This is a genomic window from Actinomycetota bacterium (assembly GCA_019347675.1).
Taxonomy (GTDB): Bacteria; Actinomycetota; Nitriliruptoria; order Nitriliruptorales; family JAHWKO01; genus JAHWKW01.
Genome location: JAHWKW010000016.1, coordinates 1 through 57,671, shown reverse-complemented (window position 1 = coordinate 57,671; position 57,671 = coordinate 1). Strand labels below are relative to the sequence as shown.

Here is a 57,671-nt window from a genome sequence, read left to right as displayed (position 1 = left end):
CATCCATGTGCGGTCAGTTCCCTCTGCAGCGTCGACCGATCGAGTCCAGCCAACGCGTTCCACTCGAACCACTAGCACAGCATATCGACGGTGGCGACGACATCAGCTCGCGGCAGGCTCGACAGGCGCATGTCCGGCAGGCCGGCAAAGGTAACCGGTACCCCTCTCACCGCGGCCATCCGCCTGGTTCCCCGCGCGCTTCCGCCGAACAAGCTCTGGCCGGCCCGGGTACTGGGTGCACGGTCGCCCAGGCGCCGATCCAGGCCCGCGACGACGTCCCCGATGTGGGCGCGTTCCCGGGATCTCTAATAGCCGGGACCACGGCGTCGACCCGGTCGGTGGCCGTTCCGGGGGCCTGCCGTGTGCCCAGGACATCCACCCGTTGATGATCTCACCGACAAGGCGACCCTCGGGCGTAGCATCCGCTGCCATGAGGCGTCCGGAGATGATCCCGCGAGCGATCCTGGACGACGTCATGATGGATCTGGCGGGCATGGGACTCGTCGTCGTGACCATGTGGTGGGGGCACAGGGTCACGCATGCGGCCGGGGGGGATCCATCGGCGCTGATCCAGTTCGGGGGCGCTGTTGTGGCCACGTACTTCATAGTCCGGACGGTCCGCCAGGCGAGTGTGTGCGCGCCACCGGTGGCCATCCTCGTCGCCGTCGCCCTGCTGTCGATGTGGCCGGTGGCGGCCGCCGGGACCCCGCGCACTGGTGAAGCGTTCGGGGCCCTGAGCTACGCGAACGCGTCGGCGGCCCTGTACCTGCTCGCCGCGGTGTCCGGGCTCGTGTTGACCCGCACGGCGCAGTCCCGCACCGGCCGAGACCTGGCCACCGTCGCCGTCGTGGCGGTGGTGGTAGCGGTCCTCGCCAGCGGCTCCGTCGCGGCGATCGTGCTGCTGGCGCTGCCGGCGATCGCGTTCCGCGTCCGTGACCCTCGGTCCGCGCGCATCCTGCTGGCCCTGGGCGGCGCGGTGCTGCTGACGGCGGTGGCCTCCACGTGGTGGATCGCCGATCGTTTCGAGCCCGCGGATGACGGCTCCCGGGAGCGCGTGGTGGTCCGGGCGCTCAGCCCCGAACGTCTCTCGTACTGGTCCGAGGCGCTGGATCTCGCGGCGGAGCATCCGGTTACGGGCGTGGGGGCCGGGCGTTTCCGCGACCTGGCACCGAGCGCACGGGGCAATGTCGATGCGGTGGCCGTCCACAACGAGTACCTGCAGGCCGCAGCGGAGCTCGGTGTCGTAGGACTCCTTCTACTGCTCGCGCTGATGGGTTGGGGCTTCGTCCGGTTGGCGGTGAGCGCCCACGATCCGGCCGCGGCGTTGGCGGGGGCCGGTCTGGCGGCGCTCGGCGTGCAGGCGAGCATCGACTACGTCCTTCATGCCCCGGCCGTCGTGCTGGTGTTGGCGGCGCTTCTGGCCACCGGGGCGGGCCGGCTGGGTGGACCACCGACGCGCGAGGTCATCGCCGAGACGCGGCTTTCCGCAGCATGACCTCGCGGTACACGGCCAGGGAGGTCCTGGCCACGCGATGCTGATCGAATCGGCGCCGCGCACGTCGACGAGCGTTGCGCCCCAGGCGTTCACGCAGCGAGTGGTCGTCGAGCAACCGCGCCACCGCCCGGGCGAGCGACGCTGCGTCTCCGGGGGGGACCAGCAGGAGGTGGCGGCCGTCCTCCCCGATCTCCCGGCAGCCTCGGATGTCGCTCAGGACGAGCGCACAGCCACTGGCGGCGGCCTCCATGGCCGACCGTGAGAGGCCCTCCCGGTAGGAGGGCAACACGAACACGTCGAGCGCCGCGTAGATCGCCTCCACATCGCGGCGTAGACCCAGGAAGCACACGCCGGGGAGTTCCTCGTCCAGGTGGTCGGGCTTCGCCTCGTCCGGGGGCCCCACCCAGACGAACACCGCGCGTTCAGCGAGCGAGCGTGCCATCGCCGCGAACTCGTTGATGCCCTTCTCGGCGACCCGTCGGCCGACGCCGCCGACAACGAGGCCGCCGTCGGGGACTCCCATCTCGGCGCGGATCGCCCGCCGGGCGTCGGGATCGGGTTGGAACCGCTCAAGGTCAACTCCGTTACCGACCGTCAGGCTGCGGCGCGGCGGGACCGCCCAGCACAGCCGTCGGCGGTCCTCGGCGTTCTGGTACAGCTCGGCGTCGGAGAACTGGGCGGCGAACGCCTCCGCCGCGACGACGATCGCGCGCTTCGGCAGCGGATCGTCGGGGGCAGCCCACAGTCCGTGTACGGTGTTGACGATCACCGGCACGCCGCACACCCGGCCAAGCACCCGCCCCAGGACCCCGGCCTTGGGGGTGTGGGTATGTAGGACGTCGAGGTGGAGCGTCCGCAGGGCGAGGACCAGCTGCCGGGCAGCGGCCAGATCGCGTCGCGGATCCCACGCCCGTGTGAACGCCGGGAGCGGGACGTGCTGCACGCCGAGCGCCTCGACCTCTGGCACGAACGGTCCCGGGCTGGAGATCCCGAACACCGTGTGTCCGGCCGCGAGGTCTACCTGGAGCTCGGTGCCAAGCAGCAGAGCGAGGCTCATGTCGACCGTGGTGAGGTGCCCGATCCGGAGCGCGCCGGACGGCCTGCCCCCGGACGTCCCCATCAGTGGGCGGGCATCCGTCGCAGGACCGGCACTGCGCACGCCACTCCTCCGTCACCGGGGTGCCAACCGTACCCGTGGGGGCTGCCTTACCATCCTCGAGGGAGCGTTCGGCGAGGGGTTGCGTCGTGACCCATGACATCGGGGACCAGGCCCGGGCAGGGCTACCGAACCTGTTGGTCATCGGCGCGCCGAAGTCCGGCACCACGACGCTGTACCGGGTGCTGTCCGACCATCCCGACATCTACATGACCCGGGTGAAGGAACCCACGTTCTTCTGCTCGGCGCGTCACTACGCCAAGGGGCTCGACTGGTACGTCTCCGAGTTCTTCGGAGCGGCAACGGATGCCGCTTTCCGTGGCGAGGCCACTCCGTGGTACCTGTACAGTGCCGCCGCGGCCCGTCGGGTGGCGGCGGATCTCACGCGCCCCTCACTGCGTCTCGTCGCCGTGCTGCGTGATCCGGTGTCTCGCGCGTACTCGATGTACTGGGACCAGGTTGCGACCGGACAGGAGACGCGCAGCTTCCAGGAGGCTGTCGCGGCCGACACCGTGGACCCTGGCACGGTCTCGCTGTGGTCGGAGATCCCTACGGACGAACTGCGGCGCGCCTACCTCACTGCGGGTCGGTACACGGACTTCCTGCGCCACTGGATGGATGCGTTCGGTCGGCAGCGGCTACTGATCCTCGTCCAGGAGGAACTCATCAACCATCCCCGGCGTGAGCTTGCCCAGCTGTGGCGGTTCCTGGACGTGGCCCCGCGTGACCTGACCGAGCTGCCGCGCGACAACACCGCCTCGCAACCGGTCTCGCGCACCCTCGAGCGCGGACTGCGTCTGATGGAGCGCATCCCCCCTGGTGTGCGCCGGGCGGTCGGGCGGACGGTCGGCGAGGAGCGCACGCGGCGGCTGGCGGCAGGTCTCGTCCGCGCCAACCGCCGCCCGTCCGAATACCCACCTCTCGACCCCATCCTGGCGGGAGCTCTCCAGGAACGTCTCGAACCCCACACCGCGCAGCTAGAACGTCTCCTCGGACGTCCGCTGGACGTCTGGCGTCGTGGTCAGTGCCGTCCCGAACACGCTCGTTAGGCAACGACCAGTTCGTCGGTGGTCTCGGACGGCGCGCAAGGGCAACGCCTGGCACGCCGCGCCCGGCCGTGATCACGCGGCTAGGGCTCGGCCACGGGGCTGGGCGAGGAGCGCCTCACGTCCGTCCCGCCCGGCCACTGTCTCCTTCGGCCAGCAGGTCATCCCAACGCTGTCGGAGGATGCGCAGGGCGGGCTCTCGCCGCTCGATGTAGGCGAGCGCCCGGTCCCGAGCACCTACCCCGAAGCGGCGCGCCTCCTCTGGGTCGGAGAGCACACGGCGGAACGCGTCCGCCAGCGCCTCGGGGTCGTCCGGTGGCACCAGCAACCCCGTCACGCCCGGCTCGACCAGCTCGGGGATGCCTCCCAGATCGCTGCCAATGAGTGCGCACCCGGCCGTACCCGCCTCGACCAGGACCATGCCGAGGCCTTCTTCGACGCGGGAGGGCAGGACGGCCGCCACCGCACCCGAGAACAACGTCGGCATGGTTCCGGCCGGTAGCCAGCCGTGGAACACGACCCTGTCGGACAGCCCCAGCCGGTCGGTCAGACTCCGCAGCCGGTCGCGTTCGGGTCCGGCACCGGCGATGTCCAGCTGCACGTGCCTGAACTCAGGGGCGACCTCGGCGAAGGCACGCAGGGCGACGTCGAAGCCCTTCTCGGGGACCAGCCGACCGGCGCAGACCAGCCGTCGACGGTGACGCCCGACGGAGGCGGTCGCGGGCTCCGTTCCGAACCACCGGGTGGGGTGGGTGAGCTCAACCACGCGGTCGTCGTCGACGCCAGCCTCGCGGACCAGTTCATTGGTGAACCGGCCCATGGGCACGACAACATCGGCACGGCGGAGCACGAACCGGTCGACCCAGCGCAGCACGGCGGCCCGCAAGCGCGCGCCGTCGACCGCCCCTGCCTTGCTGGCCAGGTGGTCGATCACACGGACGACCACCGGGCCGCAACTGCGGCCAACGACACGCGCGGCGGCGACACCGACGGCTGTCGACGGGCTGTAGGCCACGACCACACCGGTGTGCGGACGTCGCACCGCCAGCACGAAGTGGACGAGCCACGCCAGAGGGATCAGCAGGTGGTGCGGCCGGAACCAGCGTGGCAGGCGCAGACCACGGCGTCGTTCGGCGCCCCCGGGCGGGTGGTCGGACCACCACAGCCCCCAACGTTCGAGCTTCCAACCGTCCTCGACCACCCACGGGAAGTCGCGGCGCAGACGGTACCGGACGCGTGCGGCGCCGCCGTCCGCGTCGAGGAGAGGGTCGAGGAGCTCCAGATAGACGACCGTCCGCGTCACGGGCGTGCAGTCCAGCGCTCGGGGCCGAAGCAACAGCGAGCGCCCCCCGCACGAGGAGTTTCGGATCCGGGCCGCTGCGCCACCGGCCGTCTCCCGTTGGGAGCCATCACCCGTGCAGCCGTTACGACCGTCGCCACAGCGGCGATGACGCTTACCGACCTGCCGGACGCCGACGCATGCCGGGACGGACGTGCTTGGCGACCGTCACCATCGATGCGTAGGCACGCTCAGGCCACAACTGGCCGCTGAGCTTCGCGGAGAAGAACGTCAGCGGGTCGCTCTGCCGGACGGGGACGCGCCGCAGGCACATCGGGTCAACGCCGGGCAGGTTGCGTCCGAGTTCGCCGGTCACTGCCGACCTGAACCGCTGCCTCAGGGCCGGCTCGACGGCCGGGACCCGGAAACCCCACGGGTAAGCGAAGTGGTGGGGGCGCATGCCCAACCGCTCCTCCAAGACGTCGCTGCAGCGATCGATCTCCGCCACGCCGAGCTCTCGCGGACGGACATGACCGTGCGTGTGATTGGCGATCGTGCACAACCCGGATTCGGCGATCCGGGCGAGCTGTCCCCAGCTCAGACCAGGGCCGGGTGCGCTGGCCGTCGAACCGTTCCAGTGCATCATCCCCCCGACGAAACGGCTCGCCACGTAGAGAGTGAAGGGCAGCCCGCGCTCAGCGAGGCGCGGGAAGGCGTTGTGGTGGACGTCGGCGAAGCCGTCGTCGAAGGTGAGCACGACACGCGGGGCGTCGTCGCCCTCCTCGAGGGCGTCGAGGGCGCGGTCGAGCGTGACCACGTCGTGGTGGAGTGCCAGCAGTTCCATCTGCTGCTTGAACGCCTCGACGGACACATCCCGTTCGTCGGCGCTGCCTCCGCCGACGCGGTGGTAGATGAGGATGGTCACGCCGGACGCGGATCCGTCCCCGGCCAGCGCCGACAGGCCGGTCTTGATGGCACGGCGTGCCCGCATCTGCCCATCCCGGTCTGCGAGGCGGCGAGCCTACCGGTTCATGGATACGACCGGGGAAGCGGCCTGGCCGGCAGGTTTCCGATCCAGCATCGTCGACAGGCGGGGGAGGTCGCTGCCGCCTGTAGACTCGCTAGGTCGGCACGTCGGGCCGAGTTGCGGAGCAGTCCACGCAGATGTGTGGCATAGCGGGTGTGCTCGACACGCGAGCCACCACCTCCGCCAGCGCTCTCATCGCCGAGGCCGAGGCGATGGCGGCCGCGCTCGGCCACCGAGGGCCGGACGGTGCCGGTAGCTGGGTGGACGCGTCGAGCGGTGTTGCCCTCGGTCACCGGCGCCTGGCGGTGCTTGACCGCACGTCCACCGGGGCGCAACCCATGTGCTCCACCTGCGGTCGGTACGTCGTCAGCTTCAACGGTGAGCTGTACAACTTCCGTGAGCTCCGCAGCGAGCTGCGGGCACTTGGCTGGTCGTTCCACGGCCACGGCGACACGGAGGTGTTGCTCACCTCCGTCTCGCAGTGGGGGTTCCCGGCCGTCCTCGAGCGGTTCAACGGGATGTTCGCCTTGGCGCTTTGGGATCGGCAGCACCGTCGCCTGCATCTGGCGCGCGACCGCTTCGGCGAGAAGCCCCTCTACTACGGCTGGTTCGGCGCCACCTTCTTGTTCGCGTCGCAGCCGACCGCGCTGCGGGCTCACCCCACCTTTGATGGGCGGCTCGATCTGGACGCGCTGGCAAGCTACCTGCGATTGTCCTACGTCCCGTCGCCGCTCAGCGTGTACCGCGACGTCGCGAAGCTACCGCCCGCCTGCCACCTGACTCTGGACTCAGGGGCGCTACGTCCCGATCCGGTTGCTTACTGGTCGCTCGAGGAGACCGTCGAACGGGCGGTGTCGGATCCCTTCACCGGCGACGCTCAGGCTGCGATCGAGCGGTTCGACGACCTGCTGCGCGATGCGGTCCGTCTGCGGTTGGCAGCGGACGTGCCGCTCGGTGCGTTCCTGTCCGGCGGACTGGACTCATCGGCGGTGGTAGCGGCCATGGCGGTCGAATCGCCCTCCCCGGTGCGGACGTTCACGATCTCCTTCCCGGAGGGTTCGCACGACGAGGCCACGCATGCAGCCCAGGTTGCGTCGCACTTGGCCACGGACCACACGGAGATCCCGCTTCCCCCGCGATCGGCGCTCGACGTCGTCCACCGCCTGCCCGACCTCTACGACGAGCCCTTCGCCGACCCGTCGGCGTTGCCAACGGCGGCCATGACCAGCCACGCCGGACGCCACGTGACCGTCTGTCTCTCCGGCGACGGCGGCGACGAGGTCCTCGGAGGCTATAACCGCTACACGTTGGGTCCGTCTCTGTGGGCACGTTCTCGGCGCCTACCCCGCCCTGTTCGGCAGGTGGCCGCCCATGCGCTGCTCTCCCCAGCCCACGCCACGGTGTCCAGGCTGCTGGACGGCCCGACCGGACACCGCGCCCGTGCGCCGCGCAACCTGGCCGACAAGATCCAGAAGTTCGCTCGCGTCCTGGACGCGGACGACGAACTCCAGCTGCGCCAGGCGCTGGTTTCACAGTGGGAGAATCCGACCGCGCTACTCCCACAGGCATGCGAGGTCACCACGGTCGTGACGCACGGCGACGGATGGGCCTACCTGCCGACCGTGGTCGAACGGATGATGCTTGCAGACTCGCTGGTGACCCTTCCCGACTGCATGCTCACCAAGGTGGACCGTGCGAGCATGGGGGTCGGTCTTGAGGTGCGCGTGCCGCTCCTGGATCCACGTCTGGTCGAGTTCGCCTGGCGGCTCCCGCTGGAGCACCGAATCCGTGGACGGCAGGGCAAGTGGATCTTGCGCCAGGTACTGGACCGCTACGTCCCACGGGAGATGGTCGACCGGCCCAAGGTCGGTTTCGACCCGCCCATCGCCGCGTGGCTGCGCGGACCGTTGCGGGCGTGGGGCGAGGAGCTGCTGAGCGGACGGCTGGTGGAGGACGGAATCATCGAGCCGGAGCCTGTCCGCGCGCGCTGGCGTGAGCACCTGAGCGGCGGCCGTAACTGGGATTACCCCCTGTGGACGGTGCTCGTTTTCCTAGCCTGGCAGGATCGCCATCGTGCCACGGTCTGACCCTCACCTGCGAGGTTCCGGATCTCTCCAGACCGGCCGGCCACCGCCATCGGTGCGCATCGCCGTCAGGCACTTGCGGAACCGCCGGTGATCCGTGAGCGTCGGTGAGAACCACTGGCGACCCGGATGAGGGGCGTCGGGCTTTGTGCGCAACCGTCCGGCCAGGGCGTCGGCGACGGCGACGGCCATCGGTTCGAGCCCAGCCAGGTACTGCTTGGTCGTCAACGTGCGCATCGTGTCACACCACGGGTCGACGTCCACGATTCGTTGCGCCACGATCGGACCGGTGTCGACCCCCGGGTCGATGACGTGAACCGTGGTCCCGACCAGATCGGGACGGCCTGCGGCGATCGCCCAGAAGCCCCCGTGGACCCCCCGGTAGTCCGGCGTGATGCCGCAGTGGATGTTCAGGAAGATGGGGCCCAGGCTCAGGACCCGCGGCGCGATGATCCCCGTGCCCGAGACCACGACCACCCATGGGCGAATCTCCTCGATCAGATCCGCGAACGCTGGCCCGTTGACGGATCGCACGTCAGTGGTCGGCAGGCGCCCGTCGGGTCGGCGGATGTCGTAGCCCCTCAACAAGTCACGGTTGTGCGCCTGCGAGCGCGTCCGGACGACCGCACGGTCCCAGACGTGCATGAGCAACTGGCCTGCGACGGTCGCGGGGCCCAACCTCTGCAGTCGGTAGCGCAGAAGCCGGGTCGGCCGGGAGGCCTCGAAGACGACGTGTTCGACGTCGTACCGCTCCGCGAGGTGGTTGATCAGGAGGTACGACAGCTCCCCCCGTCGAGCAGCGATGACGATCGGCCGACTCTGGCCGGGCTTGGCGTCATACACGGGCCTGACTATCCCTCCGTCCGGATCGGCCGTAGCACCGAGGCGCGAGGAGGGTACAGCCTTGCTCTGCGGAACCGCGCTCAGGCGCCGGTCGGCCCGAGGGTGTTACGTTCAAGTGGGGCATCGAGCACGTCGAACACGTCAGTGGCGCTGCATGCCACCGATGCGGGGGGCGACCATGTCCAGAATCGTCGTCGTCGGCGTGCTACTGGCGTCGCTCCTGTATCCCGGCTCAGCGCCCGAGCACGTCGGGGCGTGGGCGGCTGCCTCGACAGCGTCGCCGCAGGCAGGGTCCGATCCGGCAGGATGCGCCGCACGTCGCTTGAGCCGTGTCAGCGACGCCTCCCGGACCACCACGGCCACCACGGTCGCCAGGTACGCCTGGTCTTCCGCGGACGAGTTGGTCCTGGCATCAGCCGATGACTACCCCGATGCCCTGACCGCGACCGTGCTGGCCGCCGAGCGCGACGCCCCGATCCTGATCACCCCCAGGGACCGGCTGGTGCCTGAGGTCGCGCATGAAATCCAACGGCTGGACCCCTCTAAGGTGTGGATCGTCGGCGGCCACGCGGCGCTGTCCGAGGCGGTGCAACAGCAGGTCGAAGCGACGGCTGGCCGCCCCCGGACTGTCCGGATCGCCGGCTCCGATCGGTACGCCACAGCGGCAGCGACCGCCCGCGAGACGGGTACCCGCGGCGTCGTGGCGCTAGTCAGCGGTGAGCGGTTCCCCGATGCCGTAGCCGCCGGAGCTCTCGCTGCGGCGCCCTGGCGCGTGCCGACGTTGCTGACGCCGGCCGACCGGCTCCATGACGCGACCAGGGACGCCCTGCGCGACCTCGGAGCCAAGACGGTGTACGTGATCGGCGGTCACGCGACTGTCCGCAGCTCGGTGGATGACGAACTGCGCGATGCCGGCTACACGGTTGAGCGGCTGGCGGGCGCCGACCGGTACTCCACGTCGGCGTCCGTGGCCCACCGTGCTGTCGAGGCCTTCGAGGGGCGGCAGCGAGGCGTGGTGTTCGCGACCGGCTCGACCTTCCCCGATGCGCTCACCGCAGCCGGATTAGCTGCCCGCACCGACGCGGTACTGGCGCTCGTCCCGCCTGCCGATGCCCGATTGCCGCAGGAGATGGCCTCACTGGTCGATGGCAGCCGGGACCGACTGGACTGCAACGTCGTCGTCGGTGGAACCGCGGCGGTCTCCCCCTCGACCGCGGACCGGATCGCGTGGCACCTAGGCGTCCACCCGCCGGACACCCCCAACCTCGCCGACAGCCCGTGCGACACGGTCATCGAGGCCCGCACCGACGGCGTCGATCAGACGCCGACCATCCAGGCTCAGATCGACGCGGCACCGGACGGCACCGCGGAGGACCCGACCGTCGTATGCCTGCCCGTCGGACGGGCCGATGCGCGCTACCGGGTGGACGGCACCCTGGAGGTCACCGGACGTAGCTGGCTGGAGATCCGCGGACCGTCCCCTGAGGACCAAGCCACCATCTACTCCGACCTGGACGGCATCACCGCCGGGCACGTTGGGCACACTGGCCAGTCCGCACGGCGCCACTGGCGGCTCACCGACTCGTCGAACATCACGCTGCGCAATCTGCGTGTCGAAGGGCCCTTCCACCCCGGCAACCCCCACTACGACGGGATCACGCGCCGTCACAACAACTTCGGGGACCCGGGCTACGCCTACTTCGACCGGCGGTTCGAAGCCGAACACGCCTTCGATCTCCGCGGCTCGCACCACATCTCCATCTTCGACACGTCCTCCAAGGACGTGGGCGGCGACCACCTGCACGCCATGGGCGTCTACGGCAACAGTGACGACGGATCGACGGACATCCGCCTGGTCCGCGCGCACGCGGACCATCCGCACCGGCACGGCGCCGCCCCTATTCACGTGCGTGGCCTATTGATCGACGCTCTCACGGTTCTAAAGGGTGGTTACGACTACATCGACTTCGAGCCGGGTGGCGACGTGCAACAGGTCCACGGCGTCGAGATCCGCAACGGGGACGCCGACGTGCACCTGCTCGCCTTCGGGGCGGAAGGCGCCGGTCTGGTGAGCAACGTGTACATCCACCACAACCGCATCCGCTCGGCGACACCGAGTTGGGCCGTCGTTCACGTCGACGGGGGCGACCCGGCCAGGTACGGCCGGCGGAGCAGCTGGAGCGTGGTCGACAACCTCGCCGACGGTTTCCCGGTCGGCACGTGCTCGACACGTGGCACCTCGTCGGCGTTCACGTTCGTCGACGTTGACGACGTCGAGGTGCGTCGCAACCGGGTGCGCGTCAAGGCGCACTGGTCGTGCAACGCGCTCGCGCACTTCTTCGACGTCGGCGGGCATGCGTGGCTGACCGAGAACGTCGCCGTGGACGCCTGCACGGCCTACCGGTGGTTCGCGGACGGCGTCGACCGGACCGGGACATCGTCCGACTATTTCGCTGACAACCTGCACAGGCGCTCCGGCAACGAGACCACCGGGACGGGCTGCCGGGACTAGGAGCGGGTCGCGTCCTGGCGCTGGATCCCGGCGACCAACCAGCGCCGCAGACCGTAGACGTCGAGCGCCGCGATCAGCACCAGGTACAGCGCCGCGCCGATGACGACCCTGACCGCCAACCCGAGCGCACCTTCGACAGGCAGGATGACCACGGCCAGGGCCATCAGGCCCGACGCCGCCACGATCCGAGCGGCCGCGCCGACCGGGAAGGCCAGGGCGTACAGGCGACGGCCCACCAGCAGGCTGGTCACGAACGCCACCACGTAGCTCACGAAGGTCGCGTAGGCGGCGCCGAGCATTCCTAAGGTCGGGATCCACCACAGGTTGAGCGCCACGTTGGTTGTCGCGGCGACCAGAGAGACGCCTGCCTGCTGGACCGTGGCGCGTCGCAGGTGGAAGGGGAGGTCGGCGTAGAAGGCCTTCATCCACAGGAAGAACCCCCCGAAGGCCACCCAGGGTATGACCTGCGCCGCCGCGGCCTGGAACCGCTCACCTAGGAACACCGCCGCGATGTCCGGTGCCAGAACGGCGAGGCCGGTCGCGGCAGGCAGAGCCAGGGCCAGCAGCGACACGACGTTGCGCTCGATGACCGGCTCGGCCAGTTCGGATCCGCCGCGTTCGAACGCCCGGACGACCAGCGGGTAGCCGGCGAGGTTCACGACGCTCATCACCACCCCGAGCGCGTTGTTCGCGATGTCGTACCCGGCCGCGTAGAGGCCGACCTGACCGCTGTTGATCAGTGCGCCGATCAGCAGACGGTCCGAACCGTTCACGACGTAGTTGAGCGCGAAGGTCGCTACGAAGGGGAGGCCGTACGTCAGCAACTGCCGGAGCACGTTGCGCGGTGGCCGGACGAAGCCGGTCGCCCACCGGCTCCAGCCAGGTACTGAGCCGGCCGCGTAACCCAGGAGGTGCCCGAGGAGCACCCCAGTCGCTCCGTAGCCGGCTGCCGCGAGCGTGATGCCGACCGTGACCCCCGCGATCGACCGGACGACCGACCGCCACAGGTAGCGCCTGGGCTCCAACTCGCTCCGTGCGAACTCCAGGTTGAGTTCATACCAGCCTTGGGCCCACAGGATGCAGGCGCCGAGGATGACCAGGCCCCGCAGGTCGCCGGGCACGGTGCCACTCAGCAGCACGAAGATCAGGCCGACGGCCGAGCAGCCGAGCACGCCGGCGAACCCCGCCAGCACGGCACTGGTCAGCGATTCCGTGTCGTCGAGGAAGGCTTGTCGGAACCTCGCCACGCTCAACACCAGCCACTGGAAGAGCGTCACGTATCCGATCGCCGCGCCCGCCACCACCAGGGCGTACCGACCGAACGCCGAAGGATCGAGGAGACGGGTGTAGGCCGCCAGCGCGGCGAAGTTCAGCGCCCCGGACACCACTCGTGCCACCAGGTAGAGCGACGCGTGACGCGCCATCTGGGGCGAACGGTCGAGCAGACGCCGGATCGAGTTCACCGAGGGCGGGTTGCGCCGCGCGAGCGCGCGCCCGGCGCAGCCCGCGTCAATGATGGGACGGTGCGCCGCTCGTCCATACGCCGACCGGGGTGGCAGCGCATCTAGATGCTAGGGATGGTATGGACGTCGCTGCACGGGAAGAACTGGCCCGCCGACCGGCTCCCCGCATGCGTGCAGCGGCAGAGGGCCGAGAAGGTAGCCGACCCCTTCACTGTGCCATGGAAATGACACGTCGGTTCTATCCGCAAGTGCAATAATGGTTCCCTCGTCCGGGCTTCGACAAGCTGAGCAGGAACTGGTAGGGGAACACGCAACCCGTCGGCGTTCCGGGACCTCCAGCGGCCGCAGCCGAAGCCAAGTCCCGTCGCAACCGTCAGATGCGCCGATTGTAGCCCTGGACGCACCGTGGGTGGCTGCGACGGCCGATGGGCCCTTCGAGGACCGGATGCCATACCGACGGGGGGCCGTACCCACTGGGAGGGGAACCCGTGGGTAGGAAGGGCGGTCGCCGAATCCTGTGGTTGATAAAGGGTTTGGAGGTCGGTGGCGCGGAGACGCTGCTGGTGTCGATGGCCTCGCACGGGGATCTGGATGAGTCCTTCCGCTACGAGGCGGCCCACACGATGAGCCGGCTCCATACCCTGCGGTCTGATCTCGAGGAAGCCGGTGTCCCGGTCCACGATCTCGGCGCCCGGCACAGCCTCGACCTGCGGTGGATGCCCCGGCTGGTCGACCTCGTCCGTACCCGCGACTACGACGTCGTGCACGCGCACTCGCCGCTCGTCGCCGGAGGCGCCCGTCTGGCTCTCCGGACCGCCTTGCGAGGTGCACGACCCGCTCTGGTCACGACCGAGCACAGCGTCTGGGACAACTACCGGGCTGCGACCCGGTTCCTGAACGCTCTCACCTTCCGACTGGAGGACGCCCACGTGGCAGTGTCGGAAGGTGTGCGAGGCTCCTTCCCGGAACGGTTCGCCTCCCAGCTGGAGGTGGTCGTCCAGGGCATCCCCCTGTACGAGATGAAGCACCTGCGCGCTCAAAGGGATGCGCGGCGGGCGCAACTCGGTCTGTCCGACGAGGAGGTGGTGGTCGCGACGGTCGCGAACCTGAAGCCCGAGAAGGACTACCCGACTCTGCTGGAGGCAGCCGCACAGGTGCTCCAGCGCAACCCGCAGGTGCGGTTCCTGGCGATCGGTTATGGCCCCGAGGAGCAACGGCTGCGGGCGCGGCACGCGCGACTCGGTCTCGGCGACCGCTTCCGCTTCCTCGGCTACCGCGACGATGCGGTCTCGGTGACCGCCGCATGCGACGTCTTCGCACTGTCCTCGTACCAGGAGGGCTTCCCCCTGGCGGTGATGGAGGCGTTGGCCGTGGGAGTGCCCACGGTCGCGACGGACGTGGGCGGTATCCCTTCCGCCGTCACTGAGGGGGAGGTGGGGTTCGTCGTTCCTCCGCACCGGCCGGATCTCCTGGCCGATCGGATCGAGCGCCTGGTGCGCGATCCTGAACTCCGTGCGCGGATGTCGGGCACAGCGAGAGAGGCGGCCGGACGGTTCGACATCCGTCGGACCGTGGCGGAGACGGAGCGCATCTACGAGCGCGTTCTCGCCAGACGACGCGGACGGCGATCCTGCCGCACCTGACGGGTCCTAGGGCTGCGGGTTCAGCTCAGCACCGTGAAGCCATCGACCAGACGCGCCGTGGCGCCGTCGGGGGCGGTGACCACCACGTCCCAGAGCCGGTCGCGACGTGGTCCCCCGGATTTGATGACGACGGTGGCGGTGATCGTGCCGCCGTTGACGACCGCGACGTCGGTGGCCTGTGGTGTCGGTCCCGAGCCGTTCTCGAAGTGCACGGTCGCGCCCGGCTCGAAACCGGTCCCCGAGATCGTCACCTCACCCGTCCAGCCGGCCGGGACGGTGTCCGGCGAGATGGACGTGACGGTGAGGGTGGGGGGATCGGGGATGGCTTCGACCAGATCCCAGGTGGCCGCGAACTCGGGGCTCGGACCGGCGGAGGTCGAGATGATGCCGATGGCCAGGGCCGACGTCCCGTCGAACCATCCGGCGGGCACCGCTTCTGGTCCTCCGAGCTCCGTCCGGGGCCCGGTCGCACCGTCGATCGTGACGGCGTAGCTGGGCTGCACGGTTCCGGCGTCGGGATCGATCCGCAGGTACAGGTCCACGGCGTCGGGACCGGGCAAGGTCACCTCGGCCGCGGGCCGGGTCGTGACCGTGCCAGCGACCTCCTTGAGGAACTCCACACCACCCGAGCCGCCGTTGGCCGATGTCACGATCTTGACGTAGTCGTCCTGGCCCCCGCTCCCGGCGACCAGGCCCATCGACTGGAAGTCCTCGGGGACCATGCCCGCGAAGGGAGCGAGGATCCGCGTGCGCACCGTGAAGGGGCCCGATCCGAGGGGGTCGACCCCGAACTGGAAGGCGTAGTGCTGAGTGTTCGCACTTCCGAGCGCGTCGCCCTCGGAGACCTCATCGACGGTGAGTACCCCGGCGGCGCCTCCGGCCGTCATCTTCGTTTCGTCGTAGAGCGACGTGTAGTCGGAGGTGCCGTTGGTCATCAGCCCGGTGAACCCGAGGTTGAGGATCCCGCCCGGGTCGGGGGCGTCGTTCTCCCATGTGTAGCTGACCGGCAGGTTGGTTGTTATGCCGTTGTCCGGATCCAGGGCGAACGGGTCGCTCGTGTCGGGTTGGCCGTCGTCGTCGTCGTCCGGGTCGTTGAGGTCGGAGGTGAGGTCGCCGTCCCAGTCCGGGGGCACGTCCGCCGCGGAGCACGGATCGGTCCCGTTGTCGATCTCGTCGGCGTTGTCGTAGCCGTCGCCGTCCTCGTCGACCGTCGGGTCATCGGCCCCCGTGCAGGTCGACCCACCGCCGTCGAAGTCGTCGGGCTCGAACGCGACGATGGCATCGGCACCGAAGTCGGTGGCCCAGATCGTGCCCGGGAACGGTCCGCTGTCACCGAGCGCGATGACGTCGAGCGGTTTCGAGCCCACGCTGCTGAACAGGGTGTCGTTGGACTCGACCACCGTGCCGGTGTTGTCCAGGACGATCCGGTAGATGGCGTTGGCGTTCCATCCCGCTGCGAGCAGGTCGCCGGCCATCGCGCCGCCGAAGTTGCTCGCCGTGTACTCGCTGATCCCGTTCGTCGACGAGTCGAACGTCGTCAGGGCAGTGCTGTCCGTGCCGCCTGGTGCGCGGTAGTCGCATTCGATCGCGTTGTCGGCGGCGACGGGCGACTGTGGGTTGGAGGCGTTGAAGGTGTTGGCGGTGTTGCCACGCGTCGGGTTGGGGTGCCCGCCGTAGTAGCCCGAGCCGGTGATCAGGTGGAGGCTGTCCGGGTCGGTCGTGCCCGGCTCGTTCACGTCGTTGGTGCAGGTGCCCCCGGGGCCTTCGTTGACGGGGATATCGCCCCACCCCCCGTTGGCTCCGTTGTCGACCGTGTACATCAGACCTTGCGTGGTGATCACCAGGTCGTACGGGTTGCGGAAACCCGGGGCGAAGACCTGTACGGGGCCGGAGGCGACGAGCTTCGCTTGGTTCTTGCCGTCGTTGCCGCCGAAGGGATCGTTGATGTCGGGATCGCCGAGTCGGTCCTCGTCGTCCAGCGTGGGCAGGTCGTACGTGGTGTTCCCGACCGCGTCGAGGTCGACGGACAGGATGGCGGCCGACAGGGCGAACTCTGGGAGGTAGGCGAAGTTGTTGGACGGCGCGCCCTGGTTGGTGTTCCCGCCCTGCGCCACGAACAGGGTGTTGGTGGCCGGGTCGAGGACCATCCCGTTGGTGGCGTGGTTCTCTTCGGACCGGGGCAACCCGCGCACCAGGTCGAGCCGGTTCCAGGCCGTCCCGTCCCACGTCAGGCGGGAGATCATACTGGAGTTCGTGTCGAGGTTGAGGTCGTTGTCGGTGGACCCGCCACCGCCGATCCTCGGATCGCTGGAAGCCACGTGGATCACCGGGTTCGCGGCGCTCCCCGTGACGAGCATCCCGGTGATGAGCCGTTTGGTGATGCTGGTGTTGGGCGTGCCGTCGTCGTCGTGGTTGGGGATGTCGTTGACAAGCCCGATCGTCTCGGTGGCGGTCGCCGCGTAGTCGTTGGGGCCGTTGCGGACGACCGTGTGCGCCGCGATCGTGCCGTTGAAGTGCGCCACGTACAGCCGCCCGTCCGGTCCGAACTGCAGCGACGTGGGTCTGGGGGAGGTCGCGCCCGCGAGGAGGCTCTTGCCGAAGCCGACGGTCGCGGTGGCGCACGGGGTGGCGCCGGATGGGAGGAACATCTCGTGGACGTCGCTCGGGCCGCTGCCGCCCTGGACGGTCCCGCCTGCGGCGACGTAGATCGCGCCGTTGCACTCCGCGGCCTGGATCCCGTGGCGGGGGGTGGGCATCGGAGGCAGCGTCCGCCACGAGTCCGTGCCGGTGTCGTAGGCCTCCACCGTGTCGTGGGTCCGGCCTCCGCCCTCCCCGCCGATGACGAGGATCTCGGTGCCGAGGACGGCGGCGCCGAACCCGCCACGGGCGGTGGGCAGAGGCGCGAGGTCGGTCGACCAGTTTCTGGTAGCGATCGCGTACGCGTCGTTGGCGGCCGTGGTGGCGTCGATGGCGGTGTCGCGACCACCGATCGCGTAGAAAGTCCCGTTCATCACCGCGGCGTGGAAGTGGTCGCGCGCCCGGGGCATGTCGGGCAGGGCCGTCCAGGTGCCGGCGGCCGGGTCGTAGACGTCGAACCACGGGACGGCGACGCCGTCGTGCAGACCGCCCGCGTAGTAGATCTTCCCGTCGTGGACGGCGACGCCGCCGGCGCCACGTCCGCGTCCCTCGGGCATCGGAGTGGCCTGGCTGAACGAGTCGGTCGCCGGGTCGTAGACGTGGACGGTGTTCACGTGGGGTCCGGGCCAGCCGGCGAGACCGCCCACGTAGTAGACGAGACCTGCGACCGTGACGCCTTGGATGTGGTCGATGTCGGCGGGGAGCGGCGCGAGGTCCGACCACGAATCGGTGGCGGGGTCGTAGGCCTGGTGGGCGGTGCCACCCCCGGCCAGGTAGAACCGGCCGCCCACCTGCACGTAGGAGACCTCCTGGCGCGCCAGCCCGCTGGGGGCGCGCGCCTCCCACGTCCCGGCACCGGTGCCCTCACCCGTCAAGGGCACGGCGAGCGGCGTGTTCAGGCCCGAGTGGTGCACCTCCAGGGTGGCCGAGCGGTCGCCCACGTCGGTGGGCGTGAAGGTCACGGTCAGGGTGGTGGAGGCCCCGGGGGCGAGCGTGACCTGGCCGCTGTCGTCGAAGTCGTCGACGAAGTCCGCGGCGTGGGTGCCGGTGATGTCCGTGGCGTCCACGACGATCTCGGGGTCGCCGGACGTCCCGAGGTTGGTCAGCGTCACGTCCGCGGATGCCGACGCACCGACCGGGACCTGTCCGACCTCCACGCTGGCCGGGGACGCCCCCAGCTCGTTCGGGCGCTCGGCCGGCAGGATCTCGATGCCCTTGATGGCGGGGTTCTCGACCACGTGGCCCAGATCGACGTCCAGGTTGCTGTCCGCCGACACGACGAACGACTTCACCACCGCGGCGTAGCCGCCTACATCGGCGAACACGTCGTAGTCGTCCAGCACCACGGTGCCCTCGACGGTCACGTCGAACACCCGCGCGCCCACGGCCTGCGCGCCCGAGTAGATCTCGGCGAAGTACAGGCGGACCTCGTAGCTGCCGGCCACCACCGGGAAGTCCCACTGCATCTCGGGAGCCTCGACCGGATCCCACCGTTCGGCCTGGAACAGCGCCTGCGGCGTTCCCGGCGGCACCGACGGGTGCGACAGGTCGATCGCCGTCGTCGTCGAGAAGGTCCGGTTGCCCGTCTCCGCGGCGTTCACGTACGGGGAGGGGGAGGCGGCCGTGTCGGCCTCCCACGCCGGCTCGGTCGACAGCACGGGACCACCCGCGTTCACCCGGTAGCTGACCGTATCCGCCCTCGCGGAGCCCGACCCGGTGGCGGTCGCCAGCGACGCGACGACCGCGAGCGTCAGCGCATGGGCCCCTAACCGGTCCGCTCGCCGACCCATCCCCGGCCCATCCGCTCACGGCGGTCTCCATGGTACTGCGACGCATCGTCGCGAAGAGGTTGCAGATCGCCGCACGACGTCATCGACCCGTCACACGGACACGGGCCAACTGGACCAGCCCCCGTACCCCGTCGACGGCCCGGATCTTCTTGCCGTCTTCGCGGCTGCGCGCCGCGTAGGCGATGGGCACCTCGTAGACCCGCGCCCCGTTGCGCAGCAGGCCTGCGGTCAGCTCGGCCTCGATCTCGAAGCCGGACGCGGTGAGGCGCAGCTGCTCATAGCGTCCGCGGGTGAAGAACTTGTAGCAGGTGTAGACGTCGGTCACGTACCGGTTGAACAGGATCGACGCGCACGTGCTGATGATCCGGTTACCGACCACGTACCAGTACGAGTACGACGCGTGCGCCGCGAACTGCCGCGTCCCGAACACCACGTCGGCTCGGCGGTCGAGGATCGGACGAACGAGGGCCGGAATCTGCTGGGGGTCGTACTCGAGGTCTGCGTCCTGGACACCGAGGATGTCGCCGCGGGCGAGCGAGAAGCCCTTGCGCAGGGCGGCCCCCTTACCGCGGTTCGTGGTCGCGGACACCACCGTGAGGTGCTCGGCCGTGGGCAGCCAACCCCGGTCGATGCGCTGGACGGCTCCGTCCGTCGAACCGTCGTCGACGATGATGAGCTCCCACGGCATGGGGAACTCCACATCGCCGAGGGCTTTCAGCACCGACGCGAGCGTGGCCCCCTCGTTGTACACCGGCATCACGAGACTGAGCATCGCTGTCACTCCTTCGTTCGATGGATCCTGTACATGGCGCGGGGCGCGGCGAAAGCCAGACGCGACCCCGGTCGACGGACGGCCACGAACCTGGGGGCCACGACGTGGCACGCCGCGTACCCGCCGAGGAGCGCGACGAAAGGCACAGCCGGGACGCGGAAGCGGCTGTAGGCCTCGCCGCCCGCGCTGATCACGATGACGTAGCCGGCGAGGAGGACCAGGAAGGCGATCGCAGCCCGCGGCCCGACCCTGGCACTTCCGGCGGTTCCCAGGAGAGCGAGCAGGTAGAGCATGACGAGCAGGGCCACCGTCGCGTACGTGAACAGCCGTACGGCCGGGTGGTCGTAGCCGACGTCGAAGCGTTGAGCCACCGGAGCGCGGCTCGGGCCCAGCAGGAGCCGCCCTGCACCCTTCGTGCTCATGGTCAGCGTCCCGACCGGATGCGCCAGCAGCTCACGCACCGCGATGGAGCGCTCAAGCCGGTGACGGCTGGCCGGGGAGGGCGAGGCGCCCAGGCGTTCCGCCACGGTCGACAAGTACCCGTCACGAACCTCGGCCAGCGATCGGCCGTCCTCCTCCGCCACCGCGGACGCCGCCCGGTAGTACAGCAGATTGGTGCTCTCGATGGTGCTGATCACGGCAACTTCGGCGACCGCGGTGTTCCGGACCATCCAGCCACCAACGGGGGTCGCGAACGCGACGGCGACCACGGCCGCGGTGAGCACGCCCTGCCGCCGGTGGGGCGTGCGCGCGAGGAGATACAGGCTCGGAAACAGGACCAAGGGCAGGTACACGGTCACCGGTCTCACGAGCGTCGCCAGGCCCAGCATCCCGCCGCCGACCGCCGATCGTAGCATGTTCGCGTCTCGCTGCCCCTTCCAGACGAACAGGGCACCGACGACCAGGAGCAGCGTGAACGGCACCTCGGTCAGCAGGAGGCTGGAGTGCACGACCGACGCCGGCTCCAACGCGACGATGGCGGCGGCTACGAGCCCGACACGCAGGTCGAACATCGACCTTCCCAGCAGGTAGGTCGCCCAAACCACGCCGACACCCAGCAGCACGTGCGCGAACGCCAGGAACCCGATCGACCCGCCGAAGGCCGACAGCGACGCCAGCAGGACGGGGTAGCCGGGAGGTCGGACGAGCCCGAGCGTGAAGAGATCGCCGGTGGCGTCACCCCAGTAGGCCGTACCCAGACGGTTGGCCAGCGCCAGGTAGCCCTCGGAGTCCACGGCCACGAACTCGGAGGGGTCACCCAGGCCCAGCGCCCAGAAGCCGAGGCGGACCGCACCGGCGACGACCAGCACCGCTGTGAGCGCCGTTCGCGGCGACGACCCGCGCGACCCGGTCGGCATCAACGTTGCCTGCAGTGCCCGGTACTCCGTCTCACCCCCGGAGATTCCCTCTCGGCGTGAGGTCCGGATAGGGACGTTCGACCCGCACCGGGTCGTTTCGAGACACCCACGGTACGGACAGATGTCCCTGGTGGTACGTCTCCTTCGTGTGAAGGCTGCGGGAGATGGACGAGACCCGTTCTGCCACCTTCCGGCCGCCACCTACCGGGCCCTCCCGGCGCGTCACCCGCCGGAGGTTCCTGGCAGGCGCCGCCACCACCACGCTCGTCTGGGCGGCACCGGCGGTCGTCAAGCTGCACGTCGCCCTGCCGCAGGCCGTCGTCAGCCCTCCGCCGGGGTCCCGTGACGACCGGTCGGACCGGACGGACCTGGCGGGGGCGCGCCAGCGTCCCGCTGGCCGAGAACCCGCGCCACGGCCGGATTCTGGGCCGCGCGTCGAAGCACATGACGGACGCACCGTCGATGCCGCTGCTGCCCCACCCGCGGGGACCGTCACCGACGCGTGGAAGCTGGCGGGAACCGCAGCGGTCGGCCTCACCGCGGGCTCCTGGACCGTCTGGGGGCCCGATCGCGCATCGGCGCGGCCGGAGGCTTCGGGTGCGAATCCTCCCGATGGCGGGTAGCAAGGGAGAGATCCCTCCGCTCCGCGGCTCATCTGGCCTCCTCGACCCGCCAGGTAGCGCGTCCCGCAGTGGCCCTGGTTCGCGTGCTGAGCGATGTAGGTGGCCGTGACCGAACGCCTGTACGAGGGCGTCCTCGCGCGAGGCCGTCGTTCCCGGTCGGTGGCGAGCGGGTCGGTAGTTTCGTTGCCACGCGCGTCGTTGGAAGTCGAGGTGTGTTCCAGTGCAGGTTCCGCCGTGACCACCGTCTTCCTCGTCGACGACCACGCCCTTCTTCGGGCCGGCATCCGGACGACGTTGGAGGATGCGAGCGATTTCACCGTCGTCGGGGAGGCCGGCGACGTTCCCAGCGCGCTTCGCGGCATCGAGCATCACACGCCCGACATCGCGCTGGTCGACGTACGGCTGCCTGGCGGTAACGGCGTTGAGCTCATCCGCGAGGTGCGGTCGCGCGTCGTCGGAACCCGGTGTGTGATACTCACGTCGTTCGCCGATCACCATGCCCTCTACCAGTCGGCGATGGCTGGGGCGCAGGGGTTCCTGCTCAAGGACGTGCCGAAGGCCCAGCTGGTGGAGTCGCTGCGCCGGGTGGCGGCCGGCGAGTCGCTGATCTCGTCCGAGACCGTCCAAGTCCTGGAGGCACAGACGCCGTACCTGCCCCCGGAGGACGAGCTGTTGGGGGATCTGACTCCCCGCGAGCGAGAGATCCTGGGCCTCATCGCCGAGGGCCGCACGAACCGGGAGATCGCCGAACAGCTGTTCCTGGCCGAGAAGACCGTCCGCAACTACGTGTCGAACATCCTGTCCAAGCTCGGGATGCGCAACCGGACGCAGGTGGCTGCCTACATCGTCCAGCGCAGCAGCAAACGACCCTGGTAGAGAGAACTTTCGGTAAGCGCATGTGCGCAGAGCGCGATCTATGTAGTCACTCGCGCGCTCTGAGTGCACGGTTACCCGGAAAAATGCCCGACTATATCCGAACTGCCCTTTTCTCTCCGCGGCCGTTCGGCCGGTGACTGTTAGTATCTGCGCACTAGCTGGGAGGGAGCGCGAAGACGCGACCCACCGGCACAAAAGGCCACGGCTCGCCATTCACGACTGGCGTGCCGGGCCGGTCGGGAGTAGGGGCGGATGCGACGGATCATGATGCGGACAGAGAGGTCCTGGCACCACGCGTCTCCTCGGGTTGTGTCCGCGGACGACGGCGGAGGCACGGGGCGTGACGCGAGGCAGCATGTGGGCAACCGTCCCCCTGGCCGCGACCGGGCCGCGACTTTGCTCCGACTCTTGTTGCACGACGTGCGCGCCCCCATCGAGGGAGCTCTGTCCTTGGCGACCGAACTGCGCGAGCAGCTCGGCGAGGCGGACAGGGGCCTGGTGATCGATCGCCTCGTGGGCGACCTGACGTACGTCCGCGGCGTCCTCGGCGACGTGGTGGAGATGGACCGGCTGGCGTCGTCGCCGGTGTACCTCAATCACGATCGTCCGGTCGACGCGGACGAGCTCGTGCACCAGGTCCTGGAACGGATCGAGACGAGCGGACGGCACTTCCAGGTGCAATTGCGCGCCCCGCTTGTGACCGGCGATGCCGCCACCCTCGGCCGGGTCCTAGAGAAGGTCGTCGAGAACGCGGTCACCCACACGCCGATCGACACGACCGTGTGGATCCGCTCCTCCCAGTACGCGGACATGGTCCGGTTCGTCGTCGAGGACGACGGTCCCGGCGTCCCGGATGCCATGAAGCAGCGGATCTTCGAGCCGTGGGATCGGGGGACCGCCCCCAGCGAACGACCGGGTCTGGGACTCGGGCTCGCCCTCGCGCGCCGGTTGAGCGACCTGTGTGGCGGCCAGCTCTGGGTCGAGGACCGGCCGGCGGGAGGTGCGCGCTTCGTCCTGCAGTTGCCCGCGCACCGCGCCAGCCACCTTCCCGGGTCGCTTGACGGGGTCAGTGCGGACCCGACCGAGGGTCGTCTGCCGCGACCGGCGTGATTGGCGGCGATCTTTGCCCTCGACGCCCCGCCCACGGCGATGGCATGACGGCTTCCGCCGGCTCGAGCACCAGACCGTGACGTGGCACCGCCCCCGTCCGTGCTCATCATGAGCACGGCCAGTGGTGGGGACAAGCCCCAGTGGTCGGGATGGCCGGATTCGAACCGGCGACCTCCACGTCCCGAACGTGGCGCGCTAACCAAGCTGCGCTACATCCCGAAGGCTGTCCAGCCGTGCCCGGGCGAGGATACCGCGGTCAGGCGGCGGCGCATCGTCCTCGCGCTCAACGGTGCAGCTCGAGGACGCTGACCTCCGGACGGCACCCGAAGCGGAACGGGGCGTAGCGCGACTGGCCGACCCCCGCGGTGACGTGCAACCACGCGTTTCGACCCTCGGGACCCGGCCAACGTGACGTGCCCCGGGCCTGGTGGGTCGGCAGGTCGCAGTTGGTTACCACCGCCCCGATGCCCGGGACGCGGACCTGGCCACCGTGGGTGTGACCGGCCAGGATCACCGCGTACCCGGCGCTGGTGAGCAGATCCAGCGCGCTGGTGTACGGGGCGTGGACGATCCCGAGCCTGGCGACCGCCTCGGGGTCGCGGGCCGCGATCGTGGTCCGGGGCGGCAGACGTGACGACGGCAGGTGGGGGTCGAGCAGCCCGGCGACCTCGACCGGACCGGCGGCGGTCGGGATTGTCGCGCGCTCGTCGACCAGCGTCGTCCACCCGGTGGTGTGCAAGCCGTCGCGGAGCGCGTCGGTGTTCAACCGCGGACCGAACTCGCGGCGGTCGGGGTGGGTCAGGTACGACAGGGGGTTCTTGGGCACCGGGGCGTACAGGTCGTTGGCGCCGAGCACTGCAACACCCGGCAGGCCGCCTTCCGTCAGCGGCGCCAGCGCCGCCACGGTCGCGTGTTCGGCGCCGGGCGCGCCGACCAGGTCGCCGGCGGCCACGACCAGGTCGATGTCGGACGCGTCGAGCTCGGCGAGGAACATCTGCAGCGGGAGGTCGGGGGGCGACAGGTGCAGGTCGGCGACCAGCAGCAGCCGCAGCGGCCGCTCGGCGTTCGACGTGAGCGCCCCGTCGAGCTCGTCGCGTCGGACCCGGTACCAACGCCGCTCGACCAGCGTGGCGTACGCGGCGCAGGCCGCACCGATCGACGCGACCGTCGCAGCGGCCGTGCTCAACCCTCCCCGCACTCAGTCGTCCTCGCGGTCGGCGGTGTCGGGCGGCCCGGGATGGCCGTCACCGCCACCCTGGCCGCCGCCGTTCCTGGCAGCCTGGCCCGGTGGTGTACGCGGACCCGGGACTCCGTCGTCCGCTCGCGGCACCCGGTGGCGACCCACGCCGATCACCACCTGGCTCCCTGGCTCGAGCTCGGTGCCGGCTGGCGGGCTCTGCTCGACGACGACACCGTCCTGGGCGGCGTCGGCGACGTCCTGCTCGAGCACCCGCACCGTGAACCCGGCGTTCTCGAGCCTCGCGGTGGCCTCGAACCGCCCCATCCCCACGACATCGGGGACCGTGGGCAGCGGTGGTTGCCCGGTCCCGTCCGAGACCTCCACCTGCACGATGCTGCCGACCCAGGCGTCGCTCCCCCCCGACGGGTTCTGAGAGACCACCTGCCCCGCAGGCTGCCAGTGCGTGACGACCGTGGCCCTGGGCTTGAAGCCTTTCGTGTCGAGCGCGGCGACGGCGCTGTCGCGGTTCATCCCCACCACGTTGGGCACCGTGGCCGTGGGGATGGGCGGGGGGGCGCGGAAGTCGACGGCCGGGACGTCGGCGAGGACGGCCTTCATGTAGTCGCCCCACATCCGGGCGGGGATGGACCCGCCGGTCACCCGCCGGTAGGTCGTGCCTGCCGCCTCGACGTTGAACAGCGAGCCACACTGGGTCGCCATCCCCGGCAGGCACTCCGGGAACTCGTACCCGACCCACGTCGCGGTGGCGTACTGGGGCACGTACCCCATGAACCACGCGTCGCGCCAGTCCTGGTTGGTCCCGGTCTTGCCCGCCACCGGCCGGCCCAGGAGATCCCGGATGAACGGGGCGGTGCCCCCGGGGCTGGGCGGGCTCTGGAGGAGGTCGGTGACCCGGTCGGCGATCCCACGGTCGATCACGGGCTGGCAGTTGGGGCTGTGCTGGTAGATCAGGTTCCCAGCGCGGTCCTCGACCCTGGCGACGATGAAGGGGGGGCAGTGCTGGCCGCGGTTGGCCAGTGTCGCGTACGCCGACGCCATCTCCAGCGGGTACACGTTCACCGCGCCCAGTCCGATGGAGCACATCACCTCGGTGAAGCTGTCGAGGTTGGGCGAGTTCTTGATGCCGAGCAGCTTGGCGGTCTCGACCACGTTCTCGACACCGACGTCGCGCGTGAGCTTGGCGTGGTAGACGTTGTTCGACCGCTTGGTCGCCTCGTACATGTTCATGTAGCCCGAGCCGCTGTCGGCGTAGTTGCGCACGTCGTAGGGCACGCCGGCCCGCTTCTGGCAGCCGCGGATGACCTGCCCGGAGCTGACCTCGGTCGAGTAGCCGGGCGTGAAGCCCTCGCGCAGAGCGGCGACGTGGACCACCGGCTTGAACGACGACCCGGGCTGGCGGCTGGAGCCACCCGACCCGGGCACGGCCGGGATCACCTGGGTGAACTCGCAGATGCGCTGGCCTTCGCGGCACTCGCCGAACCGCTTGGGGCCCACCGCCATCACCGCGACCGCGCCGGTCGGAGGTTGCACCGTGACGATCGACGCCAGAGGGTCGGTCACGGGGTCGTCGAGGTAGCGGGCGATCGTCGCCTCGCCCATGTCCTGGCGGGCGCGGTCGAGCGTGGTGTGGATCACCAGACCGCCCTCGAACACCCGCCGCCGCCGCTCGTCCTTGTCGGCTCCCAGCGCTGCCTGCAACTCCGGTTGAAGATCGTTGGACGGGTCGTACAGGACGCGTTTGACCCACTCCACCCAGAACGGGCGGGTCGGTGCCGTGTCGGGGGAGACGTTGAGTCCCAGCGGATCGGTCGTGGCCAGCTTGGCCTCGGCGTCGGTGATGAAGCCGTGTGCCAGCATCTGGCCGATCACGATGTTGCGGCGGGCCAACGCCCCGTCGGGGTTCGTGGTCGGGTTGTTGCGCTCCGGGGCACGGATCAGGCCGGCCAGCAGCGCCGCTTCCGAGACGGTCAGCTGGCTCACGTGCTTGGAGAAGTAGTGGTCGGCTGCGGTCCCGATCCCGTACACACCCGACCCGAAGTAGACGGTGTTGAGGTAGCGCTCGAGGATCTCCTCCTTGGACATGCGCTGCTCGAGATCGACCGCCCACACCGCTTCGGTGATCTTCCGGGCGAAGGTCTGCTCCCGCCCGATCCCGATGTTGGGGATGTTGCGGATCAGCTGCTGGGTGACGGTCGAGGCGCCCTGCTCGATCGTGCCCGACTCCAGGTTGGCCAGCGCAGCGCGGACGATCGCCTTGTGGTTGACGCCGTTGTGACTCCAGAAGTCGGCGTCCTCGGTGGCCAGCACCGCGTTCTGCGCGACCTGGGGAACCTCGGCCAGCTTGACGGGGACCCGGTTCTGCTCGTCGTGGAGCTCGGCGAGCTCCGTGCCGTCGGCCGCCAGCATCACCGAGTTCGTCGGAGGTTGATCGAAGTCGTCCGGGAGGGGAGGCACGTCCAGGACGGTCTTGCCGACCTGGCCGACGGCGCGGTCGACGACGATCGCGGTGGGCAGGAAGAACGCGCCGATCAGCATCGCACCGGCGACGACGACCGCGGCGATCAACGCCACGCGTGCAGCGATCTCGGCTTCGGTCGTCAGCGCGTCGGTGGTGGCCACGGATCTCCTGGTGGGGTGGCGGAGGGCGTTCCCGAGCGACCTGCCAGTCTACGCATGCGCTGGAACGCTGGTCGCCGCCGGCCGGAGCGCACGAGGCGTGACCCGGCTCGCTGCGCCTGGATCACCTCCGGCGGCGCCGCATCAACCATACGTGTACTTTCGGCCACCGTCCGTTATCATATGCGTGCCGGGAGGGAGGTGCGCGGTGGCCAGCACGCAGTGGATGGTCCGAGCCCGCTGCCGGGACATCGATCCTGAGGTGTTCTTCTTCCGTGGCGCCAAGCAGAGCCGTCGGGCGCTGCGGGTCTGCGAGCGGTGTTGCGTGCGCCAAGAGTGCCTGTCGTACGCGATCGCTCACCAGATCGAGTTCGGCGTGTGGGGCGGGCTGACCGAGAGGCAGCGCCGACGGCTGCTCCGGCTGTACCCCACGTCATCCGAGGCGGTCGCCGCAGCCGCGTCCTGAAGCCGCCGACAGCGTCCGCCCCGCCGGCACCGGCGAGGCGCTGCACGCCCGGCGGGAGGTGCGGGCCGGCGCACAGCGGCTACGCGCTGTCGGTGAGGGCGTCCGCGATCTCGCCCAGGGTCTCCAGGTCGTGCACGTCGGAACGCAGCAGCGGCACCTCGACGAGCGGGGGCGGTGCGACGCCGTACAGGGCCGCGGACACGTCCCGGCGCTCGCGGGTCGCCAGGTTGTTGGTGTCGGCCAGCAGCCGCAACGCGCCGGCCACCGCCCGGCCCTCCGTGTCGTTGGGCTGGGCCTGCGCGACCGCCTCCAGGACGACGGCGTCAGGACAGGCGTCCTCCTGGTGCGGCCACCCGCCGCAGTGCGGGTGGATGCGGTTGATCACGACCGCGGCGGTGTGTAGCCCCTCCTGCTGCAGCCGATCGAGAAAGAAGTGGGCTTCCCGCAGTGGCGGGGGCTGCGGCGTGGCGACCACCACGAACCGGGAACCGGGCTCCTCCAGCAGCGCCCGGACCTCCTGCGCGCGCTGCTTGAACCCCTCGTACATCCCCTGGAAGTTGCGGAAGAAGTCGGCGAGGTCCTCGAGCAGTTCCATCCCCGTGACGCGCCCGGCGATCTGCATGAACTTCTGCGTCCCGAACCCGACCAGCCGGCCCATGCCCCGCCCCGCCGCCATCCCGGGGCGGATGAACAGCTTGAGCAGTCGCCCCTCCAGGAAGTCGGTCATGCGCCGTGGGGCATCGAGGAAGTCCAGGGCGTTGCGGGTGGGGGGCGTGTCGACGACGAGCAGATCCCAGTCGCCCTCCTCGTCGAGGGCGTGCAGCTTCTCCATCGCCATGTACTCCTGGGTCCCTGCCAGGGTCGACGACAGCGTCTGGTAGATGCGGTTGCGCCGGATCGCGTCGGCGCGTTCGGGCGTCGGCGCGTGCCGGTCGAGGACATCGTCGAACGTCCGCTGCATGTCGAGCATCATCGCCCACAGCTGTCCGCCTCCCGCCCCGCCGTCCAGCGGGACGCGCTGGGGGGTGTTGCCCAGCTCTTCGATCCCCATCGACTGCGCCAGCCGCCGTGCCGGGTCGATGGTCAACACGAGCGTGCGTCGACCGGCACGCGCCCCGGCCAGTCCCAGCGCCGCGGCCGTCGTGGTCTTGCCGACCCCTCCCGCTCCGGTGCACACCAGGATGTGGGCGCCGGTGACCTCGTCGGCGAGGTCGTGTTGGCGGCCGTCGGCGCGGGTGCGCTCGCTCACGCAACGCTCCCGCGGGGACGGGCCTCGTGCTGCCCGGCCTTGGGACCGGGTTCGCCGACCGAGACGGCGAGGTCGTCGGCGAGGACCTCCAGGTCGCCTTCCTCGAACCTCGCCCCGGTCAGCTGCGGCAGCTCGATCACCCGTTCGTCGACCTCGCGGTGCAGTTGCTCACGCATCCGCTGCTGCAGCGCCAGCCGCTCACGGTGGGCGCTCGCGAGCTCGATGGTCTGCGCCGCGACGTCCTCGCCGAGGTCGGCGCCGCCCTCGGCGGCGCGGCGGGCCAGACCGGCGGGGCCGAGCCGCTGCAGCGCGTCGAGCTCGTCGGGCCCCAACTGCGCGGGGATGACCTGGTTGGCGATGACCGGACCGGTGTCGATCCCGGCGTCGCTGAGCGCCCGCACCGTCTCGACCGTCTCGGTCACCGGCATCTCCTCCAGGAGGGTGACCACGAACGCGCGCGTGCGGCGCGGGTCGTCGAGCATCCGGGTGATGTTCTCCGACTGCCGGCTGATCGGTCCGACCCGGACGATCTCGGTGACCGCGTCCGGAGCCTGGAGGAAGGGCACGATCCGCCCCGCAGGTGGCGCGTCCAACACGATCAGGTCGTAGACGGGGCGCCCGTCGTCCCCACGCCGCTTCTCGAGCTCGTACAGCTTCCCGACCAACAGCAGGTCACGCAGGCCCGGTGCCGCAGCGGTGACGAAGTCGAGGGCGTTGGTCCGCGACATCATCCACTGGACCCGTTTCAGGCCGTAGTAGGTCTCGAGGTACTCGTACATCGACTCCTCGGGGTCCACGGAGATCCCGAAGAGCCGGGGACGGAACTCGCGTTCCCGGTAGTCCCAGCGGGCCGTGCGGAACACCTGGCTGAACGCCTGCCGGGCCTCGACCTCGACCAGCAGGGTCCGTCGGCCCGCCCCCGAGGCCGCGAGCGCGAGGGTGGCCGCCACGGTGGTCTTGCCGACCCCGCCTTTGCCGGTGACGATCGCGACGCGCGACGACAACAGCTGGTCGAACCCGTCGAGGACCCCCGGACGGGGAACCGGAGGGGTCGTCGTGGTGGCCACGGCGACGCAGGTTAGGCGCACGCGGCCGCGCCGCGTACCCGAACGGTCGCACGCCGCCGCGGGGCGGTGGTTCGTGGCGGGTGACGGCGGCCCGTACCCTCTCGGCGATGCGGTCGCGTGCCTCCTCGGTTCTCCTCCTGGTCGTGCTGGTCGCCCTGGTCGGGCTGGCAGCGGGGTCCGCCGGCGCCCAGCCGCCTGCGCGGACGGTCGACATCATCGAGTTCTCCGGCCCGGTCGACCCGCCCGTGGTCGCCGCCGTCGCCGATCTGGTGTCGGACGCCAACCGCCGCGACGCGGAGCTGGTGGTCGTCTCGATCGACGCCCCCTCCGGCGTCGCGATCCGCGTGGACGACGTCGTCGCGCCGCTGGTGTCCTCGGATGTCCCGGTGGCGGTCTGGGTCGGCCCGGCGGACAGCGAAGCGGCCGGGGCAGGGGCGCTGCTGCTGGCGGCCGCGCACATCCGGGCCGCGTCCAGCGTGGCCACGGTCGGGCCGGCCTGCCCGGTGACGGTCACCATGTCGTGCGCACGAGCGCCGGTCGGCGACCTCGGTTCGCGTCTGCCGCCGGGGGGCGACGCGGTCCTCGCCCAGATCGCGACCCAACGCCTCGCCGCGGCGCAGGCCAGACAGCGCGGAGTCGTGGATCTGGTGGTCGACGGGATCGAGTCGTTGCTCGTGGAGCTCGACGGCCGCCAGGTCGTGACCGCGGCCGGGGTGCGCAGCCTGAGGTTGCGCAGCGACGAGGTGACGGTCCGGCTGCACAAGCTCGGGCTGCTGCGCCGCACGCTGCACGCTGCGCTGTCGCCGTCGTTCGTGTACCTGGTCGTGGTCGCGACCGTGCTGCTGTTGCTGTTCGAGGTCTTCCAGCCGGGGTTCGGTGTCGCCGGCGTGGCCGCGCTGCTGCTCGCCCCGCTCGCCGTCTACGGCGTCATCGTTCTGCCGGTGGCGTGGTGGGCGCTCGCCCTGGTCGTCGTCGGGATGCTGCTGCTGGCGGTCGACCTGGCCATCGCCGGGTTGGGCGTGCCCACTGGGGCGGGGACGGTGGCGCTCGGGGCCGGGTCGTGGTTCTTCTACGCCTCCGACGCCCCGCTGCTGCACCTGTCCCCGTGGCTGATCGTCGCGGTCGTGGCCGGCTCGGTGGTCTTCTTCGGGATCGTCATGACCGTGGTCTTGCGCGCGCAGGCGGGCCCCGGGGCGGCAGCCGCCGCCGACGAGCTGGTCGGCCGGGTCGCGGTGGTGCGCTCGACGATGAACCCCGAGGGGCACGTCTTCGTGGAGGGGGGGTTGTGGCGCGCCCGGTGGATGGGCGAGGACCGGGGCCGCATCAAGGCCGGAACACGGGTGCGGATCCACGGTGCCGACGGGGCGGTCCTGCTCGTCGACGACGTCGAGCGGACCGTCGGCGCCACTCCTTGACCAGCTGCGCCGGTGCTTGCGCTGGTTGGTGCACCGCTTTCCATTGGGAAGCGCGCCGGCTATTCCCTTCCGCAGCTGGGCGCCGTAGCGTGACGTCCCAACGTCGGGCGGCCGTCTCGAGACGACCGCGCGAGTGCAGCGACCACGAGGTGGACCGTTGTATCCGTGTGATGCCGACTGGGGGCGCCGTGCCGCCTGCCGCGGCGGGGACGCCGCGCTGTTCTTCGGGCCGGTGACGTCCGAGTCGAAACGCGACCGTGAACGGCGGGAGGCCGCCGCAAAACGCATCTGCGTCACCTGTCCGGTCCTGATCCCCTGCCGGGATCACGCCTTGCGCAGCGGGGAGCGGTACGGGGTGTGGGGCGGGCTGGGCGAGGCCGAGCGGCAGGCGATGCTCGCGGAGCTGGACACGGAGAAGGCGGGCTGACCCGGTGACCGCCGAGGAACAGCTACGCGAGCGGGGCGTGACCTTGCCTCAGCCGCCCGCGCCGGCAGCCGCGTACCAACTGTGGCGCTCCGGCGGGGGGCTGTTCTTCACCGCCGGTCAGCTACCGCTCAGCGACGGGGCGCTGTCCATGACCGGCAAGCTCGGGTCCGACCTGGACATCGACGCCGGAGCCGACCTGGCCCGCGCCGCCGCGATCAACGTCCTGGCGATCGCCCGGGCTGCCGCTGACGGTGACCTCGACCGTGTCCGCATCGTCAAGCTCACCGTCTACGTCGCCAGCGCCCCCGGCTTCACCGACCAGCATCTGGTCGCCAACGGGGCGAGCCAGTTCGTCGCCGACGTGCTCGGCGACGACGGTCTGCACGCCCGCTCGGCGGTTGGCGTCCCCGTTCTGCCGCTCGACAGCCCGGTGGAGGTCGAGGCCGTGTTCGAGGTCCGCGCCCCGTAACTCGGCGTTGCGTGCGTCCGGGCGCCCGCCACGGTTAGTGCGACACGCGCAGGCGCCGCGTCTGCCCGTCGAACTCGGTCGTCCCGACCGCGTCGAGGTGCTCGAGGAGCGGGACCGCGTACTTGCGGCTCGTGCGCAGCGCCTCGCGGGCCTCGGCGGTCGTGAAGCGCTCGTCGAGTTGCGCCAGGCGCTGCACGGCCAGGTCGATGGCCGAACGCGCGAACGCCAGCCCGCCCGTGACCACCACCTCTCCCCGCGCCACCAGCGCGTTGATCTCCTCGTGGTCGACCCCGGCGCGGCGCGCCGCCTCGTCCAGCGGCGGTGGCGAGAAGGGTTCGGCGGCCAGCTCCCGCAGCAGCGTCTGGCGCCGCTCCACGCGGGCCTCGTCACGGACGGAGGCGTGCTCGGGGAGCGTGTAGTACGACCCGTCGCGGTGCAGCGCGCCGCGCTCCGCCAGGGCGTCCACCAGCCCGGCCGCGAGGCTGTCGGGACAGCCCGCCTCGCGGGCGGCCGCGGCCAGCTCCCGCCGGTCGGCGCCGCGCCCGCCCGGGTCGGCGGCGTGGCGGGCGCCGGCCGCCTCGAGCACCGCCCCGGCCCACCCCGACAGCGCCTCGTTGCTCGTCAGGTGCCCCGCCACCGCCGCCGCCCCATCGGGCAGAGGCCGCCCCGGGGGGTGACCAGCTGCTGCCACCGCACGGTCGGCGGGGCGCGCACCCCCGGCCGCGGCCAGGAGCGGCACCAGCGGGTCGCGGCCGTCGCCGAGTGCGTCGCGGACCGCGTCCAGGTCGGCTGCTCGAGCCAGGCGGGCGTCGGGACCGCGGATCGTCCCGGGCGGGTCGGGATCGAGCACCGTGCCTCCGCCCAGCGTCGCTTGACGGCCAGCCTCCCGCAGGACGAACCGGTCACCGGCCGTGAGCGGCAGCGGTCGTTCGAGCTCGATGCGGATGTGCGCCGGGCGGCCATCGACGGCCGCGTCGTGCAGCAGCGGGTGGACCGTCGAGATCACCTCCGCGCTGCCGACGTGCAGGTGCCACGCCCCGGTGCGGCCCACCTCGTGGCCGGGCAGCGCCCGCACCCACGCGTCCAGCGTGGCGGTGGCGCGCCACGCTCCCCGGACCGTGCGGGCGGGTGCCGGGCGGCCGTCGCCGGTCGTGAGCCCCACCAGCGCGTCACCCCGCCCGACCTCGTCACGGTCGACCCCCGACAGGTTCACCGCGACGCGGCTGCCGGGGGCGGCCGCGGCGACGTCCGCGCCCAGGCTCTGCAGTCCACGGACCCGGACGGTGCGCCCACCGGGGGAGGCGACCAGCTCCTGTCCGACCCGCAGCCAGCCGCCCACCAACGTCCCGGTGGTCACCGTCCCTGCACCGGTGATCGTGAACGAGCGGTCGATCCACAGCCGGGGACGGCCGATGTCGCCCGCAGCCGGGGTCTGCGCGAGGCGCCGGGCGAGCGTGGCGCGCAACTGCGGTAGGCCGCGGCCGCTGACCCCGTCGACCACCACGACCGGCGCCCCGGCCAGGCTGGTGGTCGCCAGCCGGCGGCTGACGTCCGCCGCGACCGCTGCGGCCCGCTCGTCGCCGGCGAGGTCGGCCTTGGTGACGGCGACCACGGCGGCGCGGACGCCGAGCAGGTCGAGGATGTCGAGGTGTTCCTGCGACTGCGCCGACCAGCCGTCGTCGGCAGCGACCACGAACAGGGCCAGCTGCACCGCCCCGGCGCCGGCAAGCATGTTGGCGATGAACCGCTCGTGGCCGGGGACGTCGACGAACGCCACGGTCAGTCGGGCGTCGTGGTCGGGGACGTCGAGATCGGTCCACACGAAGCCGAGGTCGATCGTGAGCCCGCGGCGGCGTTCCTCCTCCCACCGGTCGGGCTCCATGGTGGTCAACGCCCGCAGGAGCGTGGACTTGCCGTGGTCGACGTGGCCGGCGGTGGCGACGACGTGCACGGCCGGTATCACCCGTGGTCGTGCAGGGCGGCCCGCACCGCCTCGGCCAGCAGGTCGTCGTGCGCCGGTGCGATCGTGCGCAGGTCCAACAGGAGCGTCCCGCCCTCAACCCGGCCCACCACGGGGGGTTCACCGGCGCGGAGCTCGCCGGCGAGCTCGTCGGGCTGGGAGACCTCCAGCGCCACCGCCCACGACTCGAGCTCGCTCCCCGGCAGCGATCCCCCACCGGTGGTCGACACGGTCTGGACCTCCCGGGCCGGGACGCCCAGCTGCGAGGCGAGCCGCGCGGCGCGGTCGCGCAGCGTCTCGACGTCGGCGGTCAGCATCGCCCAGACCGGCAGATCGAGGGGGACGTCGCTGCGCACGTGTGCCTCGAGGGTGACCTCCAGGGCCGCGCGGCGGGACTTGTCGATGCGCAGCGCACGTGCCAGCGGGTGCTTGGCGCAGCGCCGCACCAGATCATCGCGACCGGCGATGATCCCAGCCTGGGGGCCACCGAGGAGCTTGTCGCCGCTGAACAACACCAGGTCGGCGCCGCTGGCCAGCGCCGCGACGGCCGACGGCTCGCCCTGCAGACCCGGGATCGCCACGTCACGGATCAGACCCGAACCGATGTCGTGGACGAACGGCACGCCGGCTTCGCGGGCGACCGCGGCGATCTGCTCGTCGCGAGGTTGCTGCACGAACCCCACGATCCGGTAGTTGGACCGGTGGATCTTCATGATCACGCCGGTGCGGTCGCAGACCGCGTCACGGTAGTCGTCGGCCCGGGTGCGGTTGGTCGTCCCCACCTCCCGCAGGGTCGAACCCGATCCGGCCATCACGTCCGGGAGGCGGAACGACCCACCGATCTCGACCAGCTCACCGCGGCTGACGATCGCTTCCCGTCCCGCGGCGAGGGCGGCCAGAACCAGCACGACCGCCCCGGCGCCGTTGTTCACGACGGTCGCGGCTTCCGCGTCGCACGCTTCGGCGGCGAGCCGACCCAGGTCGGCGGTGCGCGATCCGCGTCTGCCGTGTTCCAGCTCGTACTCGACGGTGCAGTACCCGGCGGCCTCCGCCATCGCCGCGCGGGCGTCGGCGGACAGCGGTGCCCGGCCGAGGTTGGTGTGCAGAATCACTCCGGTGGCGTTCAGCACCCGGCGGATCCGTCCCGCCCGTCGGGCGGCCAGGTCCTGCGCCGCGGCGGTGATGACCTCGCCGACACCCGGCACGGGTCCGCCCCGCCGTGCCCGTTCACGTGCCTGGTCCACCGACCGGCGGACCGCCTCCGCGAACGGGCGGCGCCCGTAGGTCGCGACGATCGATGCCGCAGCCGGATCGCGGAGGACCGCATCGACCTGCGGGAGCCGCGAGAGATCGGTCATCGCTGCTGCGGTCTGGGTGCCACTCAGCTGCTCCTGACTCGACCGATGGTGCCAGACCGGGAGCCGGGCGCAGGTCCCAGGTCGGTGCCCTCCGCTGCGATGCGAGCCAGCCACTGGTCGAGTTCGGGCAACGAGCGACCCACGCGAGGGTCGGGCGGGTGCAGGATCGAGAAGTACCGCTCGAGTTCGTGATCGAGGACCCGGCGACGTTCGTCGGTGAGCCACGGGCCGAGCAGCCGCGCGGCCACGTCGAGCGCGTCCATCCGCAGCACTCGGGGCACGTCTCCGGCGTGGGCGGGGTCCAGGCCGGGCACGGGCGCGGCCACCACGCGCCGCAGCCGCTCGCACTGGTGTGCCTCGAGATCTCCGATCCTCAGGAACCGCAGCAGCCCCAGCAGCACCTGACGGATCCCTTCCCGGATCTGCTCGCGTTGGCCGTCCGACCACAGCGTTGCCTGCGGAGCCTGCTCAGCGAGGCCCTCGACCAGGTCGTCGAGGAGTTCGGTGAGGTGCCGGTTGAGCGCGGGGGCGAGTTCGGCCGCGACCGCGCGGTAGCGCTGCTGATCCACGATCGACCTCTCACAACGGATCGTCACGGAGCGACCGCCGCGGTTGTCGCTGGGCGATCGCGACGAACGGTACAGCGACGCAGCGCGGTTTTGTGCCGGATCGGCTGACGACGGACACTGCATCGGGCATCATCCGCACCGGTAGATCACAGGAGCGACGTGCGCGCGATGGGTCCCGGCCAGTCGGTGAGCCAGGCCGTCTTCCGGACGGTCCTCGCCGACGACGTCGCCGACCTGCGGCTGCTGTACCGGGTCGTGCTCGAGCGCAGCGGCCGGTTCCAGGTCGTCGCCGAAGCCGTTGACGGCGTCGAAGCGGTGGAGTACGCGACCAGGCACCAGCCCGACCTCGTCCTCCTGGACGTCGCGATGCCCAACATGGATGGGATCACGGCGCTGCCCGGGATCGTGTCGGCGTCGCCGCACACGAAGGTCGTGATGCTGTCGGCGTTCGAGCGACGACGCCTCAACGACGTCGCCGAGGCCGGCGGAGCCAGCCGCTACCTGGAGAAGGGGATCACGCCAGCGCAGCTCGTCGAGGAGCTCCTCACCGTGATGGAGGACCGGGTCAGCTCCTGAAGCGTCGTCTCATGCGTAGCGCTGTTCGAGGCTGCGGTGGCCCTCCAGGTCGACCACCGCGCCGAAGTCGTCGAAGGGGACCAGCACTTCCAGGTCGTCGCGGAGCGTGCCCTTGTCGCGGAGCGCGCCGAAGACCTCACGCAGGGCACGGGTGACCGCCAGCAGAGCGCTGAGCGGAGTCACGATCAGGTCGTAGCCCAGGTCGTGCAGCTCAGCGGCGGTCAGCAGCGGGGTACGGCCACCCTCGATCATGTTGGCGACCCGCACGACGCCGTCGACCTCCTTGGCGACGCGTTCGAGCTCGTCGACCCCCTGGGGGGCCTCGACGAAGATCGCGTCGACGCCGAGGTCGCGCGCCGCTTGGGCGCGGGCGATGGCGTCGTCCAACGAGACCGCGGCCCGGGCGTCGGTCCTGGCAACCAGGAACAGGTCCACGCCCTCATCCCGCAGGTCGAGGACGGCCCGGAGCTTGGCGAGCCACTCGCGTCGTTCGATGACGCGCTTCCCCGCGAAGTGACCGCACTTCTTGGGCCACTCCTGGTCTTCGAGGAACAGCCCGCTGGCCCCGGCTCGGTGCAGAAGCCGGGCGGTGCGGACGGCGTTGAGTGGGTTGCCGTACCCGGTGTCGGCGTCCACGATCACCGGCCGGGCGGTGTTGGTACACACGCTCCTGGCAGCCTCGACGATCTCGGTCTGGGTGAGGTAGCCGTAGTCGGGCATCCCCAGCTGCGAGGCCGACACCGAGTACCCGGAGACGAACAACACCTCGAACCCGGACTCGTCAGCCAGCCGGGCGGACAGCGCGTCGTACACGCCGGGCATGTTGACCGTCGCCCCGCTCGTGAGCAGTCCGCGGATCGTCGCGGCGCCGGTGCCCATCTCGGTGGCTGCTGTCATGGTTTGGACCTCCGGGTGGCACATCTGTCCGTCTCCCTCGGCGCCCCGCACGATAGGACCCGTCAGCCCGCTCGGTGCTGCGACCGACCCGACGCGCTGATCCGTCGACTGCGGCCTAGGATCGTCCGGCGATGCGGACGGTCGCGGCGACGCTCCTGGCTGTGCTGTCGGTCGGGTGCGGGGCGGGACAGCACGCCGGCCGCGACCCGACGCCGATCGCGGTGTCGCCTGCGTGCAGCGAGGCGTTCGATGCAGCACAGGCGGCGCTGACCGGGCGCGCCGAGCCGGGTTCGCCCGCACCGCACGCGCCCGTGTCGCCGGTGCCGACCACGGTGGCGGGGTCCCTGGCCGACCTGTACCCGACCATCGCGGCGTGCGGGACCACCGACGAGTGGTTCGAGGCCTACCGCGCGCATCCCACGCCTCTCACTGCCGACGTCGCGCCCAGCGAGGCGTTGCGGGCGCTGTGCTCCGCGGGGCGGGGCCGCCGCGACGTGGCGTCGAGCGAGCTGTGCGCCCGCGTCCGCGTCGAGCAGACCGTCCCCGACCCGCGGTCAGCGAAGCGGGGCGCCCGGACCGATCCCGGCCCGGGCGCCCCGCCCAGGATTCACTCGACCGTGAACGCCCGGTACATGTCGTAGGCGAACGCGTGTGGCGGGCCGCCCTCGCGGTCCTGGATGAAGCACGCGAACGCGTAGGTCCGGCCCGAGGTCACCTCCACCTCGAACGTGCCGCCGAGGCCCGGTGAGAACACCGATGAGGCGCCGATGAACTCGGGCTCCTCGACCCCCTCCGGTGGTGGACCCTCACCGGCTTGCGCGAACGCTTCGAACGTCTGTGCGACACCCTCCTCGTCGATGCCCTCGGCGAACTGCAACAGAACCGCGTGGTGGTTCTGCTCACCGTCGTTGCGGAACACCAGCGTGTGGGTGCCGGCTGCGAGCTCCGGCACCTCGAAGGCGTAGTCGGTGCCGACGACGGTGCCGTCGGCGTCCGGCAGGTCGGCGACGTCGCCCTCGCTGACGTCCACGGACGTGATCATCCCGAGCCGGTAGTGCGGCTCGAGCTCTTCGTCTTCGGCCGGCTGCCCGGGGCTCGGTCCCGCGGCCGGGCCCTCCTCGGTCGGAGTCGCCGGCGGCGAGGTCTCCTGGCCTGCTTCGGCCGGCGCCTCGGTCTGCAGCCCCTCGTCGCCGGGCGGCGTGTCGGACGGTGGCTCGTCGGTCAACGGGCACAGGACGACGTACTCACCCTCGGGGAGTGAGAACGTCGAGGACGCCGACTCGCCGGGGGGGACCACGCCGATCCCCGAGAGCGCCGTGATGAAGTCGGGGAAGGGGCCGCCCTGGACGAGTTGGTCGAAGGCATCCATGACCTCGTCCTCGGAGGTGCCCGGCTCGACGCGGACGAAGACAGCCTCGTGGGCCTGTTCCCCGTCGTTGTCCAACGTGGCGGTCACGACACCTCCGCCCAGCGTGGTCGGGAGATCGAACGCGTAGTCGGTGGCGGTGATCGTGAACTCGCGTTCACCCTCGGCGGGCGTCGTGGGGCTCTCGCCCGGCGACGGGGCTTCGTCGCCGGGACACGCGGTCAGGACGAGCGCCAGCGTGGCAGCGAGGATCAGTGGTCGTCTGGGGTTCATGCGCGCCCTTTTCGTGAACGTCCCGTCGAGCGGAGCCGCGGACGGGGAAGCCCGCGGCGGTCGGGCACTGTAGTCACGTCGGGTACGACAGCGGTAGTGGGCTAGGGTCGTCGACCTGTCCCGACGGCCGTACCGGTGCGGGCGTCGGATCGGGGAGCGTGACGCGACCGGGAGGGGCACATGGCGTGGCGCCGCCTGCTGATGGTGACGGTGATCGCGTTGGCGTTGCTTGCTCCCGCCGTTGTGGCGGTTGCCGCGCCCGGTCAGGACCTGCGGCGCGCCGAGCATGACCTTCAGGCCGTCGCCGAGCGGCTGCAACGGGCGCGGGACGCGTACACGGCGGTCCAGGACCGGCTGACCGAGCTCCGCGCCCGGCTCGGTGCGGTCGAACGGCAGCTCGCCGAGGCCCAAGCGTCCGAGCGTGAGGCACGCACCGCGCAACAACACGCCGAGGAACGAGCGCACGTCAGCGCCGAGCTGCTGCATCAGCGACGTGTGGAGCTGTCACAGCGCGCGACGGAGATCTACAAGGCACGGGGATCGGAAGACCCGATGGTGTTGGTCGCGTCGGCGTTGGGGGCGGCCCGCGACGCCCACGACCTCGCGCTCGCCGCCGTGGTCGGACGACGTCTGCTGGCGACGGACCATCAGCTGCTGCAGGCGGCTCGCGACCTGCAGCGCCGCGCCGAGATCGCGGTCCAGGAGGCGGCAGCTGCCACCCGCGCGGCCGAGCAGCGGCGCGCGGCGGTGGCGGCGATCTCCGACCAGCAGCGTCAGGTCGTGGCGGACGCTGACGCCGAGCGTGCGGCGCGACGCGCGATCGTCGACGAGCTGGTCGCCGACCGAGCAGCACGTGAACAGCTGGTCGTGGAGCTCAAGCGTCGCCTGAGGTCCGTCGAGGCGGTGCTGCGGACCCCGCAGATGCTCCCGTTCGACCAGCCCGCTCCGGGGTGGAGCGGCCGGCTGCCCGCCGCGGGGAAACGCTGGGCCGGGGCCGTCGATGCCGCTGCGGCCCGCACCGGCATCGACGGGCGCTTCTTCGCGGCGCTGGTGTGGACCGAGTCGTCCTTCCGGCCGGACGTGGTATCCCCGGCGGGGGCGGTGGGGCTGGCGCAGCTGATGCCGGCGACCGCCAAGGCCCTGGGTGTCGACCCGTGGGATCCGCTCGACAACCTCTCGGGCGGTGCTCGCTACGTGCACGCCCAGCTGACCCGGTTCTGGAACCTGGAGCTCGGTCTGGCCGCGTACAACGCCGGACCGACCCGGGTGGCCGAAGCTGGTGGGATCCCCGAGGTCGTCGAGACGCAGCTGTACGTCCTGGCCGTCCTGGACCGCTGGCAGCACCTGCGGGGCTGATCACCCGTCGCGGCGTCGACGGGCGCGGTCGCGGGCCGCCAGCAACCCTGCCGTGGACTCGCGGCGCTCGGCCACCGCGGGGCGGCGACGCAGCCGGCCGGCGACCCACCGACGGGCGCGGCGCCAGTCGTCGCGCTCGAGGCGCAAACGCCGCAGTCCCACGTCCACCGGGAGCGCGAACAGCGCCGCCAACGCCAGCCACGGCCACAGCTGTCGCGTGTCGCTCCCGGCCGGGAGCCCGCGCGGGTCGAACGCCACGGCCGGGTCCGGATCGAGGCGTCCGCCCCCGGCTGCGGCGACGCGTTTCAGCAGCGTCGGGTCGGTGGCTGCGGTGGCGTACTCCGGTGAGTACGACCGCGTCGCGGCCACCGCGTCGTGGTACAGCGGATCCCCGGCGGCCGACAGCCGCACACCCACGGCGTAGACGCCTTCGGACCCGCCGGGCAGGACGGCTTCGAAGCTGTCGAGCGCGGTCCGCTCCAGCGTCACCTCGGTGCGTTGCCCGTCGGGGTCAGTGACGGTCGCGACCGCCGTGGCGTCGGCGGGGATCGTCGCGGCCGCCTCCAACCGGACCCGCAGCCCGTCGGACGTGGCCCGGGCAGACAGGGCGTACCGCGGGTCGGGATCGGCGGCGAAGGTGGACTTCACCACATCGGACCAGAAGCGGGTGAACCGCTCCCAGGTCGTCCACTGCGTCGACCAGCGGGGCGACACGTCGGAGGTCCAGGCCACGGTGGTGCCCAGCCCCGCACGCCAGGTCGCGAGCAGTGGGTCACGCTCGTCGCCGATCGCCAGCAGCTGCCGGGCGGTGGGTTTCACCGTGGTGGCCAGGTACCCGAGCAGCGGCGGGGCGCTGTCGAGCCCGTCGGTGGCGGGTCCCACGCCGGTGACCACCGGCAGGAAGCGGCCCTCGTTGATCACGGGCCGGGCCACGAACTGCACCTCGTTGACGATGATGTCGGGGATGGACATCAGATCCCGGCCGGGGTAGTAGCGCCCGCCGCCGGCGGCGGCCATCTCGCGGAGGACCTCACCGCTGCCTTCCCCGGTCCCCACGACCGACAGGGTGATCCCCGCCGCGGCGGCCTCCTTGGCCACCTCGATCAGTGCCTGGTGCTCGGTGAAGCCGTCGGAGAACAACACGATGTGGCGGAGCCGCGCGTCGACGTCCTTCAGGCCGGCGATCGCCTCGCGGATGGCCTGCGGGATGGCGGTGCCGCCTTCGGGGTGCAGGCGGGCCAGTCCCTGGTCCACCACCGACTCCGGCGGGAGGCTCTGCAGGGGGATCACCCACTCGCTGCGGGTGTTGAACGCCAGGACGCCGACCGTGTCGTCGGCTTCCAGGGCGGCGACGGCCCGGGCGATCGCCTCCTTGGAGATGTCGGTCTTGTTGACCCCGCCCAACTCCGCCCCGCCGAGCCCACCTCGCCCGCCGAACCCGCCGTCCTGACAGTGGCAGGCGGCCATCGACCCCGACACGTCCACGACCAGGGCTTCGGCGACCGACGGGCGGCGCTCGGGATCGCGGACGCGGGCGAACACCGGCAGCAGGTCCTCCAGCGGTGTGCCGTCGTAGTCGCCCATCCCGAACGACGAGTCACCACCGACCGCCACCAACCCTCGACCGGCGTCGCGGACGTAGCTGTCCAGCGTGGTCATGGCGGTCGCCGGCACGTCGGCGGCGGGGACGTCGACCAGCACCACCGCGTCGTGGTCGAGGAGGCGGTCGAGTGTCGGCAGCCCACCGCCGCTCGAGATGCGCTGCACCGGCAGGCCGGCAGCCTCCAGGGCCGCGGCGAGATGACGGCCAGCGTCGGGCTCGCCCTCCACAACCAGGACGCTGGCGGGGCCCAGCACCTGCACGGCGGCGCGGCCCACGTCGTTGGCGTCGGTCGTCGACGCTGCGCTGGCCAGACGCGCCTCGTAGCGGACGGTGCCGGGCGTGTCGGCGGTCCGTCGCGCCACCACCTGAGCCGTGCCGGGCGCCACGGTCACGGTCTCGCGGTGGACCTCGCGGCCGTCTGCGCTGATCACCACGACCGCGTTCGCGTCCGCCGACGAGGTGTTGCGCACCACCGCCACCACGTCGTACGCCTCGCCCTGCCGCAGCCGCGTCGGGGCCCTCACCTCCTCGACCAGCAGGTCCGCGGCCAGCCCCCCCGGGAGCGCCACCACGTCGACCCGCACGCCGGCGGCCGCCAGCTCGCGGGCTGCACGGACCGCGTCCCCGCGGGTCTGGCGCCCGTCGGTCAGCAGCACCGCCCGGCGGCGGTGCTGGCTGCCGAGCGCGCCGTGGGCCAGGCGCAGCGCCTGGGCGAGGTCGCTGGCCGACGGGTCGACGACGGTGGCGGGGCGACCCCGGGGAGGATCGTCGCGCAGCGTGTACTCCAGCCGAGCGTCCGCGCCGAACAGCGCCAGGGCGGCGCGGTCGCGCTCGCCGCGGCCGTCGAGGGCGGCGTCGGCCCAGGCCAGGGCGTCGTCGAGTCCGGCCCCCACCGAGTCGGACGCGTCGACCAGGAAGGCGACGTCGACGCCACCACCAGCGACGTTCCACCGCGGCCCGGCCAACGCCAGGACGAGGAACGCGACCGCGGCGGCGCGGAACGCGGTCGCCAGCCGGTGCTGGCGGCCACGCACCCGGCTGACCGTCCGGCGGCCGGCCATCACGACCAGCGGGACGGCCACCAGCGCGACGAGCCAGCCCGGATGGTCGAACCCGATCGGGCTCATGCGGTCACCGCCGCGGGCCTCACGCCGCCACCGTCCTGGCGCCCCGCCGGCGGGCCCGCCGGGGCTTGAGGATGGTCGCCCAGGCCCACTCGGCGAGGGCCAGGATCAGCACCACCGCGAGGATGTCCCGGCCGAAGCCGTGGCGGCCCTGGGCCGTTGCCGCCCCGTCGACGGCCGTGGCGGTCCGGTCGGTGGGGTCCGGTCGGCTGCGCGCCAGGTCGCCCTCGGCCGGGACGGTGTTCGCCGCCACCCACGCCTCGCCGCCCGCACCGTCGTCTCCGGTAGCGGCCCAGCGAAGCCGGTACAGGCCGGCCTGCTCGAGGCGGACCCGTGGTTGGGCCGGGTCGACGGTGAGCTCGGTCCCCGGTCCGGTGACGGTGATCCCGGTGGCTCCGGCGGGGACCGGGACGGTGACCGCCTCGCCGGCGCTCGCCGGTGTGGTGGTCGGCCCGCCGCCGAGCCACGTCACCGCGTTGGCGATCAGCACCGGCCACGCCGGTTGCAGCGGGAGGTTGCTCTGCGTCAGGTCGAAGGCGAGGTAGACGACCGGTGAGGCGTCGAGACGCCCGGCGAGGATCAGCGGGCCGCTGGGTCCGCTGGCGATCGGGGTGAGCGCCGGGGCGGTGACCGTCTGCGCGGCCGCGATCGCCACCTCCGACAGGTCGACCGCGGCCAGGATCTCGTGATCGGGAGCCTGGAACGTCAGCGCCGGGAGCTCCGCCTCGCCGGTGATCTCGACACCCGGTGGGGCGACCGGCGGTGCGACGTACACGGTCGGCAGGCGGGGCGGGGCGGCGGGGGCTGCGACCCGGTCGACCACGACCAGGTCCGCGTCGTCCAGTGCGCGCGCCCCCGGGCCGGACACAGCGTCGGACACAGCGTCGGGCACGGTGTCGGTGGTGCGCACCTGCACGCCGGGGACGGCCGCGAACGCCGTCTCCAGGAAGACGTTGCCGGGCCCGGCGATCAGCACGGTCAGCTCACGGGCGCTGGGCAGGACCGTGTAGGCCCGGTCGTCGACCGACAGGGCATCGGAGCTCTCACCGGTGACCGTGGTTCCTACCGGGGCGATCTCTGCCACCAGGTGGGGGCCGCCGGAGCGCTCGAGGGTGACGATGAGCTCCTCGGTGGCACGTGGACCGAGTCGCAGGCGTCGCTCGATCAGCGGCTCGACCGCCGCGTCGACGGCGTCGGTGGCGGCCACGCCGACCGTCAGGTCCGCGTCGGTGGCCAGCGTCCCGAAGTTGCGGACCTGCACGAACAGCTGGTGGGCGCCGGCCCCCACCGGGACGGCATGCAGACGGGTCACGGCCAGGTTCGGCCGCTCGCGGCCGACCGCGGTCACCAGCAGACCGGGGGGGACGGCGTCGCGGTGGTCCGCGGGGACCACCCCGTCGCTGAGCAGGTGAACCACCGTCGACTGGCCGGGACGCTCCAGCGCCGCGGCGAGGGTGAACGCGTCGGTCAGGTCCGCTGCGCCGTGGCTGGGACGCACCGCAGCGAGCGCCCGCCGGACCGCGCGGGGATCGCCCGACGCCGACAGCAGCACCCGGGCGCGGGGTCCGGCCTCCACCACGGACACCACCTGACCCGGACCCAGGCGGTCCACCAGCGTCTCGGCGGACCGCCGCGCCAGCTCCAGGCGGGTGGGCCCGTCCTCGTCGGCGAGCATCGACGCGGACGCGTCCATGACCACGATGGTGTGGTCGCCCAGGCTCGCGGTCACGGTGACGTAGGGCTGCGCCAGCGCGAGCGTCCCCGCGACCAGCGCCAGCAGGACCAGCCAGAACGTGGCGTCGCTGCGGAAACGCTGCCAGGGCACCGCCGCCGCGATCGAACGCTCGCTGCGCCGCCACAGGAACGTCGACGCGACCGTCACACGCGGTCGGCGCACCCTCAGCACGTACCACGCGATCAACGGGAGCGTGAGCAGGCCGGCCAGGAACCCCGCCGGGTTGGCGAAGCTCACGCCACGACCCCGAGGCGGCGCAGCGTGCCGGTCGCCAGCTCCTCGACCGACGCGTCGTCGATCAGGCGGGCGTAGGCGATCCCGTGCCGCCCGCAGGCCGCCTCCACCTGCGCGAGCCACGCCTCGCAGGTCGCCTGGTAGGCGGCCAGCGCCTCCTCGTCGATCCCGACCTCCAGCTCCTCGTCGGTCTCGGCGTCGGCGAGGCGCAGGTCACCGCGGACTCCCGGTTCGAGGTCCTCACGGCCGAGCAGGTGCACCACCACGCCGTCGCCCCGCCCCGCCGCCAGCGCCCGGACCGCGTCCGGCCAGGCGTCGTCGAGCAGGTCGGAGACCACCACGGTGGGGCCGGCCGGCCCCTCGCCGCGTGCTCGGCGGATCGCGCCCGCCAGGTCGGGGCGGGCGCTGTGAGGATCGGTCGCCGCGGCCAACAGCCGTGCCTCGACCGGGGGCAGGCCACCCGCCCCGCGGAACCACGGTCCGGCATCGACGCCTTGCGCACCGGCCAGCAGGACCCGGGCCCGGTCCTGGCCGTTGTGGGCCAGGGCCGCGAACACCGCCGCGACCTCGCGGGCGGTGTGCGCTTTGCGCCCGAACCCCATCGACGCCGACAGGTCCACCACGACCCGCACCGCGGCCTCGTCCTCGGCCTCGTACAGCTTGACCAGGAGGCGGCCCAGCCGCTGGTACGCCGCGACGTCGAGCCGGCGCGGGTCGTCGCCGGGGACGTACTGGCGGTGGTCGGCGAAGTCCAGCGACGCGCCGTACCGCCGCGAACGGTGGCTGCCCGCGTACCGGCCCTGCACCCGCCGGCGGGTCGCCAACCGCAGTGGCGCCAAGCGCGCCACGATCTCCGGCGCGAGCAGCCGGCCGGGTCGGGTCATGCGGTCACACCGCGCCGCGGACCGGCGGGGTCGGCGCCGCGACCGTGTCGAGGACGGCCGCGACCGCGTCGTCGGCGGTCACACCCGCGGGCAGCGCTTCGTAGCCCAGCACCAGCCGGTGACGCAGACAGATGCCGGCGGCGGCCCGCACGTCGTCCACCGCGGCGTGCAGCCGCTCGTCGAACAGCGCCAGGACCTTGGCGATCAGGACCAGCGACTGGGCGCCGCGCGGCGACGCGCCGTGCGTCACGTACCGGCGCACAACCTCCGGCGCCGTGTCAGCGTCCGGGTGCGTGGCCGAGACCAGGTCGACGACGTGGCGGGTGACGTGCTCAGCCATCGGGACCTCCCGGACCAGACGGGTTGCGGCGAGCAGGTCGTCGGCGCCCGCCACCGGCTGCACCTCGGCGACCTGCGTCCCCGTGGTGCGCGCCAGGATCTCCACAAGGTCGTCACCCGACGGGAGCGGGACCAGCACCTTGGCCAGGAAGCGGTCCAGCTGCGCCTCGGGCAGCGGGTAGGTGCCCTCCATCTCGATCGGGTTCTGGGTGGCCATCACGAAGAACGGGCGCGGCAGGTCCCGCGTGACACCCCCGACGGTGACACCCCGTTCGGCCATCGCCTCGAGCAGCGCGGACTGGGTCTTGGGCGTGGCCCGGTTGATCTCGTCGGCGAGGAGCAGCTGGGTGAACACCGGCCCGGGCTGAAAGCGGGTCGTGCCGTCGTCGCCGCCGAGGACGGTGGTGCCCACGATGTCGGCCGGCATCAGGTCCGGGGTGCACTGCACGCGCGAGAAGTCCAGGGACAGGGCCTGGCCCAGGGTGCGCAGCAGCACGGTCTTGCCCAGACCGGGGACGCCTTCGAGCAGGACGTGGCCTTCGGCGAACAGGCAGGCGAGCACGTCGCGGACCAGCGTTCGTTGGCCGACGATCACGCGGCGGATCTCGGCCTCCACGCCGGCGGCCAGCTCGGCGAACCGCTCGGGATCCAGCGGCTCGACCTGCGCGGTCGCGGCGCGGGGGACGGCACCGGGACGGGGCGTGGTGTGGGTCACGGGATGCTCCTCACTCGGTGACGCCGCCGAGGCGGTCGAAGTAGCTGCGCACGACCGGCCGTAGCCGCACGGGGAACCCCGGCCGTTGGATCGCGCGGGTGGCTGCGTCGTGGTAGCGGGGCAGGACGTCGCGGTAGGGGACGAGCGCGCCGCTGCGCTGGCCTTGGCCGGTCACCGTGCCGCTGCGACGGTCGGGACCGGTGCCGCTGTCGCCCCCGCCGAGGTGGATGTCGTCTGCGTCGGCCACCGCCCGCGACGGCGGGTCGAAGATCGTCGACAGGTCCAGGTCCGCGGACACGTTGTTCCCCGTCCCGACCGCGCCCGGCGACGGGCCACCGCGGCCGCCATGACCGCCATGGCTGTCGACGCGGACGTTCCCGCTGGGGTTGCCGCCACCGCCCCCTCCGCCCTGACCCTGACCCTGGCCTTGGCCTTGGCCTTGGCCTTGGCCTTGGCCTTGGCCTTGGCTTTGGCCTTGGCCTTGGCCTTGGCCTTGGCTTTGGCCCTGTCCTTGGCCTTGGCTTTGGCCCTGTCCTTGGCCTTGGCCTTGGCCCTGGCCTTGGCCGTCGCGGACCCCGCGCAGAGCGTCCGCCGCGTCGGACACCGCCGCGTGCGCGCGGGCCGTCGCCTCCTGCGCCGAGAGCGCCCCGATCGCGTCGGCGACCGCCTCCGAGGCGTCGCGCACCGCCCCGGCCGCGCCCCGCTGATCGCCCGCAGCCGCCGCCCCGGCGGCGCCGCCCAGCGCAGCGGCGATCTGCGGCTGGCCGGCCTTCAACGCGCCGGACAGGTCGGTGAGGCGCTGCGCCAGGCCAGCCAGCTGGTCGGATCCCAGCGACTCGTCCTGCAGCCGGCGGGCCAGGTCCTCCAGCTGCGCTCGGACGGAGTCGCCCGACCCGAGCGGCGCTCGAGCCAGCTCCTTGGCCAACCCCGACAGGGCCGTGCGCTGACCGGGCAGGTCGGCGTCGAGCTGGACCGACAGATCCCCGCGGGCCTGCGACAGCTCCTCCAGCGCCTGCTCGAGGTCGGCCAGCTCCAGCCGCTCAGCCAGCTGCTCGAGCCGCTCGGCGAGTGCGTCGCCGCGGGTTGTGTCGTCGGCGCGGAGCTCCTCGGCGCGGCGGCGCAGCTCGTCGGCTTGCGTGCGGACCGCCGCTTCCTCGGCGGCCAGCCGTGCCCGTTCCGCGTCGCGGGGGTTGTCGACCGTCGCCGCCCACCCGGCCAGCAGCACCAGCGCCGCACCCGCCGCCAACAACCGTGTGGGGGCAGCCGGTCGCTGCGGGAAGCGGTCGATGCCGCCGGCGGCCGCCTCGGCCTCGGCGACCTGACGCGCCGCCACCGCCCCGCGGTCGGCGAGTGCGGACAGTTCCACGGCGGTGGTGAACCGGTCGCGGCTGTCCAGCCACCGGTCGGCCGCCAGCGCCGCCCACCGTCCCGGGATGCGCACCGCCGCGGCGGCGGTGACCGCGATGACGGCGGCCAGTGCCAGCCCGGTCCCGACCATCCGGTCGGCGGCCGGAACGATCACCACCCGTGACAGCGCCACCCACGCCAGGCCGGCCACCCCGGCGGCGAGCAGCACCGGCCCGGAGAACGCCACCGCACGGTTGAGCCGCATCCGTCGGCGTGCCCGCTTGACCAGCCGATCGAGGTTGGGTGTGGCCGGGCGTTCGGGGCGGTGCTCGGTTGGTGCGGTCCGCTCCGTGACGCCGGCGCTCACGACGCCCCCGCCTGCGCGCGTGGTTGGCGGCCGGGCGGGCGGGCGGCCTGCCGACCTGCCCGCGCGACGGTCGAGCCCGGCCGGACGCGCAGCGTCGCGATCGTGAGGCCCGTGGCCCCCATCGTCCCGTACACGCCGAGGACCACCAGCCACACGGGAGCCCCGCGGGGTGCGGGGGCCTGTCCGACGGCGCGCCCGCGGACACCGTCCGGGGGCACCGGCACCGCCCGCGGTGGCGGTGGCGGCAGGTCGGGGGGCGGGGCCAACGGCACGGGCTCCTCGAACGCCATCTCGCCGGGCAGGGCCACCCCGAAGATCGTCAGCACGCTCGGCAGCTGCCCGCCGAAGTCGGACCGCCGCACGCGGGCGGCGTCCGCCAGCCCGTAGAACGGGTTGGCGTACAGGGAGACGGGGCGCTCGTCGAACCGCCCGGTGGTGGCCTTGACCGCCATCTCGGCGGCGACCAGGAACAGCGACCCGAACACCAGCGCCAGGACCAGCCCGTAGGTCAGGACCACCGAGGCCGACGTGCGCCGGGTCAACGACGAGATCCCCAGCGCCATCCCGGCGATCGCGACCGCCAACCCCACGATGTACGCGGTGGCGCGGACGAGGTCACCGATCGCGACGCCGCCGAGGAAGAAGGCGGCCGCGACGAACGGCATCGCGGCCAGGACCAGGAGCACCAGCCACGCCAGCGACGCTCCGAGCTTGCCGAGGACGATCTGAACCGGACGTAGGAGCGTCACCTGCAGCAGCGGGAGGCTGCGGCGTTCGCGCTCTCCGGAGATCTGCGCCGCGGCGTAACCGGGTGTGATGAACAGCACCAGGAACAGCACGATCCCGAGCAGGTTCTCCGACAGGAACCGTCCGAGCGCCGGGCCGGATGCGATCCCCATGAAGCCCATGTCCGACCGGATGACCAACTGCCCGAGCCAGTACAGCCCGCGGGTCACCAACGCGAGCAACGTCACGTACGCGGTCAGCACCACGAAGGCGCGCCGCCCGCGCCAGCGCTCGGTGAGCTCACGCTGGAGCACCGGGTTGGGCGCCAAGCGCCTCATCGGACGATCCCCTCCGTGACGCTGAGGAACAGCCGCTCGAGACCGCCACGCTCTTCGCGGTACTCGGCGACGCGCACCCCGGCCGCGACCAGCGCAGCCAACAGGTCCGCAGCGTCGTCGTCGTGTCCGGCCAGCTCGATCACGAGCTGACCGTTGTCCACCCGCGACTGCGCGCCGTACGCCGTCGCGACCTGATCGGCAAGCTCCAGCCCTGGCGGGCCGCCCAGGACCCGTGCGACCACCGTGACCCGCGCTTGCAGCCGCCCGCGGATGTCGTGGGGGGTGCCCTGTGCCAGCATCCGGCCCGCCTCGATGATCCCCACCCGGTCGCAGACCTCCTCCAACTCGGCCAGGATGTGCGAGCTGATCAGGATGGTCCGCCCCTGACGGGCGAGCTCGAGGAGGATCTCGCGCAGGTCCACCCGGGCTCGAGGGTCCAGTCCGCTGGCTGGCTCGTCGAGGACGAGCAGCTGCGGGTCGTGCACCAGCGCCCGGGCCAGCCCCAGTCGCTGCTGCATCCCGCGCGACAGGCCCGACACGTCGGTGGTGGCCTTGTGCGGCAGCTCGACCAGCTCGAGGAGGTCGCTGACCTGCCGGCGTCGCTGGTCGGCTGGGATGCGGTACGCCGCAGCGAAGAAGTCGAGGTACTCCTCGCACGTCAGCCCCTCGTACACCCCGAAGAAGTCCGGCATGTAGCCCACGGCGCCGCGGACCGCGCGGGGGTCGCGGCGGGCGTCGTGGCCGAACACCTCGATCGTGCCCTCGTCGGGGACCAGCAAGGTCACCAGCGCCAGCATCGCGGTGGTCTTCCCCGCACCGTTCGGGCCGATCAGCCCGAACACCGACCCGGTGGGGACGTCGAGGTCGAGGCGGTCGACCGCAGCCAGCCGCCCGTACCGCTTGGTCAGCCCCCGGACGCGGACAGCGGCCGGGACGGGCTGCTCGCTGGAGGCGGCGGGCTGCACGTCGGTGGCGCTCACCGCTGCCCTCCCAGCCGGGCACCGACCCCCCGGCCGGCGAACTCGAAGACGTCTTGCGGCACGGCGCGGACGTGGACCTCGCCCAGGGGGCTGACCGTCCGTGCCGGATCGGCCTCGCCGTCGGCGAAGACGTCCGCCAGGGGCGCCCAGGCGCCGGCTCGCACGTCCCACACCTCGAGCTCGGTCTCGCCGGGACCTGCTGGACCTGCCGGCACCGGCCGGGGCAGTTCCACGTCGCTGCACACCCCCCGATCGTCGCAGACGACCTCCGGCACCGCGACCGGCGGCCCGTGTGGCCCGGGTTCCCGCCACCCCTCGTCCAATGTGGCGACCAGCGCTTGCAGGTCGCCGGCCACCGGCAGGCGGTAACGCAGCACCACCGACTCGACGTCCACGAGCGCGTTCGGCGACGGACCGCCCCTCTCGCCGCCCATGCCGGCCGTGGCCACCACGGCCCGGGACACCGTGTACGGCGAGAGGAACCGATCACCGGCCAGCGTCGGGCGGACCCCCACCGCCACCAGGCTGCCTTCGTCGCCGGCCGGTCGACCGTCGGCCCGGACCGGGCTGCCGGTCTGTCCGGGCAGCGACCCGACCGCCCACACCAGCCCCGGTGAGCGATCGAGGATCTCCCACTGCAGCACAGTCGCCAGGGACATCGGCAGCTCCGGACCACCCCGAGGCCCGCGGTCCCCGAGGAACTGGTGTTCGCCGTCCCACGGGTCGGACGGGCGCAGCTCGGTCCGGGAGTGGACCTCGACGTCGCGTTGCTGTCCGGGCTCCAGACCGCCGATGCGGCGCTCCTCCCCGGCGCTCAAGAGCCGGATGTCGTCGACCGGGCGGTCCGAGACGTTGCGGACAGTGGCCCGTACCCCGCCCGCCCCGGCGGATGCGGTTACCTGCAGCGGCGGGTCACCGGTGCCGGTGCGCCACGCCAAGACCGTCCCGGCCTCCAGCGCCTCGAGCTCGAAGCCGACCTCGACGTCGCCGCCCCGGGTCAGCACCGCCGGTTCGCGTAACGCACCGGCGACCACGTCCCAACCCTGTCCGGGCAGGGTCAGGGTGTGGTGGCCGGGGCGTGGGGCGCGGACCGCCGCCAGCGCCAGCTCACTGCCGTGCCCGTCGACCCAGGTCAACGCAGACGCCGCCACGCCCGTCGGTGGGGATGCGACCGCACTCGCGGCGAACGCACCGACCGCGAACGCGACCGTCACGGCCGGGACCGTCACCCACGCCAGCTCTCGGCGTCCCAGACGCGACAGCACCAGCGCGTTACCGGGACCGACCGCCGCCACGTACAGCACCAGGAACGCGGTCAACCACGGCAGGGTCGGCAGCGCCAGGTCGCTCCCCGACAGCACGGCTTGCGACGTGTTCAGCATCTGCGTGGTCGTGGTCGGCTGCGTGGCGCCGTCCCGGTCCGCGGCCGGTTGCAGCAGGTGGGACCACAGCGCGGCGTCGCGGCCCAGCCCCGGGGCCCCGAGCGGCACCGCGACCACCGCGACGCGGCCGCGTCCGAGCGGGGCGGCGGCGGCGATCACGCGCCCCACGCCCGCGGCCGGGTCGGTGCGGTGCGTCGGCGGGCCGGACAGGTCCGCCTCGGTGAGGACCCACGCGCCCGGCTCTGCGGTGAGCGTCCCGTCCTCGCCGCGGGCGGTGGCGGGTGACGTCACCCCCAGGTCCACCGGACCGGGCCGGTCGGCCACGACGGTCAGGTCCACGCCGCCGGCCACCGCCGCGGCCAGTGTCCGCCGTGCAGGATCCGGGAGACGCTGCAGGTCTTGCGCGTGCGCCACCAGCGTCCCGACGCTGTCCAGGGCGTGGGCCGACAGCGCCAGCCACTCCGGGTCGACCGACACGTACACGGCGCGGCGGCGTGTCGCGACGGACTCGACCGCTGGGGGGTCCGCCGGGACCGCGCCGAGCACGCCGACCAGGAACGCCCCGCCGGCGACCCGTTGCTGGGTGCCGGGACGGACCTGGACCGGTTCCTCACCGTCCGGGCGGACGGTCACGGTGAGGTCCGCCACCGGCGGCACGACCACACGGAAGCGCTTCCGCGACCCGCCGGCGACCTCGAACGGTCGCGTCTCGGTGAGCCGCCCCCCGTTCTCGAGGCGCACGTCGACGTCGAGCACACCGGCGACGAGACGTTCGGGTGCGAGGCTGACGGTGACCGGGACCCACGTCCCGGCGATGAACCGTCCGTCGAACCCGGCGGTCGCCTCCAGGCCGAGCCGTTCGACGTCGCCCGGCTGGGCGGCGGCAGGCGAGGTCTCTGCGACGGCGGGGGTGGCGGCGGCGCCGGCCGGGGCGGCTAGCGCCGCGATCCCCAACGTGGTGGCCGCGACGACCGATCCCAGCGTCGCCGTCCACGTCGGGTGCGGGGGCACGTCGCCTCCTCGTTCGTCGCCGTGCGTACGACGTCGGCAGCCCCCGCCGCGGTTGCACGGAGCGTGCAGTAAACCCCATCGGCCGCCCCGTGAGGCGCGGTCTGCGAGATGGGCCTTTCAGCCCTCCAGGGCGGCGCGCAGCTGGGCCACCGCCGCGCCCGGGTCGGCGGCATCGGTGATGGCGCGCACCACCACGACGCGCCGTGCCCCGGCGGCGCGCACCTCGGGGACGGTGTCGGGCGCCATCCCGCCGATCGCGAACCACGGCTTGTCGCGGGCCACCGCGGCGGCCAGTCGCACCGGGGCCAGGCCCGCCGGTGGGCGGCCGGCCTTGGTCGGGGTGGCGTGCACCGGCCCGACCGCGAAGTAGTCGCAGTCCTCCTTCAGCGCCCGCGACACCTGCCCGACGTCGTGGGTGGAGCGCCCGATCATCAGCTGATCGCCGACCACCTCGCGGGCGTCACGGGGCGAGGGATCGTCCTGGCCGACGTGGACGCCGTCCGCGCCGACCTCGACCGCCAACTCGGGGTCGTCGTTGACGATGAACAGCGCCTCGTGGCGCTCGACGGTGACCCGCAAGGTCTCGGCGGCGCGTACCAGGGCGGTGCGGGCCGCGTCCTTGTCCCGCAGCTGCACGATGTCGACGCCGGCCGCCAGCACGGTGTCGAGGAAGGCTTCGAGGTCGTCGCGCTGGGGAGTGCACAGGTACAGCCGAGCGTCGGCCAGGCGCTGTCGACGCCACGCACCGTCGCGCAGCGTCACGCCGGTGTCGCGGGTGCCGTCGGACGGGTCGTCGCTCACCGATGCCACTCGGGGCGCCCCGCGGACGGTGTCGACTCGTCTGCGTACAACCGCTTGGGGATGCGCCCCGCCCGGTACGCCAACCGCCCGCCTTCGACCGCCTTGCGCATCGCTTCGGCCATGGCGGTCGGGTTCTGCGCCCGGGTCACGGCCGAGGCCAGCAGGACCGCGTCGCAGCCCAGCTCCATCGCGATCGTGGCGTCGCTGGCGGTGCCGACGCCGGCGTCGAGGATCACCGGCAGCTGCGTCCGTTCGCGGATGATGCGCAGGTTGTAGGCGTTGCGGATGCCCGACCCGCTCCCGATCGGTGACCCCAGAGGCATCACGGCTGCGCACCCGACCGCTTCGAGGCGGACCGCCACGACCGGGTCGTCGTTGGTGTAGGGCAGGACGGTGAAGCCGTCGTCGACCAGCTGCTCGGCAGCGTCGAGCAGCTCGACCGCGTCGGGGAACAGTGTGCGGTCGTCGCCGATCACCTCGAGCTTGATCCAGTCCGTCCCGAACGCCTCGCGGGCCATCTTGGCCGTCAGCACCGCATCGTGGGCGGTGTAGCAGCCCGCCGTGTTGGGCAGCAGCCGGCACCCGCAACGCTCGACCACCTCCAGGACGGACCCCGACGCCTGCGGGTCGACCCGGCGCAGCGCGACGGTGACCATCTCGGTCCCAGACGCACGGACCGCGTCCTCGAGCGCCTCCATGCTGGGCGCGCCTCCGGTGCCGAGGATCAGCCGGGAGGAGAACGTCTCCCCGGCGATGGTCAGCGGATCGTCCACTTTGCTGGCCTTATGGGTTAGGTGCCGCCCTGGATAGCCGCGAGGACCTCGACCGCGTCACCGTCGTCGACGGTGCACTGATCCCAGTCCGCGCGGCGGATCACCTCACCGTTGACGGCGACCGCCACGCCGTGCCGGCGGCGGTCGGCGCCGAGTTCGCTGACCAGGTCCGCGACGGTGGTGTCGGGGTCCACGTCGCGGGGTTCCCCGTTGATGGTGACGGTCACCCGGCCTCCTCCACCCCGTGTCCGGCGTCGGCGAAGCGTGCCGGCGTGAACGCCGCCACCGGCGGCGGAAGGGCGCGATCGACGACGACCGCGGTCACCGCGTCGGCGGTGATCGGCGCGAGGAGGATCCCGTTGCGGAAGTGGCCGGTCGCCACGATCAGCCCGTCGAGTCCGCCCGGGCCGATCAGAGGGGCGTTGTCGGGGCTGCCGGGGCGTAGCCCCGCGACGGTCTCGGTGAGCTGCAGCTCGGTGATGCCCGGCACCAGCTCGTACGCCTCTCGCAGCAGGTCGAGGACCGCCCCGGCGGTGACCGTGACGTCCGTGCCACGCTCCTCGACCGTGGCGCCCACGATGATGCGGCCGTCACCGCGGGGGACCAGGTAGACGGCGGGGCGGTCGGGGCGGCCACGGACGGCCCGGACGTTGTGGTGCAGCAACGGTGGAGTCACCGCGTGCAATGCCGACGTCCGCGGCTCGCGCAGGTGTAGCAACTGACCTTTGACCGGCCGGACCGGCAGCGGCGGGACACCGTCGATGCTGGCCGACCAAGCCCCGGCGGCGAGGACCACGGTCCGGGCAGGGATCGTGTCGTGGCCGTCGAGCCGCACCCCGCTGACGCGGTCACGGTCGCGGTCGATCGCGGCGGCACGTGCGGTGACCAGCTGGACCCCGGCCCGTTCGCAGGCGGCCAGGAGCGCATCGAGGAGCGCCCGGTTGTCGACCTGGTGGTCGTCTGGGGCGTGCAGGCCGCCGCGGACGGTGGGGGCCAGGGCGGGTTCGAGGTCGCGGCACGCGCGGGAACGAAGCCGCGTGACGCTCAGCCCCAGCCGCAGGTGGAAGTCGTGCAGGTCGTCGAGAGCGGCGCGGTCGTCGGCGTCACGCGCGATCACGAGCGTGCCGCACTGGCGGTAGCCGGGGTCGCGGCCGGATACCTCGGCCAGTTCGGCGGCGAAGCTCGGCCAGCGGTCGTGCGACGCGAGGTTCAGTTGCAGCAGCGCCTCTTCCCCGTAGTGGGCCTCGCTGACCGGTGCCAGCATCCCCGCGGCGGCCCACGACGCCCCACGGCCGGGCCGCTCGTCGACCACGGTGACCGTGGCTCCGGCTTGTGCCAGCCGCCAGGCGCTGCTCAGCCCGATCACGCCGGCTCCGACGACTACGACGTCGGGCGCGTCGGGACGGCTGATGTCCGGCGCCATTTGGTGGCTCCCTTCGCCGGCATGACCCGGATCAGGTTGTGACGGTCGGCGGCGCGACGGCGGACCGGCTGCGCCACCCTCTCAGCCCGCAGGGCTCCCGTGCACGATCCACGATACCGGTCACCGGGAGCGCCGCCGGGGCTACTCGTCGCTGCACCAGGCCCGCACGAGCAGGTCCGCCCCGAAGTCCTCGTCGATCGCGGACAGCGCGACGGCCCAGCGGACGCACGCCCCGTCGTCAGCCGCGGCGACCAGAGCAGCGGCGACCTCGACCCCGCAGGGCTGTCCCAGGTCGCCGGCCACTTCCACCGTCGCGAACGCCCCGTCCACGCGGACCTCCAGACGGTGCGGCTCGGGGTCGCCGAGCAGCAGCAGCGCCCCCTGCAGGCCGGCGTCGTCGAGCACCTCGGCGAGCCAGTCGGCATCCATCACCTGCGCCCCGTCGGGGCGTTCGCTGCCGGCCTGCGCCCCGTCGGGGCGTTCGACCGGCTCCCTGTCCAACAGCTGGCTGTTCGAGAGTTTCGTGTTCACGGCTCATCCCTCCCCGTGGCGCAGGAGCGCGCGCCACGGATCACATCGGTGTCGTTCGACTCACCGCAGAGGATGCCAGGCAGGTGCGACAGCGCTGCGCAGGTCACGCAGCGGCCGTGACGTGCCGCCGCTCGTGTTGCCCTGCAGTGCGGGTTCCGCGACGGGCGGGGATCCGGCGCTCGGATCGTCGCGACGCTCCGAACGCCGCGGCGCCTGGCGGCTCACGGGTCGGGGCCGGTGCGGGATCCAGGTGGGTGCAGGATGGGGCGCTGGTGGGTCCAGGTGATCTGCCATGTGTGGTGGTCGTAGCGGCGGTGGTGGTAGCGGCACCCCAGCCCGGCGGTGTGCAGCGTCAGGCGCCCGCCTTGGGCGTGGGGGG

The 57,671-nt window shown here is 72.1% G+C and carries 44 protein-coding genes, 1 tRNA gene and 1 riboswitch; of the genes, 14 read left to right on the top strand and 31 right to left on the bottom strand.

Annotation, left to right across the window (positions count from 1 at the left end):
• The first annotated feature begins 445 nt into the window (after positions 1–445).
• Positions 446–1,495: an O-antigen ligase family protein gene (locus KY462_12020; GenBank protein ID MBW3578443.1), complete on the top strand. Its 1,050-nt coding sequence runs from the start codon at positions 446–448 to the stop codon at positions 1,493–1,495.
• On the opposite strand, the gene KY462_12015 is transcribed toward KY462_12020, so the two are convergent.
• Entirely contained in the window at positions 1,464–2,552 is a 1,089-nt protein-coding gene (locus KY462_12015; GenBank protein MBW3578442.1) for a glycosyltransferase, read from the bottom strand. The two genes, KY462_12020 and KY462_12015, sit on opposite strands and share 32 nt — an antisense overlap.
• Before the next feature lie 188 nt (positions 2,553–2,740).
• Between KY462_12015 and KY462_12010 the strand changes: the two genes are divergently transcribed.
• On the top strand, positions 2,741–3,700 hold the full coding sequence (locus KY462_12010) for a sulfotransferase domain-containing protein (protein MBW3578441.1): 960 nt from the start codon (positions 2,741–2,743) through the stop codon (positions 3,698–3,700).
• 115 nt (positions 3,701–3,815) lie between these two features.
• Here the strand turns inward: KY462_12010 and KY462_12005 are convergent, their stop codons facing one another.
• Both KY462_12005 and KY462_12000 read right to left on the bottom strand, forming a co-directional pair.
• The gene (locus tag KY462_12005; GenBank protein ID MBW3578440.1) at positions 3,816–5,000 is read right to left on the bottom strand and encodes a glycosyltransferase family 1 protein; all 1,185 of its coding nucleotides are present in this window, start codon (positions 4,998–5,000) and stop codon (positions 3,816–3,818) included.
• Positions 5,001–5,151: 151 nt separating this feature from the next.
• On the bottom strand, positions 5,152–5,967 hold the full coding sequence (locus tag KY462_12000; GenBank protein ID MBW3578439.1) for a polysaccharide deacetylase family protein: 816 nt from the start codon (positions 5,965–5,967) through the stop codon (positions 5,152–5,154).
• A 173-nt stretch (positions 5,968–6,140) separates the two neighbouring features.
• On the opposite strand from KY462_12000, the gene asnB reads away from it, so the two are divergent.
• Positions 6,141–8,090 carry an asparagine synthase (glutamine-hydrolyzing) gene (gene asnB, locus KY462_11995; GenBank protein MBW3578438.1) on the top strand — a complete coding sequence of 650 codons (1,950 nt, stop codon included), beginning with the start codon at positions 6,141–6,143 and terminating at the stop codon, positions 8,088–8,090.
• A 3-nt stretch (positions 8,091–8,093) separates the two neighbouring features.
• On the opposite strand, the gene KY462_11990 is transcribed toward asnB, so the two are convergent.
• Positions 8,094–8,930, bottom strand: coding sequence for a formyl transferase (locus tag KY462_11990; GenBank protein ID MBW3578437.1), 837 nt, complete (start codon positions 8,928–8,930; stop codon positions 8,094–8,096).
• A 322-nt stretch (positions 8,931–9,252) separates the two neighbouring features.
• On the opposite strand from KY462_11990, the gene KY462_11985 reads away from it, so the two are divergent.
• Positions 9,253–11,442 (top strand): cell wall-binding repeat-containing protein, encoded by a 2,190-nt coding sequence (locus KY462_11985; protein MBW3578436.1) that lies wholly within the window; start codon positions 9,253–9,255, stop codon positions 11,440–11,442.
• Here KY462_11985 and KY462_11980 read toward each other — a convergent pair.
• Entirely contained in the window at positions 11,439–12,866 is a 1,428-nt protein-coding gene (locus KY462_11980; GenBank protein MBW3578435.1) for an oligosaccharide flippase family protein, read from the bottom strand. The two genes, KY462_11985 and KY462_11980, sit on opposite strands and share 4 nt — an antisense overlap.
• A 527-nt stretch (positions 12,867–13,393) precedes the next feature.
• Between KY462_11980 and KY462_11975 the strand changes: the two genes are divergently transcribed.
• Complete coding sequence (locus tag KY462_11975; GenBank protein MBW3578434.1) at positions 13,394–14,548, top strand: glycosyltransferase; 1,155 nt, start codon at positions 13,394–13,396, stop codon at positions 14,546–14,548.
• A gap of 20 nt (positions 14,549–14,568) precedes the next feature.
• Here the strand turns inward: KY462_11975 and KY462_11970 are convergent, their stop codons facing one another.
• The 3 genes from KY462_11970 to KY462_11960 all read right to left on the bottom strand — a co-directional run bounded on the left by KY462_11970 (position 14,569) and on the right by KY462_11960 (position 21,105).
• Positions 14,569–18,975 (bottom strand): choice-of-anchor D domain-containing protein, encoded by a 4,407-nt coding sequence (locus tag KY462_11970; GenBank protein MBW3578433.1) that lies wholly within the window; start codon positions 18,973–18,975, stop codon positions 14,569–14,571.
• A gap of 79 nt (positions 18,976–19,054) precedes the next feature.
• Entirely contained in the window at positions 19,055–19,747 is a 693-nt protein-coding gene (locus tag KY462_11965; protein ID MBW3578432.1) for a glycosyltransferase family 2 protein, read from the bottom strand.
• A 5-nt stretch (positions 19,748–19,752) separates the two neighbouring features.
• Positions 19,753–21,105: a glycosyltransferase family 39 protein gene (locus KY462_11960; protein ID MBW3578431.1), complete on the bottom strand. Its 1,353-nt coding sequence runs from the start codon at positions 21,103–21,105 to the stop codon at positions 19,753–19,755.
• A gap of 833 nt (positions 21,106–21,938) precedes the next feature.
• Here KY462_11960 and KY462_11955 point away from each other — a divergent pair.
• Entirely contained in the window at positions 21,939–22,604 is a 666-nt protein-coding gene (locus KY462_11955) for a response regulator transcription factor (protein ID MBW3578430.1), read from the top strand.
• A gap of 450 nt (positions 22,605–23,054) precedes the next feature.
• On the top strand, positions 23,055–23,714 hold the full coding sequence (locus tag KY462_11950) for a hypothetical protein (protein MBW3578429.1): 660 nt from the start codon (positions 23,055–23,057) through the stop codon (positions 23,712–23,714).
• A gap of 141 nt (positions 23,715–23,855) precedes the next feature.
• Here the strand turns inward: KY462_11950 and KY462_11945 are convergent.
• From KY462_11945 to KY462_11935, 3 genes are all read right to left on the bottom strand, one after another.
• A tRNA-Pro gene (locus tag KY462_11945) sits at positions 23,856–23,933 on the bottom strand.
• 64 nt (positions 23,934–23,997) lie between these two features.
• On the bottom strand, positions 23,998–24,912 hold the full coding sequence (locus KY462_11940) for a metallophosphoesterase (GenBank protein ID MBW3578428.1): 915 nt from the start codon (positions 24,910–24,912) through the stop codon (positions 23,998–24,000).
• On the bottom strand, positions 24,913–27,534 hold the full coding sequence (locus tag KY462_11935; GenBank protein MBW3578427.1) for a transglycosylase domain-containing protein: 2,622 nt from the start codon (positions 27,532–27,534) through the stop codon (positions 24,913–24,915).
• A gap of 223 nt (positions 27,535–27,757) precedes the next feature.
• Here KY462_11935 and KY462_11930 point away from each other — a divergent pair, with 223 nt between their 5' ends.
• The gene (locus KY462_11930) at positions 27,758–27,997 is read left to right on the top strand and encodes a WhiB family transcriptional regulator (protein MBW3578426.1); all 240 of its coding nucleotides are present in this window, start codon (positions 27,758–27,760) and stop codon (positions 27,995–27,997) included.
• A gap of 79 nt (positions 27,998–28,076) precedes the next feature.
• Here KY462_11930 and KY462_11925 read toward each other — a convergent pair whose 3' ends face one another.
• Both KY462_11925 and KY462_11920 read right to left on the bottom strand, forming a co-directional pair.
• On the bottom strand, positions 28,077–29,246 hold the full coding sequence (locus KY462_11925; protein MBW3578425.1) for an AAA family ATPase: 1,170 nt from the start codon (positions 29,244–29,246) through the stop codon (positions 28,077–28,079).
• Positions 29,243–30,313 carry an AAA family ATPase gene (locus KY462_11920; GenBank protein MBW3578424.1) on the bottom strand — a complete coding sequence of 357 codons (1,071 nt, stop codon included), beginning with the start codon at positions 30,311–30,313 and terminating at the stop codon, positions 29,243–29,245. Before KY462_11920 ends, KY462_11925 begins: the two co-directional genes overlap by 4 nt.
• An 80-nt stretch (positions 30,314–30,393) precedes the next feature.
• Between KY462_11920 and KY462_11915 the strand changes: the two genes are divergently transcribed.
• The 3 genes from KY462_11915 (at position 30,394) to KY462_11905 (ending at position 32,624) form a co-directional block, all read left to right on the top strand.
• Complete coding sequence (locus KY462_11915) at positions 30,394–31,728, top strand: hypothetical protein (GenBank protein ID MBW3578423.1); 1,335 nt, start codon at positions 30,394–30,396, stop codon at positions 31,726–31,728.
• Positions 31,729–31,861: 133 nt separating this feature from the next.
• Entirely contained in the window at positions 31,862–32,155 is a 294-nt protein-coding gene (locus KY462_11910) for a WhiB family transcriptional regulator (GenBank protein ID MBW3578422.1), read from the top strand.
• A 4-nt stretch (positions 32,156–32,159) separates the two neighbouring features.
• Positions 32,160–32,624, top strand: coding sequence for a RidA family protein (locus tag KY462_11905; protein MBW3578421.1), 465 nt, complete (start codon positions 32,160–32,162; stop codon positions 32,622–32,624).
• A 34-nt stretch (positions 32,625–32,658) separates the two neighbouring features.
• Here the strand turns inward: KY462_11905 and selB are convergent, their stop codons facing one another.
• Genes selB through KY462_11890 form a run of 3 tightly spaced genes read right to left on the bottom strand, consistent with a single transcriptional unit; the run spans position 32,659 to position 36,511 of the window.
• Positions 32,659–34,575: a selenocysteine-specific translation elongation factor gene (gene selB, locus KY462_11900; protein MBW3578420.1), complete on the bottom strand. Its 1,917-nt coding sequence runs from the start codon at positions 34,573–34,575 to the stop codon at positions 32,659–32,661.
• Positions 34,576–34,583: 8 nt separating this feature from the next.
• On the bottom strand, positions 34,584–35,942 hold the full coding sequence (gene selA, locus KY462_11895) for an L-seryl-tRNA(Sec) selenium transferase (GenBank protein ID MBW3578419.1): 1,359 nt from the start codon (positions 35,940–35,942) through the stop codon (positions 34,584–34,586).
• A gap of 23 nt (positions 35,943–35,965) precedes the next feature.
• Positions 35,966–36,511, bottom strand: a complete 546-nt coding sequence (locus KY462_11890; protein ID MBW3578418.1) for a hypothetical protein — start codon at positions 36,509–36,511, stop codon at positions 35,966–35,968.
• A 168-nt stretch (positions 36,512–36,679) separates the two neighbouring features.
• Here KY462_11890 and KY462_11885 point away from each other — a divergent pair, with 168 nt between their 5' ends.
• A complete protein-coding gene (locus KY462_11885) occupies positions 36,680–37,087 on the top strand; it encodes a response regulator transcription factor (protein ID MBW3578417.1) in 408 nt (135 codons plus the stop codon).
• Positions 37,088–37,096: 9 nt separating this feature from the next.
• On the opposite strand, the gene KY462_11880 is transcribed toward KY462_11885, so the two are convergent.
• Positions 37,097–37,966 carry an isocitrate lyase/PEP mutase family protein gene (locus tag KY462_11880; GenBank protein ID MBW3578416.1) on the bottom strand — a complete coding sequence of 290 codons (870 nt, stop codon included), beginning with the start codon at positions 37,964–37,966 and terminating at the stop codon, positions 37,097–37,099.
• Positions 37,967–38,115: 149 nt separating this feature from the next.
• Here KY462_11880 and KY462_11875 point away from each other — a divergent pair, with 149 nt between their 5' ends.
• A complete protein-coding gene (locus KY462_11875; GenBank protein ID MBW3578415.1) occupies positions 38,116–38,625 on the top strand; it encodes a hypothetical protein in 510 nt (169 codons plus the stop codon).
• Here the strand turns inward: KY462_11875 and KY462_11870 are convergent.
• Complete coding sequence (locus KY462_11870; GenBank protein MBW3578414.1) at positions 38,592–39,623, bottom strand: hypothetical protein; 1,032 nt, start codon at positions 39,621–39,623, stop codon at positions 38,592–38,594. The two genes, KY462_11875 and KY462_11870, sit on opposite strands and share 34 nt — an antisense overlap.
• Before the next feature lie 921 nt (positions 39,624–40,544).
• Between KY462_11870 and KY462_11865 the strand changes: the two genes are divergently transcribed.
• Positions 40,545–40,979: a lytic transglycosylase domain-containing protein gene (locus KY462_11865; GenBank protein ID MBW3578413.1), complete on the top strand. Its 435-nt coding sequence runs from the start codon at positions 40,545–40,547 to the stop codon at positions 40,977–40,979.
• On the opposite strand, the gene KY462_11860 is transcribed toward KY462_11865, so the two are convergent.
• The 13 genes from KY462_11860 to KY462_11800 form a co-directional block, all read right to left on the bottom strand.
• Positions 40,980–43,709, bottom strand: coding sequence for a VWA domain-containing protein (locus tag KY462_11860; protein MBW3578412.1), 2,730 nt, complete (start codon positions 43,707–43,709; stop codon positions 40,980–40,982).
• A 19-nt stretch (positions 43,710–43,728) separates the two neighbouring features.
• Positions 43,729–45,678, bottom strand: coding sequence for a BatA and WFA domain-containing protein (locus KY462_11855; protein ID MBW3578411.1), 1,950 nt, complete (start codon positions 45,676–45,678; stop codon positions 43,729–43,731).
• Positions 45,675–46,559 (bottom strand): DUF58 domain-containing protein, encoded by an 885-nt coding sequence (locus tag KY462_11850; GenBank protein ID MBW3578410.1) that lies wholly within the window; start codon positions 46,557–46,559, stop codon positions 45,675–45,677. Before KY462_11850 ends, KY462_11855 begins: the two co-directional genes overlap by 4 nt.
• Positions 46,560–46,563: 4 nt before the next feature.
• The gene (locus KY462_11845; GenBank protein MBW3578409.1) at positions 46,564–47,613 is read right to left on the bottom strand and encodes an AAA family ATPase; all 1,050 of its coding nucleotides are present in this window, start codon (positions 47,611–47,613) and stop codon (positions 46,564–46,566) included.
• Between the two features lie 10 nt (positions 47,614–47,623).
• On the bottom strand, positions 47,624–49,327 hold the full coding sequence (locus KY462_11840) for a hypothetical protein (protein ID MBW3578408.1): 1,704 nt from the start codon (positions 49,325–49,327) through the stop codon (positions 47,624–47,626).
• Positions 49,324–50,391, bottom strand: a complete 1,068-nt coding sequence (locus KY462_11835; protein MBW3578407.1) for an ABC transporter permease — start codon at positions 50,389–50,391, stop codon at positions 49,324–49,326. Before KY462_11835 ends, KY462_11840 begins: the two co-directional genes overlap by 4 nt.
• Positions 50,388–51,299, bottom strand: coding sequence for an ABC transporter ATP-binding protein (locus tag KY462_11830; GenBank protein MBW3578406.1), 912 nt, complete (start codon positions 51,297–51,299; stop codon positions 50,388–50,390). Before KY462_11830 ends, KY462_11835 begins: the two co-directional genes overlap by 4 nt.
• 68 nt (positions 51,300–51,367) lie before the next feature.
• On the bottom strand, positions 51,368–53,764 hold the full coding sequence (locus KY462_11825) for a hypothetical protein (protein ID MBW3578405.1): 2,397 nt from the start codon (positions 53,762–53,764) through the stop codon (positions 51,368–51,370).
• Between the two features lie 117 nt (positions 53,765–53,881).
• The gene (gene thiE / locus KY462_11820; protein MBW3578404.1) at positions 53,882–54,526 is read right to left on the bottom strand and encodes a thiamine phosphate synthase; all 645 of its coding nucleotides are present in this window, start codon (positions 54,524–54,526) and stop codon (positions 53,882–53,884) included.
• 35 nt (positions 54,527–54,561) lie between these two features.
• Positions 54,562–55,338 carry a thiazole synthase gene (locus KY462_11815; protein ID MBW3578403.1) on the bottom strand — a complete coding sequence of 259 codons (777 nt, stop codon included), beginning with the start codon at positions 55,336–55,338 and terminating at the stop codon, positions 54,562–54,564.
• A 17-nt stretch (positions 55,339–55,355) separates the two neighbouring features.
• Positions 55,356–55,565, bottom strand: a complete 210-nt coding sequence (gene thiS / locus KY462_11810; protein ID MBW3578402.1) for a sulfur carrier protein ThiS — start codon at positions 55,563–55,565, stop codon at positions 55,356–55,358.
• On the bottom strand, positions 55,562–56,761 hold the full coding sequence (gene thiO / locus KY462_11805) for a glycine oxidase ThiO (GenBank protein ID MBW3578401.1): 1,200 nt from the start codon (positions 56,759–56,761) through the stop codon (positions 55,562–55,564). The genes thiS and thiO overlap by 4 nt, the downstream gene beginning before the upstream one ends.
• Positions 56,752–56,872: riboswitch (TPP riboswitch) on the bottom strand. Its footprint overlaps the gene before it by 10 nt.
• A 30-nt stretch (positions 56,873–56,902) precedes the next feature.
• Complete coding sequence (locus KY462_11800) at positions 56,903–57,292, bottom strand: hypothetical protein (protein ID MBW3578400.1); 390 nt, start codon at positions 57,290–57,292, stop codon at positions 56,903–56,905.
• Between the last annotated feature and the right edge of the window lie 379 nt (positions 57,293–57,671).

Coding starts and splice junctions, on each gene's coding strand:
- KY462_11885 (MBW3578417.1), top strand. CDS start 36,680: ATGGGTCCCGGCCAGTCGGTGAGCCAGGCCGTCTTCCGGACGGTCCTC.
- KY462_11960 (MBW3578431.1), bottom strand. CDS start 21,105: ATGCCGACCGGGTCGCGCGGGTCGTCGCCGCGAACGGCGCTCACAGCG.
- KY462_12020 (MBW3578443.1), top strand. CDS start 446: ATGATCCCGCGAGCGATCCTGGACGACGTCATGATGGATCTGGCGGGC.
- KY462_11875 (MBW3578415.1), top strand. CDS start 38,116: ATGCGGACGGTCGCGGCGACGCTCCTGGCTGTGCTGTCGGTCGGGTGC.
- KY462_11930 (MBW3578426.1), top strand. CDS start 27,758: ATGGTCCGAGCCCGCTGCCGGGACATCGATCCTGAGGTGTTCTTCTTC.
- KY462_11970 (MBW3578433.1), bottom strand. CDS start 18,975: ATGGGTCGGCGAGCGGACCGGTTAGGGGCCCATGCGCTGACGCTCGCG.
- KY462_11850 (MBW3578410.1), bottom strand. CDS start 46,559: ATGACCCGACCCGGCCGGCTGCTCGCGCCGGAGATCGTGGCGCGCTTG.
- KY462_11835 (MBW3578407.1), bottom strand. CDS start 50,391: ATGAGGCGCTTGGCGCCCAACCCGGTGCTCCAGCGTGAGCTCACCGAG.
- KY462_11870 (MBW3578414.1), bottom strand. CDS start 39,623: ATGAACCCCAGACGACCACTGATCCTCGCTGCCACGCTGGCGCTCGTC.
- asnB (MBW3578438.1), top strand. CDS start 6,141: ATGTGTGGCATAGCGGGTGTGCTCGACACGCGAGCCACCACCTCCGCC.
- KY462_11860 (MBW3578412.1), bottom strand. CDS start 43,709: ATGAGCCCGATCGGGTTCGACCATCCGGGCTGGCTCGTCGCGCTGGTG.
- KY462_12000 (MBW3578439.1), bottom strand. CDS start 5,967: ATGCGGGCACGCCGTGCCATCAAGACCGGCCTGTCGGCGCTGGCCGGG.
- KY462_11980 (MBW3578435.1), bottom strand. CDS start 12,866: ATGGCGCGTCACGCGTCGCTCTACCTGGTGGCACGAGTGGTGTCCGGG.
- KY462_12015 (MBW3578442.1), bottom strand. CDS start 2,552: ATGAGCCTCGCTCTGCTGCTTGGCACCGAGCTCCAGGTAGACCTCGCG.
- thiO (MBW3578401.1), bottom strand. CDS start 56,761: ATGGCGCCGGACATCAGCCGTCCCGACGCGCCCGACGTCGTAGTCGTC.
- KY462_11880 (MBW3578416.1), bottom strand. CDS start 37,966: ATGGGCACCGGCGCCGCGACGATCCGCGGACTGCTCACGAGCGGGGCG.
- KY462_11965 (MBW3578432.1), bottom strand. CDS start 19,747: ATGCTCAGTCTCGTGATGCCGGTGTACAACGAGGGGGCCACGCTCGCG.
- KY462_11865 (MBW3578413.1), top strand. CDS start 40,545: ATGCTCCCGTTCGACCAGCCCGCTCCGGGGTGGAGCGGCCGGCTGCCC.
- selA (MBW3578419.1), bottom strand. CDS start 35,942: ATGACCGATCTCTCGCGGCTCCCGCAGGTCGATGCGGTCCTCCGCGAT.